This is a genomic window from Aeromonas sp. 602200, from assembly GCF_049173895.1.
Taxonomy (GTDB): Bacteria; Pseudomonadota; Gammaproteobacteria; order Enterobacterales; family Aeromonadaceae; genus Aeromonas; species Aeromonas veronii_A.
Genome location: NZ_JAAKSL010000004.1, coordinates 230687 through 280280, shown reverse-complemented (window position 1 = coordinate 280280; position 49594 = coordinate 230687). Strand labels below are relative to the sequence as shown.

41 protein-coding genes and 1 pseudogene (1 of these 42 only partly in view) are annotated in these 49594 nt (G+C 58.8%); 24 read left to right on the top strand and 18 right to left on the bottom strand.

What is annotated here, in order from left to right; all coding sequences use genetic code 11:
• Window positions 1-213: 213 nt before the first annotated feature.
• On the top strand, window positions 214-507 hold the full coding sequence (locus tag G5221_RS08080) for a hypothetical protein (protein WP_266134273.1): 294 nt from the start codon (window positions 214-216) through the stop codon (window positions 505-507).
• On the opposite strand, the gene G5221_RS08075 is transcribed toward G5221_RS08080, so the two are convergent.
• On the bottom strand, window positions 478-3936 hold the full coding sequence (locus G5221_RS08075; RefSeq protein WP_421263061.1) for a transporter substrate-binding domain-containing protein: 3459 nt from the start codon (window positions 3934-3936) through the stop codon (window positions 478-480). The genes G5221_RS08080 and G5221_RS08075 overlap by 30 nt on opposite strands.
• A 121-nt stretch (window positions 3937-4057) precedes the next feature.
• Here G5221_RS08075 and G5221_RS08070 point away from each other — a divergent pair, with 121 nt between their 5' ends.
• The gene (locus tag G5221_RS08070) at window positions 4058-4696 is read left to right on the top strand and encodes a response regulator (protein WP_266134275.1); all 639 of its coding nucleotides are present in this window, start codon (window positions 4058-4060) and stop codon (window positions 4694-4696) included.
• Window positions 4697-4792: 96 nt separating this feature from the next.
• On the opposite strand, the gene G5221_RS08065 is transcribed toward G5221_RS08070, so the two are convergent.
• The 4 genes from G5221_RS08065 to G5221_RS08050 form a co-directional block, all read right to left on the bottom strand.
• Window positions 4793-6061 (bottom strand): hypothetical protein, encoded by a 1269-nt coding sequence (locus tag G5221_RS08065; protein WP_266134276.1) that lies wholly within the window; start codon window positions 6059-6061, stop codon window positions 4793-4795.
• Window positions 6013-8373: a TcfC E-set like domain-containing protein gene (locus tag G5221_RS08060; protein WP_421263060.1), complete on the bottom strand. Its 2361-nt coding sequence runs from the start codon at window positions 8371-8373 to the stop codon at window positions 6013-6015. Before G5221_RS08060 ends, G5221_RS08065 begins: the two co-directional genes overlap by 49 nt.
• Window positions 8374-8504: 131 nt before the next feature.
• Window positions 8505-8987, bottom strand: coding sequence for a CS1 type fimbrial major subunit (locus tag G5221_RS08055; protein WP_266134278.1), 483 nt, complete (start codon window positions 8985-8987; stop codon window positions 8505-8507).
• 42 nt (window positions 8988-9029) lie between these two features.
• On the bottom strand, window positions 9030-9737 hold the full coding sequence (locus G5221_RS08050; protein ID WP_421263059.1) for a hypothetical protein: 708 nt from the start codon (window positions 9735-9737) through the stop codon (window positions 9030-9032).
• Between the two features lie 251 nt (window positions 9738-9988).
• On the opposite strand from G5221_RS08050, the gene G5221_RS08045 reads away from it, so the two are divergent.
• From G5221_RS08045 to G5221_RS08035, 3 genes are all read left to right on the top strand, one after another.
• A complete protein-coding gene (locus tag G5221_RS08045) occupies window positions 9989-10726 on the top strand; it encodes an EAL domain-containing protein (RefSeq protein WP_266134280.1) in 738 nt (245 codons plus the stop codon).
• Window positions 10727-10972: 246 nt separating this feature from the next.
• Entirely contained in the window at window positions 10973-12337 is a 1365-nt protein-coding gene (yegQ, locus tag G5221_RS08040; protein WP_216953099.1) for a tRNA 5-hydroxyuridine modification protein YegQ, read from the top strand.
• Between the two features lies 1 nt (window position 12338).
• The gene (locus tag G5221_RS08035) at window positions 12339-12587 is read left to right on the top strand and encodes a YfhL family 4Fe-4S dicluster ferredoxin (RefSeq protein WP_005334896.1); all 249 of its coding nucleotides are present in this window, start codon (window positions 12339-12341) and stop codon (window positions 12585-12587) included.
• Between the two features lie 168 nt (window positions 12588-12755).
• Here the strand turns inward: G5221_RS08035 and G5221_RS08030 are convergent, their stop codons facing one another.
• On the bottom strand, window positions 12756-13151 hold the full coding sequence (locus G5221_RS08030) for a DUF1090 domain-containing protein (RefSeq protein WP_421263058.1): 396 nt from the start codon (window positions 13149-13151) through the stop codon (window positions 12756-12758).
• Between the two features lie 158 nt (window positions 13152-13309).
• On the opposite strand from G5221_RS08030, the gene G5221_RS08025 reads away from it, so the two are divergent.
• Entirely contained in the window at window positions 13310-13663 is a 354-nt protein-coding gene (locus G5221_RS08025) for a DsrE/DsrF/TusD sulfur relay family protein (RefSeq protein WP_005334901.1), read from the top strand.
• Between the two features lie 36 nt (window positions 13664-13699).
• On the opposite strand, the gene G5221_RS08020 is transcribed toward G5221_RS08025, so the two are convergent.
• Both G5221_RS08020 and sohB read right to left on the bottom strand, forming a co-directional pair.
• Window positions 13700-14923 (bottom strand): MFS transporter, encoded by a 1224-nt coding sequence (locus tag G5221_RS08020; protein WP_266134282.1) that lies wholly within the window; start codon window positions 14921-14923, stop codon window positions 13700-13702.
• Between the two features lie 200 nt (window positions 14924-15123).
• Window positions 15124-16131 carry a protease SohB gene (gene sohB, locus G5221_RS08015; protein WP_266134283.1) on the bottom strand — a complete coding sequence of 336 codons (1008 nt, stop codon included), beginning with the start codon at window positions 16129-16131 and terminating at the stop codon, window positions 15124-15126.
• Between the two features lie 222 nt (window positions 16132-16353).
• Here sohB and G5221_RS08010 point away from each other — a divergent pair, with 222 nt between their 5' ends.
• Window positions 16354-17109, top strand: a complete 756-nt coding sequence (locus tag G5221_RS08010) for a YciK family oxidoreductase (protein WP_005334909.1) — start codon at window positions 16354-16356, stop codon at window positions 17107-17109.
• Between the two features lie 132 nt (window positions 17110-17241).
• Window positions 17242-18156, top strand: coding sequence for a LysR family transcriptional regulator (locus G5221_RS08005; protein ID WP_266134284.1), 915 nt, complete (start codon window positions 17242-17244; stop codon window positions 18154-18156).
• A gap of 15 nt (window positions 18157-18171) precedes the next feature.
• On the opposite strand, the gene G5221_RS08000 is transcribed toward G5221_RS08005, so the two are convergent.
• Complete coding sequence (locus tag G5221_RS08000) at window positions 18172-19344, bottom strand: MFS transporter (RefSeq protein ID WP_064335729.1); 1173 nt, start codon at window positions 19342-19344, stop codon at window positions 18172-18174.
• Window positions 19345-19525: 181 nt separating this feature from the next.
• Between G5221_RS08000 and G5221_RS07995 the strand changes: the two genes are divergently transcribed.
• Both G5221_RS07995 and G5221_RS07990 read left to right on the top strand, forming a co-directional pair.
• Window positions 19526-20668, top strand: a complete 1143-nt coding sequence (locus G5221_RS07995; RefSeq protein WP_005353864.1) for a MalY/PatB family protein — start codon at window positions 19526-19528, stop codon at window positions 20666-20668.
• 81 nt (window positions 20669-20749) lie between these two features.
• Window positions 20750-22174 (top strand): TAXI family TRAP transporter solute-binding subunit, encoded by a 1425-nt coding sequence (locus tag G5221_RS07990; RefSeq protein WP_421263057.1) that lies wholly within the window; start codon window positions 20750-20752, stop codon window positions 22172-22174.
• A 124-nt stretch (window positions 22175-22298) separates the two neighbouring features.
• Here G5221_RS07990 and G5221_RS07985 read toward each other — a convergent pair whose 3' ends face one another.
• Window positions 22299-23213, bottom strand: coding sequence for a LysR family transcriptional regulator (locus tag G5221_RS07985; protein WP_139473690.1), 915 nt, complete (start codon window positions 23211-23213; stop codon window positions 22299-22301).
• A 170-nt stretch (window positions 23214-23383) separates the two neighbouring features.
• Between G5221_RS07985 and G5221_RS07980 the strand changes: the two genes are divergently transcribed.
• From G5221_RS07980 to ygjK, 4 genes and pseudogenes are all read left to right on the top strand, one after another.
• A complete protein-coding gene (locus tag G5221_RS07980) occupies window positions 23384-24640 on the top strand; it encodes an adenylosuccinate synthetase (protein ID WP_005347796.1) in 1257 nt (418 codons plus the stop codon).
• Window positions 24641-24837: 197 nt separating this feature from the next.
• Complete coding sequence (locus tag G5221_RS07975; protein ID WP_266134286.1) at window positions 24838-25374, top strand: YbhB/YbcL family Raf kinase inhibitor-like protein; 537 nt, start codon at window positions 24838-24840, stop codon at window positions 25372-25374.
• A gap of 11 nt (window positions 25375-25385) precedes the next feature.
• Window positions 25386-25887 (top strand): annotated as a pseudogene (locus G5221_RS07970) (helix-turn-helix transcriptional regulator).
• Between the two features lie 194 nt (window positions 25888-26081).
• Entirely contained in the window at window positions 26082-28562 is a 2481-nt protein-coding gene (gene ygjK, locus G5221_RS07965) for an alpha-glucosidase (protein WP_266134288.1), read from the top strand.
• A 197-nt stretch (window positions 28563-28759) separates the two neighbouring features.
• On the opposite strand, the gene ligA is transcribed toward ygjK, so the two are convergent.
• The 3 genes from ligA to G5221_RS07950 form a co-directional block, all read right to left on the bottom strand.
• On the bottom strand, window positions 28760-30772 hold the full coding sequence (gene ligA / locus G5221_RS07960) for an NAD-dependent DNA ligase LigA (RefSeq protein WP_421263056.1): 2013 nt from the start codon (window positions 30770-30772) through the stop codon (window positions 28760-28762).
• A 99-nt stretch (window positions 30773-30871) separates the two neighbouring features.
• Window positions 30872-32041 (bottom strand): cell division protein ZipA, encoded by a 1170-nt coding sequence (gene zipA / locus G5221_RS07955; protein ID WP_421263055.1) that lies wholly within the window; start codon window positions 32039-32041, stop codon window positions 30872-30874.
• Between the two features lie 15 nt (window positions 32042-32056).
• Window positions 32057-35431 carry an AAA family ATPase gene (locus G5221_RS07950; protein WP_421263054.1) on the bottom strand — a complete coding sequence of 1125 codons (3375 nt, stop codon included), beginning with the start codon at window positions 35429-35431 and terminating at the stop codon, window positions 32057-32059.
• Window positions 35432-35645: 214 nt separating this feature from the next.
• Between G5221_RS07950 and cysZ the strand changes: the two genes are divergently transcribed.
• Entirely contained in the window at window positions 35646-36410 is a 765-nt protein-coding gene (gene cysZ, locus G5221_RS07945) for a sulfate transporter CysZ (protein WP_005338455.1), read from the top strand.
• A 146-nt stretch (window positions 36411-36556) separates the two neighbouring features.
• Window positions 36557-37171 carry a trimeric intracellular cation channel family protein gene (locus G5221_RS07940; RefSeq protein ID WP_005338456.1) on the top strand — a complete coding sequence of 205 codons (615 nt, stop codon included), beginning with the start codon at window positions 36557-36559 and terminating at the stop codon, window positions 37169-37171.
• Between the two features lie 85 nt (window positions 37172-37256).
• On the opposite strand, the gene G5221_RS07935 is transcribed toward G5221_RS07940, so the two are convergent.
• From G5221_RS07935 to G5221_RS07920, 4 genes are all read right to left on the bottom strand, one after another.
• Entirely contained in the window at window positions 37257-37508 is a 252-nt protein-coding gene (locus G5221_RS07935; RefSeq protein WP_005338457.1) for a lipoprotein, read from the bottom strand.
• Between the two features lie 47 nt (window positions 37509-37555).
• Window positions 37556-38101 carry a DUF882 domain-containing protein gene (locus tag G5221_RS07930; protein ID WP_005338458.1) on the bottom strand — a complete coding sequence of 182 codons (546 nt, stop codon included), beginning with the start codon at window positions 38099-38101 and terminating at the stop codon, window positions 37556-37558.
• 164 nt (window positions 38102-38265) lie between these two features.
• Window positions 38266-39750 (bottom strand): L,D-transpeptidase family protein, encoded by a 1485-nt coding sequence (locus tag G5221_RS07925; protein WP_201979346.1) that lies wholly within the window; start codon window positions 39748-39750, stop codon window positions 38266-38268.
• Between the two features lie 92 nt (window positions 39751-39842).
• Window positions 39843-40607: a substrate-binding periplasmic protein gene (locus G5221_RS07920; RefSeq protein ID WP_421263053.1), complete on the bottom strand. Its 765-nt coding sequence runs from the start codon at window positions 40605-40607 to the stop codon at window positions 39843-39845.
• A 316-nt stretch (window positions 40608-40923) separates the two neighbouring features.
• On the opposite strand from G5221_RS07920, the gene G5221_RS07915 reads away from it, so the two are divergent.
• From G5221_RS07915 to G5221_RS07895, 5 genes are all read left to right on the top strand, one after another.
• A complete protein-coding gene (locus G5221_RS07915; RefSeq protein WP_088869915.1) occupies window positions 40924-41469 on the top strand; it encodes a hypothetical protein in 546 nt (181 codons plus the stop codon).
• Window positions 41470-41524: 55 nt separating this feature from the next.
• On the top strand, window positions 41525-42544 hold the full coding sequence (locus G5221_RS07910; RefSeq protein WP_421263052.1) for a glycosyltransferase family 2 protein: 1020 nt from the start codon (window positions 41525-41527) through the stop codon (window positions 42542-42544).
• Complete coding sequence (locus G5221_RS07905; protein ID WP_005338463.1) at window positions 42541-42912, top strand: GtrA family protein; 372 nt, start codon at window positions 42541-42543, stop codon at window positions 42910-42912. The genes G5221_RS07910 and G5221_RS07905 overlap by 4 nt, the downstream gene beginning before the upstream one ends.
• Window positions 42912-44078 carry a hypothetical protein gene (locus tag G5221_RS07900; RefSeq protein ID WP_005338464.1) on the top strand — a complete coding sequence of 389 codons (1167 nt, stop codon included), beginning with the start codon at window positions 42912-42914 and terminating at the stop codon, window positions 44076-44078. The genes G5221_RS07905 and G5221_RS07900 overlap by 1 nt, the downstream gene beginning before the upstream one ends.
• Window positions 44079-44306: 228 nt before the next feature.
• Complete coding sequence (locus G5221_RS07895; RefSeq protein WP_421263051.1) at window positions 44307-46418, top strand: alpha-amylase; 2112 nt, start codon at window positions 44307-44309, stop codon at window positions 46416-46418.
• A gap of 75 nt (window positions 46419-46493) precedes the next feature.
• Here the strand turns inward: G5221_RS07895 and G5221_RS07890 are convergent, their stop codons facing one another.
• On the bottom strand, window positions 46494-47120 hold the full coding sequence (locus tag G5221_RS07890; protein ID WP_266134294.1) for a glutathione S-transferase N-terminal domain-containing protein: 627 nt from the start codon (window positions 47118-47120) through the stop codon (window positions 46494-46496).
• A gap of 171 nt (window positions 47121-47291) precedes the next feature.
• Here G5221_RS07890 and G5221_RS07885 point away from each other — a divergent pair, with 171 nt between their 5' ends.
• The 3 genes from G5221_RS07885 to G5221_RS07875 all read left to right on the top strand — a co-directional run.
• A complete protein-coding gene (locus G5221_RS07885) occupies window positions 47292-47936 on the top strand; it encodes a response regulator (protein ID WP_076492859.1) in 645 nt (214 codons plus the stop codon).
• Window positions 47937-48049: 113 nt separating this feature from the next.
• Entirely contained in the window at window positions 48050-48646 is a 597-nt protein-coding gene (locus G5221_RS07880) for a TetR/AcrR family transcriptional regulator (protein ID WP_266134295.1), read from the top strand.
• 82 nt (window positions 48647-48728) lie between these two features.
• Window positions 48729-49594 carry the 5' portion of an alpha/beta hydrolase gene (locus G5221_RS07875; protein WP_266134296.1) on the top strand. The gene runs 13 nt beyond the window's last position, so only the first 866 of its 879 coding nucleotides appear in the window; it begins with the start codon at window positions 48729-48731; the stop codon falls past the right edge of the window.

Here is a 49594-nt window from a genome sequence, read left to right as displayed (position 1 = left end):
CCCGAGCGGCCAAAGGGATCAGACTGTAAATCTGACGGCTCTGCCTTCGAAGGTTCGAATCCTTCTCCCTCCACCATCATTCAGAAAGCCCGGCCTTGCGCCGGGTTTTCGCTTTCTTGCCCACTCACACTTTCCGCCCTTGTCAGATCTGACAGTTGCAATTGCATCCCACCTTGCTCATCGTGGCATCATCAACATCAGAGTGTTCACATCATGTTTGAAGTCTGGGATGAGCATGGCCACGCAACAGGTCTGACACTGCAGGCACTCAAAATCAGAATCAGCAACGACTATCAGGGCGATCTGATGGTGCGCTACAGCAACAAGCTGGGACTCCCCACGACTCTTTTTCTGACGGTTCACAAGGGAGTGGCCTACCAGCGCTTTAAAGCGGGCTCGCCAAGACTGGACTGGGAGTGGCTGGCTGGGGCTGGTAATGGCCATACACCCCGCGATTTTATGAGTGAGCAGTTCCCCTTATTTCAGCTCTCCCTCGACAACAACTGACTCTTCATACCGTTCGCTTAACCCCCTCAGCTCCCCGATGATTTGCTGTAATTGGGCACGAAATCCGGTCAGCTCATCAGCACAAGATGAGGACCCGAGCTGGCGGATCTTCTCTTCCAGTCGCCATGCCTCTTCAGCCAGCTGCGGCGCCATCATCATGCTGATGGTCCCCGCCTGACGATGCACCCAATTCGCCAGTGCCTTGTCATCCTGTGGCTGCTGCACCATCGCTTGCTCAAGCTCCTGGCGAAATAGCGGAAACATCTGCCGTAACTTGTCACCTTGGCCAAAAAATGCCTCCATGGCCGCGACATCAATCAAGGATGGCGATGGCAGGATACACCACTTTTGCAGCATCTGACGCAAACCATCCAGCAGCACCGGCTTGCCCAGCAAATCATCCATGCCGGCGGCAAAGCAGCGTTCAGCCTGCTCAGGCATGGCATTGGCCGTCATGGCAATGATCAGCAAGCGCTTCTTATCCTCCCCAGCCCGTACCCTGCGCGTGAACTCATAGCCATCCATCACCGGCATCTGACAGTCACAGAGCACCAGATCATAGGGATACTGCGCGACCATCTCGAGGGCTTGCTGGCCGTGCTCAGCCAGCTCGCAGTTCAGCTTGAGCTGCCCGAGCTGGCGTATCACCAGCTGCTGGTTAAGGGGATTATCTTCCACCAGCAGTATCCGACAGGGCAGCATGGACCCACGCGCAGCGCTATTGGGCATCAATTGTGAGGCGGTCTCATCGCTCAAGACCAGCTGGCGATAGCAGACTTCCCGCACTGCATGCCAGGTCATGGGATTGCTGTTGAGAATGTAACCCTTCTCATCACTGCGATAGCCAAGAGGGGTTGCCAGCGGCAGCACCCGGATAACGCCCTCAGCCGCCAGGTCATGGTCACTGAAACGCAACTGAGCATTATCAGGGGGCGACGTTCGCGTGACTCCCAGAGCGTCAAGATGCAGTAACAGGGTGTGACACAGCTTATCGTCATGCAGTTCAATGCTGGCTTGCAGGCCATTGAGACGGAGATCCGGCTCTCGCAGTACCAGAACAGGCAACGTGACTGTCAAGGTGATAAAAGTGCCGAGCCCCGGGGCACTCTCCAGCCGGATCTCGCCCCCCATCAAGGTGGCCAGGGTCTGGCAGATACTCAGCCCCAAGCCAGTACCACCATAACTGCGGGTGGTAGAGCTCTCCGCCTGCTCAAAGGCATTGAAGATCCGGCCAAGCGCTTCGGGTGTCATGCCGATACCGCTGTCGCGCACGCCGAAGCGCAATTGCTGTTGCCCCTCCCCCTGTGCCAGCAGTTGCACCGAAATCTCGATAAAGCCCCGCTCGGTAAATTTGATGGCATTGCTGACAAAGTTGAAGAGGATCTGACGCAAACGCAACGCATCGCCGCTTACTCTGGCGGCAACACCAGCATCTGCCCAGAGGTAGACACGCAGCCCCTTGCTGTGTACCTCGCTCAGCGTCATGGTCAACACACTGTCGATCAGCTCACGGAGGAGAAACGGGGTTTGCTCGAGCTGCATCTTGCCTGCCTCCAGCTTGGCATAGTCGAGCACATTGTCGATCAGTGCATGCAGTCCCAGGGCACCGCGGTTGATGATCTCGACCATCTGGCGCTGATCCTGAGTCAGCTCGGTGAAGGTGAGCTGCTCCGCCATGCCGACGATACCATTCATGGGGGTGCGAATTTCGTGGCTCATGGTGGCCAGAAACTCCCCTTTCATGGTCGCCGCCGATTCCGCCCGCTCTTTCGCTCTGGCCAGTGCCAGCTCCACCTGCCGGCGCCTGGTAATTTCCTGACGAAGGCGCCAATACGCAATGCAGATAACCAGTATAAAGAGGGTTATACCCGACCCCAGCGGGATAAGTGTGCGCATCAGTTGCTGCCATGACACCCCCTCGCTGTAGTTCAATGCCAACCAAGTATTGCGGATCTGCCGTCGCTCCTTGTCGCTCATGCTGGCCAGCACCCGATTGACCAAAGGCAAGAGAGGGGTATAGGGCTCACGTACCGCTACCACCAGCTCATCCTTGAAGGGCGAAGGAGCCGCAATATTAAGCTGGTCTTCAAACTGATCCGCAATGAGTCGCGAGACTACCACCAGGTTGCCGATATAGGCATCCCCCTCACCAGCCGCAACTGCCGCCAACCCTTCACTGGCGTTGCTTGTCACCTTAATCGTCACATCCGGCAACAGCGCCTTGATCTGTGGAATTAACATGCCGTCGGTCAATAGCAGTCGCTTGCCTGTCAGGTCCGTGATATCTCCTATGGTGGGCGCACCGCTTGCCGTCACCAATACCATGGGAAATGATGCGAAAGGCTGGCTGGCATGCCACCCCATCAACCTGTCGATGATGCGGGTTGGCAGCACAACAAGATCGACATCATGATGCAGCAACTGTTGTTGAAGATCAGGCCAGCTCTGAACCGGAACCCTGCTGTAAGCCAAGCCAAGCTTCTCTTGCAGCAGCGCCAGATAGTCAACTACCATTCCAACCAGATTGCCATCCCTGTCACGATAGTAGAAAGGAATCCAATTGGGGCTCAATCCCAACTTCAATGGTGGCAGAGCCGACAACCATGCTCGCTCATCAGGGCGCAGCAAAAAATTACTGTGCCCCATAAAGTTGGGGACCAGGTTCTCCCCCAACCAGCGCTTCTCAAGCTCGCTGCGGGTCTCGACCGTCAACGCCTGAATGGCAGTATTAAGCTGGGTAGAAAGCGTTTGATTCTGGCTGGCAACAGCAAGATGAAGGGTCTCCATCAACAGGGGAGACTGTGCAACAACCGCCAGCGCAGGGTGACGCTTGATAAACAGATTGGCTACATACAGATTGCCGATATAGGCATCCGCGCGCCCTTGCTCCACCGCCTGCAGTGCGCTGTGAGTATCTACGAAGAGCCGCGGTGTGACCTTCGGATAGTGCAGCTTGACCAGCGTCTCGGTCATAAAGCCCTTTTCGATGGCTATGCTCGCAGACTGTAACCGGCTCACGTCGCGAAAGAGGGCGCTGTCCTGACGCACAACTACCACGGTCGGTGAGGTGTAATAGGGCAAACTGTAGGTGACACATGGGCGTTCCCCAGCATTAAAAGCATCGAGCAAGAGATCAATCTTGCCACGGCAAATATCCGCATACATGGCATCCCAGTCAGGGTAGGCATGCCAGGCAATCCGGTAATCCAGTTTTTTAGCTAATTGCTCCATTAATTCCACGCTGAATCCAGCGGCAACCTTACCATCCCATCGCTGAAATGGAGCCCATCCTCCTGCTAATATACCGACTTCAATAGTGGCAACCTCAGGCGGCTCAGAAGCCTGTAATACAGGGGTAAAGAATAAAGAAAATCCAACAATAATGGTAATTTGACTGAGCAATGACTTTATTGAGCAACATATCGACATAGTGGTTTACATATTTTTACAAATCAGTGTATGCATATAAAAAACAGGGATCGTACGGTAGTATATCAATGTCAGATTTGATAGCCTTAATTTTACTAATCGCATCAATAGAGACTCATTTATGACCTTCAGAATTATACTTTCCGATGATCATCCATTGATTTTAGCTGGTATCCGTAGCCTGATTGAAAAAATAACCCCACGCTGTGATGTCGTAGCAGAGGCATATAGGGTTTCTGATTTGTATATTTTATTAAGGCAACAGCCATGTGACTTGCTGATAACGGATTTCAGCATGCCGGGTGATAGTCGCAGTGATGGCCTCGTAATGGTACAGCAATTACGCAGAGAGTATCCCAATTTGGCGATCATTGTACTGACACAACTCCACAACAATGCAATATTACAGGCTCTGCTTCAATGTGGGATTAGTGGCCTGATATTAAAAAAATCTGTTATCACTGAGTTATCAGAAGCCATTCGCCAAGTGCTGCTTGGCCACACTTATATAGGTAAGTCTGTTAAAACCCTGCTGACTGAGGCCGGCATATCTCGTCACACCGATCTCACCCCGCTTACACCAAAAGAGAGCGAGGTAGTGCGTTTGCTGGCCAGTGGCATGTCGGTCACCCAGGTAGCAGAACACTTGAATCGCAGTGTGAAGACCATCAGTACACAGAAAAAGAGTGCCATGATGCGACTAGGCTTGCAAAGCGATAGTGAACTTTTTAAGTATGCCAATGAGTATGGGTTATGTTAACATTGCATTGAGATCCATAGGTGAATCAACAGTTACAAACTATATATCCAGTAGCCTATTAAAATCCAAAATACAATGTTGTCATTTACCATATAATTAAATAAGAACATCAATCATAATGGTTATGTCACCTTTATAACGACTCCCAGGACGTTTCATCATCTCACTCAATTGCCACCCAGTTATTTCAAACTTGAATGGTCTTTCCTCACCAGATAAAACTGTATGTCCACTGAAATTCTCATGTTTACTCGCATATATTGGCCACAACCTTCGATTAATTCCTGTTGCATATACGCGAACAATTGCTGAATGATTTTTTTCATTTTTAATCATGCAATCATCCCCTACTTGATTTAAATATTGACATTTCACTTTCACATTATACTTTGCTGAAGTCCATATTCTGGCTGATAGTGTAGCCTCCAATTTTTCTGGAACACCACGGTTATTTCTATGTATCCAGTCGTGCCATCCCCTCGGGGGTTGTAACTCTACTCGATTTCCATTTATCGGGAACATGATTTTGAACTGATGATTAACCACAAGAGCAATATTTATTAAAAGAACATTATCAGAATAAATTCCATTACCCAGACTGATATCGCCATCTTTGCCAATAGATAATTCAATACTACCTTTATATTTACCGTTAGGAATGTTAATAGGAGATGGAGGTTTTATTGCAAAACCGAATAAAACCTTCTTGACCACCCCACTTGATAACACAGAGGCTTTTGTATGACATCTGTTTCCAGCAGAACCTTGCCATAATACCATCCACTCACTCGTACTTTTCCCGCCCTCCATGTATTTATCAATCTGATTACATCCTCCAATTATATTTGACAGCTTATTGTTAAAAAATTGCCTGCCGATATCAGGGTCAACATTCGTACTATAATGAATACCTATGGTTTTTGGTAGAAAAGATACCGTGTATTTATCACCATTCTCTGAAGTTAGTACCACATTTCTTTTCCTCGGTATTTCCAGATAAGTAAATGCATCCTTCGGATCTGAAAATCTTTCCTTGGTCGTACGTAGCATATCCATACTGATAGGGAAAAATAAATTATCTAGGGGGAGTACACCACTCACACAATTGTAATTAAGCATTCCTGATGCACCTTGACTACATTTTGTGGTGCTATTAAAGGAATCACCATTAATGTCGTATGACTGTGGTGTATACTCGGCTGTCACTTCGATAGTTTTTGCAGAAACATTCAACGACAATAATAACAATGTTATTGCAATACAGACGCAAATAAACGTGTCACCACCTAGATAAAAATGACAGTTTTTAAGATTCATTATTTTGTTAATGCCTGATTCTGATTGGCCATTTGCCACGATGAACATGTCAACTCTCCTAGCATGATAATATCCATTTCTTCCATGCGCTCCTTGTCGCCCATCGAACGCCAGCAATAGAGAGTGCCATTTTGTTCCACACTAAACTCCGGCTGTAGCCGACTCGACTCCAGAGCAAAAAAACCGTCGTTTTCAGTAAATGTCCGTCCAATGGGGTTGCTGACCATGGCGCCACGCAGCGGCCGGTTCTGCTCATCAAGCAAACGACCAATCACTGTGACTGTGCTCACCGCATTCACTTGCCCATAACCAACCCCACCACGATTTAGGTGATAGGGAAGCACACTGGGTTTGATGGTGAGTGGTGTCCCTTCGTGGTCGGCCATCTCCAATTGCAAGGAGCCACTTTGCAAGGCTGGTACAGAGACCAGATGGCGACCGGGCCCCAATGTCTGCACCCCACCACTATCGTTACTGACCCTAATACGCGCCGCCTCGTCATCGGCGTCGATATCGAGGATCATCGCTGCCTCATTACCCATGCCGATCATATCGCGGGAACCGAGAGCGACCTCTCCTGCCCGCCCCAGTGCCACCGTGCTTTCCAGATTGATTCCACCTGTCACCTCACCGTTATAGGAGGAGTGCTGAGCATAAAGATCCCCTCCCAGCCAGGGTGCCGCGAAGCGGCCATAGCCGGACAGACCAGTACCATAACTATCATGCATGCTGCCGACTCTCACCTGGCTAAGCGGTCCCCACTCCACCTGCTGTTGATAGTTGAGATTGGCGCTGCGCTGAGCGCCGCCTGAACGGGAGGTATTACTGCCCAGCCCCAGCGACAGCTGTCTATCATCAGCCCCCCCAAGGTTGACGGTCAGACTCAGGGTACTACCGCGATCCCGCTGCTGCGCCGTACTCTCACTGCCAGGACGATCGAACAAAGTCACCCCCCAAGTCACCCAGCGTCCCCACAATCTGTCGCTGTAGTGCCATCCGAGATCGGCGCCATTGCCGCGACCGGACTGGTGAGAAAAATAGATACCGAGGGAGCCCCACTTCTCCAACGATTGCTGCAACGACAGGCTGGAGGTGGTGCTAGTCTCACCCTGCTTGCGCAAGTTGCGCGAATGGCTGGCCACCAGACTACTGTTACCATGCCAGTAGATCCCCTGCAGATCGTAACCCCACCCCATATCGATACTCTGGTTGACAGAGGCAAAGCCATGGAACTGGCTGCTAGCCTGCCAGTCGAGCGAAATGGCGTTCTGAACCCGTCTGTCCACATACTGGCTACCCGCTCCCACCACCAACGAAGGAAGCAGCAGATGGTTAACGGCAATGCCACCACTGGCCCCTTCCAGATCACTCTCCCCCTGCCGTTCCAACCAGCGGGTCTGACGCCCAGCGAACAGGTTAAATCGCCACGGTTCCTCCGGCGTCTGCCAGTTGGAAGGTTTGTAGACCATCTCGCGCCAACGGCGGCTCTCTTGGCCATCCTCCAGCAGCCGCAGCTCCACCTCATAGATGCCACCAGGGAGCGAGCGGGTATCGAGCGCCTGCAGGCCAGCAATCACCGGCTGCGACTGGATAAGGTTGCCATCACGATAGATCTCCACCATGCCGGGCCGTGCTGGCGCGACCTGGATCGGAGCCAAGCTGGGCACTCCGCGCTCTCGACGCAACAGATCCGAACTACCCCACATAACCCCGAGTACTGTGGGCGTTGCACCACTGTAGTAGTTCGGCTGTCGCACCAATCCTTGCGCTGTGGGAAAGAAGAAACCAAGGCGATAAAAATTGGCCTCATGGAGCCGTTCTCCATAGACCTGAGCTATCCCCAGATCAGTTGGCCCACCCTCTTGCCAGGTGGCATCCCCCTCCATAAAAGGGGTCCACTGTCCCCAGCTTCCCTCCAACTGCAGGTTGTAGTGTCCATTGCGCTGGCTGCCCTGCACCAGGTTCAGCTGGTTCTGGACAAGCAACCCCTTGCTCTCCTGGGGCAAAACCATAAAGCGCTGATCCCGCGCCTCCCGCTCCACCTGAGAAGTCAGCACCGAGAGCTGGGACTCTTCCAGGCTGTATTGCAGTCCCAAGATTCCTTCTTGGCAGCCTCGGCCACACTCACCGAGCGGTATTTTTTTTCCCAGCCTGCTCAACCAGCGTTCACGCGCCCCCTCGTCAAAATCGCTATCCTGCACATCCACCAGAGATAACAGTTGTACCGAGTTATCCCGCCCCAGCAGCACTTCACCATCCCCCAGCAACCGGCCGTCGACGGTAACACGCACCATCAGAGGCACACCAAAAAAGTGCTCTTCAAATCCCTCCGGTAATTGCTGTGCCTGTTTCAACAGCAATACAGGATCTCCTGCCAACACCAACCAGGGAAAAAAACCGAGCGAGAGGAGAATAAAGCGAATCATTACGTCACTCCCGAATGCATTTCATCTCAATGAAAGAGGGGCCTGTGGCCCCCCGAATATTCATCTCAAGCTTTCGGTGGTGCGTCTGACTCAAACATCATGCTGACTATCCCCTGATAGTTGCCGGGTTTGTAACCACCGGTTGGCGCAGCAGCGGGAATAATCTCGAGCCCGACCTGTCTACCTGTCTTGGCATCAGCCTGATTCAGCAAGTCCGATGATGTAGTGGTCAACGTGACCCCACCAACCTTGACTGTCAAGCCGATGCTCTCCTTACCACTGGCCATAGTCGCGGGATAGACCAGATAACCCTTGATGGGGCCAAGCGAACTCTTCATCTCCAGCTGCTTGGCCAACGGTTCCAGCTTCTGGCTAAAGGGGTTAAAAGACAGTTTCTGTGGAGTATTCATCCAATCCCCCACTGGCTGTACATAAAAGTTTTCGGTCGGGATCTGCGCCGTCACCGTCACCGTATGTTCGACTCGTTCGACAGCCATCAGATAACCACTTGCCAGCAGCAGAACGGGGGCGAACCATAACATCTTCATAATCACTCCTTATTGTGAGACTTTTTTGTGAAATACCGATAGTCAGGCTTTGAACTCCTTGAATATCGATTTATTTCCTTCGAGCAGTTCAAAACGAACCGTCTTGGTGGCATCTTTGCTGAGCCGTTTTTTAACGCCGGGCAGCAGATGTACTTTCTCCGGTTGACTACATGAGGTTTCCTTTTTGTCACACAGTTCCAGATAATCGAGAATCACGGTGGCATTGCCTCTGTTCTCCACATATAGAGCTCCGTTGTCACGGTCAATTCGGGTGTCATAACGAGGCTCTTTGGGGGCGACAAATAAAATGGTGCCAAAACCGGTCATTATGCTGACACCGGCACTGACTTGCTGATTAAGAGACAATGTGGTTATTTCATCTCCCTGTGGTTTGACCGGAACAAAGCGCACACGAAAATAGCGCTCCCGCTCACGTTCCCCCATATATATAAAGCGGGTAGCCTGTGAGCCACCAGCAGGAATAATCAGCCTGGACGGGCTGGTCACCAGTTGGCGAACCCCCTCCTCGGGTAGGGACTGCTCCTTTGGCTGCCCGTCGTCCCCATATACAATTTCGGCCAAGTTGATTTTGACAAAAGCCGTTTCATCGCCGAGATTACGAACTCTTTTTAGCTGAGTGTTTTTTTCTGCTGACAGGTAGTCATATAAAGTACCAACACTGATGTCAGACGACGCAAAAACATTACTGCTAAATATTAAAAATAACGCGCAAAATTTACTCATTAACATTGAACCCAGCAAAAACAAGGAGAAAAATAGGATTGGGAAGCATGTGCAATATTACTGTCACAATAAAAAGTCCAAACCAAGCTCAACAACCCATCTCTTCTTAGCCAGTCTAGACAACCAGCACACCATAATTAATAGGAATAATCCGATACCATCATAATGTATTCCGCCAACATTCAGACTATTCCTACAGCAGTTCTTTAAAAACATCCTGTATTATTCATCCCCATTTTTCTAAACAGGTAAGCGCCATGTTTGCGTTCAAAGAAGAGTTTCCGGTCGGTGACGTGGCATCCCTGGCAACAGCGGATATTGCCATCCCCTTCTATCAGCCGATCGTTGACCGGAACCACCAGCTCATCGGCTTTGAGGCGCTGGCCAGACGCTGGGAACCACGCCAGCAGCGCTATCAGGGGATCGACTTTCTCTCCCTCAGCGATGAGGAGTCCCTTCATCTGGACATCGTCATGCTCAGAGCGATTCTGCGCGACCTGCCGACGCTCGCGCAGAGCAGCACCAGTCTGCTCTCAATCAACCTCAACCCGACTCTGAACAGCCCCACCTACCAGAACTTGTTGTTGCTGGTACTGATCCAGGCGCGCAAGGTAGGGCTCGACATCTGGTTCGAGGTACTCGAGCACGCCCCGCTACAGCACAAGGAGCTGGCCCTGATAGAAGTGTTGCGCAGCCACGGCGCCCATATCGTCTGCGATGACTTTGGCACCCAGGAGTGCAACTTCCAACGGGTGCTGACGCTGCCCTACGAGATCATCAAACTGGATCGCTCCCTGTTGCTGCAAGCGACCAAGAGTAGCCATGCACTGCGGATGCTCACCGGTCTGGTAGAGTACCTGCAGCGGCTCGGCGCCAAGGTGGTGTGCGAGGGAGTCGAGACCCAGCAACACATCGAGGTCGCCAATCGGCTCGGCTGTGACTATCAGCAGGGTTATGCCCATGCCATGCCATCTCCCCTCTCCCATTGGGCCTGAGCGGCTGTTTCATTTCGGCATCCTATCGGCTCGCGCAGCCAACAATTTCCTGCCAAATTGCATGATGACGTGGGGGCGAGTACAATCTCGCACCCCGAATATCCGGCGCATTTTTATAAGCGTGCAGACCGGGTATACCTTTATCGGGTGGCAGTGCACCGGGTATTGGCTTGCACTGCAGCTCAATCCATACGACGCCATCAGGTGGCGTTGTCCTGATTTGCAATCAGACATAAAGAGTCCGACATGTTTAAACCAGAATTGCTCTCCCCCGCAGGTTCCCTCAAGAACATGCGTTACGCCTACGCCTATGGCGCCGATGCAGTCTATGCCGGCCAGCCCCGTTACAGTCTGCGGGTGCGTAACAACGAATTCGATCACGAGAACCTTCAGCTCGGCATCAACGAGGCTCATGCCCTCGGCAAGCAGTTCTATGTGGTGGCCAACATCCAGCCCCACAACTCCAAGCTCAAGACCTTTATCCGCGACATGCGTCCGGTGGTGGAGATGAAGCCGGATGCGCTGATCATGTCAGACCCCGGTCTCATCATGATGATGCGCGAAGCTTTTCCTGATATGCCCATTCACCTCTCGGTGCAGGCCAACGCGGTCAACTGGGCCACGGTGAAGTTCTGGCATCAGATGGGCTTGACTCGGGTCATCCTCTCCCGCGAACTGTCGCTGGACGAAATCGAGGAGATCCGCATGCAGGTGCCGGAGATGGAGTTGGAAGTCTTCGTTCACGGCGCTCTGTGCATGGCCTACTCCGGCCGCTGTCTGCTCTCCGGCTATATCAACAAGCGCGACCCCAACCAGGGCACCTGCACCAACTCCTGCCGCTGGGAGTACAAGGTTCACGAAGGTAAAGAAGATGATGTGGGCCAGATCGTCCACCGTCAGGAGCCCATCGCCGTGCAGAAAGTTGACCCGACGCTGGGCCTCGGCAAGCCGAGCGATGCACTGGTGCTGCTGGAGGAGTCCAACCGCCCGGGCGAGTACATGAGCGCGTTCGAGGACGAGCACGGCACCTACATCATGAACTCCAAGGATCTGCGCGCGGTCGAACACGTCGAGCGCCTGACAAAAATGGGCGTCCATTCGCTGAAAATCGAAGGGCGCACCAAGTCTTTCTATTACTGCGCCCGTACCGCCCAGGTCTATCGCAAGGCCATCGACGATGCGGTGGCGGGTCGTCCGTTCGACCGCAGCCTGATGGGCACCCTCGAAAATCTGGCCCACCGCGGCTATACCGAGGGCTTCCTGCGCCGTCACAACCACAGCGAATACCAGAACTACGACTACGGCTACTCCGTCTCCGACACCCAGCAGTTCGTCGGCGAGATCACCGGTCGCAACGGTGACATGGTCGAGGTCGAGGTAAAGAACAAGTTCCTGGTGGGCAACAGCCTGGAGCTGATGACCCCGCAGGGCAACCTCAGCTTCAATCTGGAGCAGATGCAGAACCGCAAGGGCGAGCTGATCGACACCGCACCGGGCAACGGCCACGTAGTCTATGTGCCGGTGCCGAAGGAAGTGGACGTGAACTACGGCATCCTGCTGCGCAACCTCGGGGAGCGTCAGGATACCCGTCAGCCCCACTCGGCCGCCTGAGATGGCACTGCTCATCACCGACAAGTGCATCAACTGTGACATGTGTGATCCCGAGTGTCCGAACCAGGCCATCAGCCTGGGTGAGGAGATTTACGAGATCGACCCCAGTCGCTGCACCGAGTGCGTCGGTCACTATGAGAAGCCGACCTGTATCAGTGTCTGCCCTATCGACTGCATCATCTGGGATCCCGCTCATGTGGAAACCGAAGATCAGCTGATGGAAAAGTTTGTGCGGATGCATCGGCAGTAACCTCGGTATCAGCATCAACAACTCACAGGCTGCATCCTCCGGGAGCCCGTCCATATGATGAAACCGCAGCGCTGCTGATGAAGAAGTTTGTACAGATGCACCGACAGTAAATGCAACAAGGCCGGGAAATCCCGGCCTTTTTTGATCCCGCCCTCATCTCCATGATGGCTATTTTTTGTTTACCAACCGGTGCAATTCATCCAGTTCCCGCTGCGCCGTCAGCAAGTCGGTCTGTGCCTGCTCCAATTTGCTCTGCTTGTCGGCAATCTTGTCCGGCTTGCCACTGACTCTCGCCTCCTGCAGTTCAAGCAGACTCTCATCCACCTCGCCACGCAGTTTGTTAACCCGCTCTTTCTGCTCCTTGAGCAGACCTTCATCGGTACAGTTGACCTTGATATTGCGCGCGGCCTGTTCCAGCCCGGCAATCTGCCCGGCATTGTTGTGTGCTTTGGCAAACACCAGCTGCTCGTTGACGGCCTGCAGACGAGCCTTGCAACCGACCGCCTCACTGCCAAAGGCCTGACCCGCCAACAGCAGCAAGCCGGCTCCCAATACTTTCCACATCTCGATTCATCCGGTCTTGTTTGCGAGCTGACCATAAAAACCTCGATCGGCAGCAGGGTCAAGCAAGCGGGAAAAAGGTGCGACAGAAGTTGTGCAACATCACGCAATTGCCACCCTGTTGGCTCTACAATGGCGCTCTTTCCAATCGGGAGTCTGTTATGAATCAACAAATTGTGGTTATTGCCAACGGTGCCCCCTATGGCAGCGAATCCCTGTTCAACGCCCTGCGTCTCGCTATCGCCCTCAACGAACAGGGTGGTGCCAGCCTCAAGTTGTTCCTGATGTCCGATGCGGTGAGCGCGGCACTGGCCGGTCAGGCTCCGGCCGAGGGATACAACCTGCGCCAGATGCTGGAGATCCTGCTGGCCCAGGGCGTCACCATTCGCCTGTGCAAGACCTGCACCGATGCCCGTGGCATCACCGCCCTGCCGCTGATCGAGGGCATTGAGGTCGGCACCCTGCCGATGCTGGCCCAATGGACCCTGGCTGCCGACAAGGTGCTGACCTTCTGAACCATAAGGGGCTGGCCAGCGGCAAAGTCAGCCCGGTTAGCCTACCACCGACTCCTGCCGGGCACTTCGCCGACCATGATGTCGGGCGCCAGCTTCATAAAGCGCAAAGATCGCCACACAAAGCAGCGCCATCAGCGCATAGAGCAACTGCCCGCTCCACTGCTCGAGGATCCAGCCTCCCAGCAGGGCGCCGGCAGCCCCTCCCAACCCGGCCAGTGCGCTGGCGCCAAAATAGCTTCCCTTGAGGTGGGTGGGGGCCATCTGGTCGATCAGCACGTTGAGCAGGGGGAAGAGGATGGTCTCGCCGATGCTGAGCAACAGCACGGCGCCAAACCAGTGGCTGCGCACCAGCGGGTCCCCCAGCGCGAAGAGCAGCTGGGCCGCCAGAAAGAGCGCCATGCCGATATGAAGCCGTACCCGCACCGGCCAGCGTGACAACAACCGCAGCAGCGGAAACTGCAGCAGCACTACGGTCAGGGCATTAGTCGCCACCAGCAGAGCAACCAGCTCGGCCACCTGCGGCATACCGGCCCGGGTCAGGTATTGCACCAGCGGCGAGTGAAACTGGGAGTAGACCAGCACCATCAGGAGATTGGCCATCACCAGCAGCAGGAAGGCGCGATCCGCCAGCAACACCTTGATGGCATCCCGCAGTCCGGGGCCAACCGCACCCGGCTTGCCACTGCTGCCAGCCAGGCGAAAGCCCCAGCCAAAGGCCAGCGCCAGCAGCAGATAGCTCACCACCAGAAACAGGAAGGTCTCCTGCTGGGCGTTGATCCCGAGGGTCACCCCGAGCAGCGGCCCCAACGCGGCTCCCAGGTTGAGCAGAAAATAGCGCAGGTGCAGTGCCAGCTCCCGCGCTTTGGCCGAGGCCAGACTGTCGGCCATCAGCGCCTTGCCGGGGGCATCGATGAGCCCCGACGAGAGGCCGCTGCCCATCACCCCGACCCCGAGCCAAAACACCGCATGGGAGAAACCGAGCAGGGCGAAACAGATCATCGCCACCAGACAACCGGCCAGCAGTATGCTGCGCCGCCCGAAGCGATCAGAGAGCCAGCCGCCGTAGAAACTGACCAGGGTAGAGAGGGCCATCGAGCCCCCCAGCAACAGGCCGATGAAGGTGGCCGAAAGGTCATACTCCCGATAGAGCAGAATGGAGAGGAAGGGCCACACCATGTAGTAGCTGGTACGCACCATGAAGGTGCCCAGAATGACGATCCAGACCAGCGGGGTAAATTGCCTGAAGGTGCTCCATGACATCGCTATGCTCCATGCCCCGCAGCTCTTACCACAAGATCCTGTCATAAACGGGGAAAGCATTCAGTTGTAACAGAGGGTTTCAATAGAAACAACCTTTGCTCACCAGCAAGGTGCAACCGGATGCAAAAAGGCCAGCCGATGGGCATCGACTGGCCTTTTTATCACGGGATTTCCCTCGGGCTAGCGCCAGAGGGCCAGGCTTAGCGCCAGGGGCTCTGCTGCCACAGCCGCCCAAGTCCTGCCTCGAGCGCCTGCGCGCCCTGCTGCCCCAGCTTCTGGGTCAGGCTTTTTGGCTTGCGATAGCTGATGCCGATCACCTTGTGGTGGCTGGCCTGCGCCAGCAGATAGTCATCGCTGGTGCAGAGGGTATCCACCAATCCCAGCCCCTTGGCCTGACTCGCCAGCCAGTGTTCACCGGTCGTGACCTGATCGATATCGAGTTGCGGGCGGTGTTCGGCCACAAAGGCCTTGAAGCGCTCGTGGATCGCCGCCAGCTCCTCGCGAAACTTCTCGCGCCCCAGATCGTCGTTCTCGCCAAACATGGTGATGGTGCGCTTGTACTGACCGGCGGTGTGCATCTCGAATTCGATATCGTGCTTTTTCAACAACTTGTTGAAGTTCGGCAGCTGGGCGATCACCCCGATGGAGCCGACGATGGCAAAGGGGGCAGCCAGGATCTTGTCCGCCACGCAGGCCATCATGTAGCCGCCGCTCGCTGCCACCTTGTCAATCGCCACGGTGAGCTTGATGTCACGATCGCGCAGACGCTGCAACTGGGAAGCGGCCAAGCCATAGCCATGCACCACGCCGCCACCGGATTCGAGCCGCAGCAGCACCTCGTCGCCGGGCTGGGCGACGCCAATCACCGCGCTCACCTCCTCGCGCAGGGAGGCCACCTCTTTGGCATCCATGCTGCCGTTGAAATCGAGCACGAACAGGCGGCTGCGCTCATCACCGGCCTTGGCGCGCTTTTTCTGCTCCTCTTTCTGCTGCTTTTCCAGCACCTTGCGCTCGGTCTTGCTTACGAGCGCGCTCTTGAGCGCAAATTGCCCCTGCTCCAGCTCGCTCGAGAGATCGGTCACCACCAGCTCCCCCTTGCGCGCTTTCGGCTGGCGAGTGCTGACAATCATCAGGATGATGGCGCCGATGGCCAGCAGGAAGGTCACTGTCTTGGCCAGAAACAGGCCATATTCGGTCAGAAATGTCACGATGGACTCCAGAATGGATCGGTTTTCGTCACATTCTAGGGAGTTTGCTGGAGGCGCGCAAAAAATCGCAGCCAGTGCCAGGAAAAACCAACCCGAGCATCACAACCTCTCTATTTTCTTCACATTTTTCTTGCCGCTGGCTGGTCAAACAGGCGCGCGGATCAGTACACTTGGCGCCGATTGCCATGCACTTATGGCCGGAATTTGTTAACAGGAGTTGTCATGCTCGATTATCAGGCGCCCCGCGATCTGCTCAAGGATAAAGTCATTCTGGTCACCGGTGCCGGCGACGGGATCGGCCGCGAAGCCGCCCTCACCTACGCCGCTCACGGTGCCACCGTGATCCTGCTCGGCCGCACCAGCGCCAAACTCGAAGCCGTGTATGACCAGATTGAAGCGGCCGGTTATCCGCTGCCCGCCATCGTGCCCGTGGATCTGAAAGGGGCCACCGCCGCCCACTACCGCGGCATGGCCGAAACCTTCGCCCAGCAGTTTGGCCGCCTCGACGGCGTGCTGTTCAACGCCGGTCTGCTCGGTACCCTCTCTCCGTTTGAACATATTCAGGAGAAGGAGTGGGACGAGGTGATGCAGGTCAACGTCAAATCGGAATTCCTGCTGACCCAGGCACTGCTGCCGCTGCTGCGCCAGACCGCCAAGGCGCAGGGCGATGCCTCCATCGTCTACACCTCCTCCAGCGTGGGACGCAAAGGGCGCGCCTACTGGGGCACCTATGCCATCTCCAAATTTGCCATCGAGGGGATGATGGAAGTGCTGGCCGACGAGCTGGAGAACACAGGCGTGCGGGTCAACACCCTCAATCCGGGCGGTACCCGCACCAAGATGCGCGCCAGCGCCTTCCCGGCGGAAGATCCCATGAACCTCAAGACCCCGGCCGACCTGATGCCGCTCTACCTCTACCTGATGGGGTCGGACAGCCGCGGCAAAACCGGCCAGACCTTTGTGGCTCAGCCAAAATAAACAAGTTGCGTGGCCCAGCCCAAATAAATCAATAAAATACCCAGAGTGTTGTGCGGCAGGGGTTAAATTGAATAGGGAGCACAGGCTCCCTGTTCGAACCACTGACCATCCTATCTCCAATCAGGTTGAACTATGTTTCGTCCCAAGAGCACGTTTGAGCAATGGCGGATCTTTCAGGCGGTGGTCGACTGCGGCGGCTACGCCCAGGCGGCCGAGGCGCTGAACAAGAGCCAGTCCTCCCTCAATCATGCAGTTGCAAAGTTGCAGCAAAGTCTGGGGGTGCCCTTGCTGGAGGTGCGCGGCCGCAAGGCGGTGCTGACGCCGGCGGGCGAGATCTTCCTCAAGCGGGCCCGTCAGTTGAGCCAGCAGGTGGAGGAGCTGGAGAATCTGGCCAACAACCTGGAGCGGCAGTGGGAGCCGCAGATCAACCTCTATGTCTCGGCGCTGCAACCAAGGGATCGCCTCTATCGGGCGCTGGCCAGCTTCTATCCCCGCAGCCGGGGTTGCCGGGTCAACCTGCACGAACGCATTCATTGCCACTTCAACGCCCTGCAACCGGGGGATCTGATGCTCTCCGAGCACCTGCCCGGCGATCGCACCGGCCTGTTGCTGGACGAGGTGTGCCTGCTGCCTCTCTGCGCCGCCAGCCATCCGCTGGCACAGGAGGAGGGGCCCATCCGCAGCGATGTGCTGACCAGCCACAACCAGATCAGCCTTCATCCCCCCATTCACCGCTCGGTGGACTGGAACGATGCGGATGACACCGGCTGGAAGGCGACCCACTACCACGAAGTGCTCGCCATGCTGCGCCTTGGCCTCGGCTATGCCTGGCTGCCGCGTCATCTGGTGGAGCGGGAGCTGGCGGAAGGGTCACTCATACAGCTGGATCTGGAAAGCGGCAACGAACGCCACCTCTACACCTATCTGCTGACCCTCTCCCCCGAATCCCTCGGCCCAGCGACCGAGCTGCTGCTGCGCTGCCTGCGCAACGAATATCAGGGCGAATCAGCGCCGCTCCCGCACGCCCAGTCCCAGCACGACAGATAACAGCCAGATCCCCCGTCAGACGTTGGGCACCCGCCAGCTGGCGGCCAGTGCCACCAGTGCCAATCCCAACGCCACCATAAAGACCCCGTGGAAACTCCACACCTCCGCCACCACACCGGCGATGGCCCCTGCCATGATGGAGCCGGTGCGGATGCTGTTGGCAAACAGGGTGGTCGCCACCCCGGCCCGCCCCGGCATCAGATCCTGAAAGTAAGACATGCCGATCCCCGCCACGATACCGATGAAGATGGCGTTGAACAACTGCAAGGCGATCAGGGCGTATTGGTCGGTGAGGGTCACCAGACCTGTGTAAAAGGCCGCGCCAGCCAGCACCGCCAGCAACATCATGGGGCGCTTGCCAAAGCGGGCCGTATAGTAACCCGCCAGCAGCATGAAGGGGATCTCCAGAGCCGCCGCCGTGCCCATCAGGATACCGGCAAGCTTCTCATCCATCCCGAGCTCCCGGGTGATGTAGAGCGGCATATTGATGAGATACATGCTGTTGCAGGTCCACATCAGGGTGGAGGCGATAAAGAGTGCCCGCACCGCCGGATCCCGCCAGCTGCTGACCCGCTCGCTCTCTTCGGCCAGCTTGGGCAACGGCAGCGAGGGCAGCCAGCGCCACACCACCAGGGCACAGAGCAGATAGGCCAGTGCCGAGGCCAGGTACATCAGCTCGAAACCGTAGCCGATGGCCAGCGCAAAGGCGATGGGCGGGCCTATGACCCAGGCCAGCGAAAACTGGGCCCGCATCACCGAGCTGAACATGTCCGCCCGTCGGTTGCGGCTGTCGGAGTACTCCCGCGCCAGCGCAAACAACTGGGGGCTGGCTGTGGCCGCCAGCGCCGCCAGCATCACCCCCAGACTCGCCAGCAGCCAGTAGTTGCGGTTCCAGGCAAACAGCAAGGAGAGCGCCACCCCGGCAAAGCAGCAGCGCAGGATCAGTCGCTTGCGATCCCCCTTGTTGTCGGAGCGGTGGCCCAGCCACTGGCTGACCAGAATGCCCACTACCGCATTGATGGTATAGAAGAGCCCGACCAGAAAGGGGCGCACCTGCACCTCCTCGGCCAGAAACAGACTTAAGGTAGGCACCTGCAGTGCCACCGCGACGCCGGTCATAAAGGTCACGGCAAGAAATGAAAGAGAAACGGGATCCGGGCGTTTGACCGCCGCTATCGACAAGCTCATAGGGTTACCACTGATTGGAAGGACGATACGGGCTAACGGGCGGCAGCCGTATGAAAATTCGGCGCCTATCTTATGTCACTATCAAGAGCGGGCTCAAGGATGCATAAGCAGGCGTGCGCCTTGCGAGGGAGGCCGCGACCCCGTAGAGTGAAAGCCCATCCTGCCAGCACAAGGAGTTCGCATGTTTGATTTTGATCAGGAAGTAGACCGCAGTGGCACCATGAGCCTGAAATGGGACAAGTACAAGGGTCAGGATGTGCTGCCCATGTGGGTTGCCGATACCGACTTTGTCTCCCCCCCGTCCGTGATTGAGGCGTTGACCAAACGGGTCGCCCACGGCATTTTCGGCTATTCACGCCCCTCGCCGCGCCTGATCGAACTCATTATCGAACGGATGGCGACCCGCTATGGCTGGGCAATCGAGCCCGAATGGCTGGTGTTCCTGCCCGGCGTGGTGCCGGGGCTCAACCTTGCCTGCAAGGCGTGGAGCCAGCATGGCCGCGGTATCATCACCCCCAAGCCGGTCTACTACCCCTTCCTGCAGGCGCCGGGCTTCAATGATCGTCCCCTGCTCACCGTGCCGATGATTGAAGAGGCGGGTCGTTGGGTGCTGGATCTGGCAGAGCTGGAGCGTCAGGCTCCCGCCGCAGATCTGCTGCTGCTCTGCAACCCCCACAACCCGGGCGGCACCATCTTCACCCGTGACGAGCTGCTGGCCATCGATGCCATCGCCGCGCGCCACAATCTGGTGATCTGCTCCGATGAAATCCACTGCGATCTGCTGCTGGATAAAAACGCCCGCCACATTCCCTACGGCGCCATCAGTGCGCAAGCGGCCGAGCGCTGCGCGGTGATGATGGCCCCGAGCAAGACCTTCAATATCGCCGGTCTCTGCTGCTCCTTCGCCATTATCCCCAACGCCCGTCTGCGCTTCAGGCTGCAACAGGCGATGCGCGGCATCAGCGCAGACGTCAACCTGCTGGGTTTTGTCGCCGCCGAAGCGGCCTATGAGGGTGGCGAACAGTGGCTGACCGAGCAGCTCGACTATCTGGCGGCCAATCTTGCCCTGATCCAGCAGGCGGTTGCCCGCTGGCCCGGCGTCAAGCTGGCCAACCATCAGGCGACGTATCTGGCCTGGATCGATGTGAGCGCCCTTGGCCTTGCCGATCCCATCGCCTTCTTCGAGCAGGCCGGCGTTGGTCTCTCCCCAGGCGCCCAGTTTGGCGACGGTCAGTTCGTGCGGCTCAACTTCGGCTGCACCAGGGCACGGCTGACCGACGCGCTGGCGCGGATGGAGCGGGCAATCCTCAACAACAAGCCCTGATCAGCCAGCAACGGGATGGGCAAGCCCCATCCCTTTTTCCCTGTGTCATCAGCCAGCGGTCAACTCAGTCAACGGTCAATTATGTCTCTACGGATCTTGCATCACCTTCTGCTTCCCCTCTGTGCACTCTCTGCGCTGCTCCCCTTTGGCAGCCAGGCGCTGACTATCGGAACAGGCCCGCTCAATGGGGTCTACTACCCGACCGGTGGCGCCATCTGCCGGGTGCTCAATGCCGGCCATGCCCTGCATGGGGACAGCTGCTCCGTGCAGAGCACCCGTGGCTCGATGGCCAACCTCAAGGCACTCGACAAGGGGGACGTACAGCTGGCGCTGGTGCAATCCGATGTGTTGCACCACGCCCTGCACGGCACCGGTCCCTTCAGTGGGCAGGGGGCCAACAATGAGCTGCGCAGCCTGTTTCGCCTCTATCAAGAGTCGCTGACCCTGCTGGCCGCCCCCAATAGCGGCATCACCACCCTGGCAGATATCGAAGGGAAGCGGGTCTATCCGGGCAACAAGGGCGCCGGTGAGCAGATCACCAGCCAGGCCCTGATGGCGGCCATGGGATGGCAACCCGTGCAGTTTGCTGCCTATCAACTCAAGTCGGACAGCGAACCGCTGGAAGGGCTGTGCGATGGCTCGCTGGATGCCGCTTTTGTGGTAGCCGGTCACCCCAGTCTGGCGGTCGGCGATCTGATCAGCCGCTGCAAGGTGCGCCTCATCCCCATCGAAGGGGAGCAGATCGACAGGCTGCTCAAGCAGCCCCCCTACTACCAGCGCAGCCGCATCGCCGCCAACCTCTATCCGGGGCAGACCACAGCCATCAACAACATCGGGATGAGTGCCGAACTGGTGGCGCTGGCCAGCCTGCCGGACCCCATCGTCCGAACCGTGCGCGATACCCTGCTGGCCCGGGTCAAACAGTTCAGTCGGCTGCATCCTGCCCTGAGCAAGGTGACGCCCGAGCAGTTGCAGGCGCAGACCGAGCTGCCCCTCCATGCGGGGATGTCGGATCAACCGCCAGCTCCCTTGTCACTGACTCCCGAGCAGTTAACCGCGGAACAGCTGACATCGGAGCCGTTAACACCAGCGCCATCGGCCTCGGAGGCGGCACCAACGGCAGAGCAGGTGAGTGCCGCCGACAGGACGACTGCCCCCCTTGAAGCGCCCTCTGACGCGACCGCCACCAGCAGTGCCGCAGTGGCAACAGAAGCCACAGAGGTTAATCCCTTGCCTGAAGAGGCCCTCGAGGTCACCCCCGAGCCCACTGCTACGCCGACCACCGAGGGGGAAAGAGTGGCTCCCTCTGCTGCAGCGTCAACAGTTCCATCACCATCAGCTGCTGTGTCGACTCTGTTGCCACAAAACGCCTCTGCGGCAACTGCGCAGCAAGAACAGGCAAACCAGCCTGCCAGCAGCGCAGTTGCTGACGAAACCCCACCGCAGGATAAAACCGATACACCTCCCTCCCCAGCCCCTAGCGCAGCCACACAGCTGCAACCCTGAATGGTCAGCACCCACAAATGCATCAGGGCAGCCTCGGCTGCCCTGATTGTTTACGCGCGTTCGATAGTGACGCAATTGATGGCGGCACAGTCACCCCGATAGGCCTGCTCACCTTGCCGTACCGCTATAGCTCTATCACCCGGGTCAGATAGGGGTTGGGCTTCTGGATCTCCTCCTCCACCCAGTGCAGCAACTGCTTGATGGCCCTTGATAACACCTGATTCTGACGCACCACATAACCCAGACTGGTCCCGGGAAAGTCGCCGAGGCTGGTGACCGGCGCGGTGAGGTTGAGGCGCGGATGCAGGGAGAAGTCCGGCACGATGGCGACACCAAAGCCCGCCTCGGCCCAATCCAGCTGGGCGTCCACGCTGCCCACCTCCATGATGCGGCAAGGGGGCAAGGCCAGCAGCGGCAGGGACGGGTCGATCAGCGCCCGGGTGCGGGTGTCGTGACCGAGCAGGATCAGGGTCGGCTCGTCGAGGGGGTCGCTCTCCCCCGCCACCGCTCGCGCCTGCCAGCGGGCAAGGCCGTGGCCCAGCGCGCACCAGGTTACCTGTTGCAGCTCGGTATAGAAGAGCGGCTCGCTGCGCTTTTGCGCCATCACGAAGCCCAGATCCGCCTTGCCCGCCTTGACCAGCTCGGCCGCCTGATCCGAAGTGGTGTTGAACAGAGTGAGGTCGATGCCGGGGAACTCCCGCTTGAAGCGCTGGAACGGCTGGATCAGCAGCAGGCGGGAGATGATGTCGCTGGCGGCGATGGCCAGCGTCCCCTGACTCAGCTGGTTGAGGGCATTGAGATCGGACTGGCAGAGCTGCAACTCGGCAATGGTGCGCTCGGCGCTTTGCAGCAGCCGCTCCCCCGCCTGAGTCAGGCGAAACGGGCTGCGCTCGATCAGCCGCACCCGGGTCGCCTGCTCCAGCCGCTTGATATGCAGGCTGACATTGGGCTGGGTCATGTGCAGCTCGGTGGCGGTCTGGCCAAAATGTTGCAATCGGGCCAGGGTGACAAAGGTTTGCAGCCAGTGAATATCCAGCATAAGAGTCCCTCAACCCGCGATGTGCGGGGCTTGCCAGGCAAAATCGGACGGTTTGCCGCTTAATTGGCCATAATTATATGGTTCTCTTATCGGAATTATAAAGATAATTAATTTTTCTAATCCGCATCAGGCTCCTAGGATGGACGCCTAACGTCTTAGGAGAAAGAGTCATGTCGTCTATCGTAGTCGTAGGTGCTAACTGGGGTGATGAAGGCAAAGGCCGCATCGTGGATTATCTGGCAGGTCAAGCTGGCGCCAGCATTCGCTTCCAGGGCGGCAACAACGCTGGCCACACCGTGGTCAACGACCTTGGCACCTTCAAGCTGCACCAGGTTCCGAGTGGCGTATTCAACCCGGATTGCCTGGTTGTCCTCGGCCCGGGCATGGTGATCAGCCCCGAGAAACTGACCGTCGAGCTCGAGGAAGTCAAAGCCTCCGGCGTGACTCCGAAGCTGGCCATCTCTGACCGCGCAACCCTCTGCCTGCCGCTGCACGCACTGGAAGATACCCTGGAAGAGCAACGTCTGGGTGACGGCGCCTATGGCTCCACCCGTCAGGGCATCGCCCCTGCCTACGGCGATCGCGTCATGAAAAAAGCGATCCTGGTTGGCTGGCTGAAACAGCCGGACGTACTGGTCGAGCGCATCCAGTTCATGCTGGACTGGAAACTGCCGCAGATGAAGGCTATCTACCCCTCCTTCGAATTCACCCAGACTGCCCAGGAGATGGCTGACTGGCTGCTGGAAGTCTCTGCCCCCTGGATCGACGCCGTCTGCAACGTCAGCATGCCGCTCAAAGCACTGCAGGCCGAAGGCAAGACCCTGCTGTTCGAAGCGCAGCTGGGCGCTGGCCGTGACCTGATCTACGGCGAATACCCTTGGGTGACCTCCTCCCACGTATCTGGCGCCTACGCCGGTATCGGTGGCGGTCTGCCGGGTCTGCGCCCGGAGCGCGTCATCGCTGTGGCCAAGGCATTCAGCTCCTCTGTCGGTACCGGCACTCTGCTGACCGCCATGGAGAACCAGGACGAGTTCCGCAAGATCACCAACGAGTTCGGTGCCACCACCGGCCGTCCCCGTGATGTCGGTTACTTCGACGCGGTCGCCACCAAGAACGGTGTCGAGCTGCAAGCCGCCACCGAAGTGGCCCTGACCAAGCTGGACTGCCTGACCGGTCTGCCGGATCTGAAGATCTGCGTGGCTTACGAAGGTGCCCACACCGAGAACCCGATTTGGCCGCAAACCGCTGCCCTGAAGCCGGTTTACGAGCAGATGGAAAGCTGGAGCGAAGACATCACCGGTTGCCGCACTTTCGAAGAGCTGCCGCGCGCTGCCCAGCAGTACGTGCTGCGTATCGAAGAGCTGCTCGGCGTACCGGTTCCGATGGTTTCCGTCGGCCCGGGCCGTGACGAGATGATCCTGCGCTAAGCCGCACCTCTTATCGTCAAACAAAAAACCGGCATCCCTGATGCCGGTTTTTTTTATGGCTGCCGTTTACCTTCTTGCCATGAAACCACCAAAAGGCTCAATTAACTCACCAATCGACCTCACCTTGAGTCGTTCTGCAACAAAATCCTGTCCCACCCTCGCTAAAGTGAACCCGTTACCACACGAGGAGTCACCCGATGAAATTGCTCAAACAGAGTGCCCTGTTGCCACTGCTCTGCCTGACGGCCATGCCAGCCTTTGCCATGACCCTGAAGAGCACGGATATTCACGAAGGCCAGCTGATGGCCAAACAGTTCAGCTTCAACGGCTTTGGCTGCAGCGGCGACAACCACTCGCCCCAGCTAAGTTGGCAGGATCTGCCGGCAGGCACCAAGAGTGTTGCCATCACCGCCTATGACCCCGATGCCCCTACCGGCAGCGGTTGGTGGCACTGGCTGGTGGTTAACCTGCCTGCCACCCAGAGCGAACTGGCCAGCAATGGCTCCGGCAAGCTCAAGCAGGGATTGGAGATCCGCACCGACTTTGGCAACCAGGGTTACGGCGGCCCCTGCCCGCCCGCAGGTCACGGCATGCACCGCTATCAGTTCACCGCCTGGGCCCTGCCCCATGATCTCGAGGTGAAGGCTGATACCCCGCCCGCTATGGTAGGCTACATGCTCAACAGCATGGCGCTCGGCAAAGCCACCCTGACCGCCACCTTCGTCACCCCCTAGGAGCCAACCGGATGAGCACTCCCCTGCTGCAACAGAGCCACTATCTCGGGATCCGCCAGCAGCCCCTGCATCGGGTGCTCATCTATGCCCCGACCCTTATCTGGGTCACCCAGGGGAGCAAGCAACTGTGGTGGCGCGAGCGACGTCTGTCGTTTGACAGGGAGCGATGGCTGCTGATCCCGGCAGGCCACCAGCTCACCTTCGTCAATCAGCCGGAGCAGGGCAAGTTTCGCTCCCACGCCATCACGCTGCTGACGCCACCACCGCCGGAGTGGCTGGCCGAGTCAGCCCCTTCCCACGCCGATCAGGAGGAACCCGCCGTCAAGGTCACCCCCGGGCTCGCCTTCTGCTTTGAACTCATCAGCACCATGGCCGAACGGGGACTGAGCGAGGCGACCCAGGCCGAATGACTCCCCCAGCCGCTTTGCCGCTCGCTTCAAACAGGAGTTCGGCCTGACGCCCCACCAATACCTGCACACCTGCCCTGCCAGATTGGCGAGCAACGACAAGTAAAACATTACTTAAAACCAATTCTATGTAACCTGATGTAACCCGGTGATCCCGCTCACATTGCCACCTCTTCAGAGTGTGATCTCGCGCCAGCGCTCCCTTTTCCCTTGCCATACAATGGCTACCGAACACCTTTTCACTAAAAATAAGCGTAAAAATCTTCCTTTTAACCTACATAAACGGAATTGGAGCGAGCGATGTTTCGTAAAACTTTACTCTCGGTAGCCCTCGGCACCGCCCTGTTCGGACTGACTGCCTGCAACGATAACCAGACAGAGAGCAGCACAGTCGCCAAACCGGAGCAGGCCATCCAATACAAGGACGTGATCGACCGTCGGGGAACACCGACCCAATTCCGCGACTTTGACAGCTACTCCAACCTCAAATACAACCCGCTGCTCGATCTGGGGGCATGGCACGGTTTCCTGCTGCCTGCCAGCGACAAGGAGTGGGGGGGCTTTACCGGCCCCATGGTCATCTCCGAGGAGTACAGCCTCTTCTTTGCCAGCGAGCTGGACAAGCTCACCCTGAGCGATGCGAGCGGCCGCCCGTTCCCGCTCACCAGCGCCCGCAAGCAGGAGGCGTACGCCATTCCCGGTGCGCTGGTGCAACGCTTCGAGTTCGAGCCCTTCACACTGGAGCTGGAGCTGCGTTATGGCGATGCCCGCACCGCCCTTATCCGCACCCGACTCATCAACCAGACCGATGCACCGCTCACCCTCAACCTCAACTGGCAGGGCGAGTTGCTCAATCAATGGGATGCCAAGGATACGATTGCCAGCAAATATCCAGGCTGGACACGCACCATCAGCGAGAGCGACAAAGGAATCGAATTCCAGTTCGGTAAACTGCGCAGCACCTGGAACATCATGCAGAGCGGCAGCGCCCGCTATCGAATCGACCGCACCCTGCCAAGTCGCACCACCCTCGACCAGAAGACACTGGGCTACCAAAGCGACGCCAGCATTACCCTGGCCGCCAAGGGGAGCGAGGATATCTACACCCTGCAGAGCTATCTCCACTCCGCAGATGACGCCAGCCGCCATCAGCAGAGCCGTCAGGCCCTGCTGGCCAACCCGGCCAGCTATTTTGCCGACTCCATCCGCCGCTGGGAGGGCTACCTTGCCAACGGTCTCTCCAATCAGGGTATCCCCGAGTCGGAGCGTCGCATCGCCGTCAAGGCGATGGAGACCCTCAATGGCAACTGGCGATCCCCGGCTGGCGCCATCCTCCACGATGGGGTAACCCCCTCCAATACCGCCCGCTGGTTCGACGGCGTCTGGGCCTGGGACAGCTGGAAGCACGCCTATGCCATGGCACACTTCAACCCGGAGGTCGCCAAGAACAACGTGCGCGCCATGTATGACTATCAGGTACAGCCGGATGATCCGGTACGACCGCAGGATGCGGGCATGGTGATCGACGCCGTCTTCTACAACAAGCTGGCGGATCGCGGTGGCGATGGCGGCAACTGGAACGAGCGCGATACCAAGCCGCCCCTTTCCGCCTGGGCCATCTGGGAAATCTACAGCGCCACCAAGGACAAGGCCTTTATCGCCGAGATGTATCCCAAGCTGCAGGCCTACCACGACTGGTGGTACCGCGCGCGGGACAACAACCGCAACGGCATCATCGAATATGGCGCCACCAAGCATGTGGAGCACAATGACGAGTACGGCAATATCACCTTCAAGGTGCAGTACTCCAACGGTATTCCCGCCGGGCTGGATCTCTCCAGCTGTACCAGTGAGGGGGATAGCTGGTATGCCTGCGCCGGTATGCCGCTCTATCAACAGGTGTTGAACGTGGGCGGTTACAGCGACATGGATATCGGTGCCCAGCACGGCGCCGGTTGGGAGTCCGGCATGGACAACGCCGCCCGCTTCGGCTTTATCGAACCGGGCCAGCTGCAACGTTATGCCGACAAGACCTATGGCGGAGATTTGGCCAAGGCACGTCAGGACTGGAACGTCGCCTTCTTTGAAAACCATCAGGACAATGGCGATTTGATCGGCTTCTCCATCGATCAGGAGTCGGTGGAGCTCAACGCCTTCCTCGCCAAAGAGAAACGCATTCTGGCAGACATGGCCGACCTGCTTGGCAAGCCGGACGACGCGAGCCGCTACCGCGATGGCGCGACCCAGCTGGCTGGTTACATCAACAGCTGCATGTTCGATGAGGCGTCAGGCTTCTATTACGATCGCCAGATTGGTCAGGGGGATGTTGCTGACGGCAACGGCTGCGTCGGCAAATTGCTGACTGCCCGCGGCCGTGGCCCGGAAGGGTGGAGCCCGCTCTGGGCAGAGGTCGCCGACAAGGAGAAAGCGGCGCGGGTGCGCGAGGTCATGCTCAACGCTCAGGAGTTCAACACAAAGATTCCGCTGGGCACAGCCGCGCTGACCAACCCGGCCTACGATCCCAATATCTACTGGCGCGGCCGGGTATGGCTCGATCAGTTCTACTTCGGGGTGAAGGGGCTGGAGAACTACGGCTACCGCAGCGATGCCGAAGCACTGGTCAACAAGCTGTTCAACAATGCCGAAGGACTGGCGGGCAGCGGCCCCATCCGCGAAAACTACAATCCGGAGACCGGCGCCATGCAGGGGGCCAGCAACTTCAGCTGGAGCTCGGCCCACCTCTACATGCTCTATCGCAACTTCCTCAAGCCACAGGAATAAGCCTCGAGAGAGGATGCCCCCTTCGGCTTGATGCATCAGGTGGCCTTGTAGAGTGTTGCCATACTGATTGAGCAAACTGAGCACTCGGGAAATATTGCTCAGGCGCTTGCTGCACCCCCGCAAAAAATGGTGATAGCGGGGGAATAAAAAACAACCCGGCACGAATACCGGGTTGTTTTTTTATCAGAGAGACGAACTCAGCTCTGGCCTTGCAGCGCCTGCTGCAACTCCTCTTCGCTCCAGATGGTAATGCCAAGCTCCTGTGCCTTGGCCAGCTTGGAACCGGCCGCTTCCCCCGCCACCAGCACATCGGTCTTGGCAGATACCGAACCCGCCACCTTGGCTCCCAGCGCCTGCAATGCCGCCTTGGCGTCGTTGCGCGATAAGGTGGTCAACGTACCGGTCAGCACGAAGGTCTTGCCGGCAAAGGGTTGCTCCGCGGCCTCTTTCTTCTCGATGGCCGGCCAGTGGATGCCGGCAGCCAGCAAGGCTTCCAGCACCTCCACGTTGTGGGGCTGACGCAGGAAGTAGTAGACATGCTTGGCCACCACATCGCCCACGTCGGCCACTTCGAGCAGCTGATCCACCGAAGCCGCGCGCAGAGCATCCAGCGTGAGGAAGTGGTTGGCAAGATTGAGCGCTGTCGCCTCCCCCACTTCACGGATCCCCAGGGCAAACAGGAAGCGCGGCAGGGTGGTGCTGCGCGCCGCATCGATGGCGGCTACCAGATTGAGGGCCGATTTTTGCCCCATCCGCTCAAGCCCGGCCAGCTGGATGGCATTGAGGCTGAACAGATCGGCGGGGGTCTTCACCAGTCCCTTGTCCACCAGCTGCTCGACAATCTTGTCGCCAAGGCCGTCCACATCCATGGCGCGACGGGCAGCAAAGTGCTTGATCGCCTCCTTGCGCTGCGCCTCGCAGAACAGGCCACCGGAGCAGCGTGCAACCGCCTCTCCTTCCAGCCGCTCCACTGCCGAGCCACACACCGGGCACTCGGTCGGGAAGAGGATCGCGCGGGCATCGCTTGGGCGCTGCGCCTCCACCACGGCGACGATCTGCGGGATCACATCCCCTGCCCGGCGCACGATCACGGTATCGCCAATCATCACGCCGAGGCGCTCAATCTCGTCGGCGTTGTGCAAGGTGGCGTTGGAGACAGTCACGCCGCCGACAAACACCGGCTTGAGCTTGGCTACCGGGGTCACGGCGCCGGTGCGGCCGACCTGGAACTCGACGTTCTCAAGCTCTGTCATCTCCTCCTGCGCTGGAAACTTGTGGGCGGTCGCCCAGCGCGGGGCGCGGGCCACAAAGCCGAGCTCATCCTGCAGGGCGATGGCATCCACCTTGTAGACCACGCCGTCGATCTCGTAAGAGAGCTCACCACGGCGGGCCAGAATGTCGTCGTGGAACGACTGACAACCGGTGGCCCCCTCTTTGAGCTTCACCTCGGGACTAAGCGGCAGCCCCCACTCCTTGAGCTGATTGAGGCGACCAAAGTGAGAGTCACCGAGCAGCTCGCCGCCAACACCGACACCGTAAGCATAAAAGCTCAGGGGACGGCTGGCGGTGATACGTGAATCGAGCTGACGCAGGCTGCCGGCGGCGGCGTTGCGCGGGTTGACGAACACCTTCTCGCCTGCGGCCAGCGCCTTGGCGTTCATCGCCTCGAAACCGGCCTTGGGCATAAAGACTTCGCCACGCACTTCCAACCGCTCGGGCCAACCAGAGCCCCGCAATGCGAGCGGAATGGCCTTGATGGTACGCACGTTCTCGGTGATCTCCTCACCGGTTGCGCCATCGCCCCGGGTGGCCGCCTGCACCAGCTGACCATTTACATAGAGCAAGCTCACCGCCAGACCATCGAGCTTGGGCTCGCAGCAGAAGGTGAAACGCACGTCACGCTTGAGGCGATCGCTCATCCGTTGTTCGAACGCCTGCAACTCTTCGCTGCTAAAGACGTTATCCAGACTCAGCATGGGGATCTCGTGGCGCACCTGTTTGAAGGCGGTCAGCGGCTGACCGCCGACCCGCACACTCGGCGAAGCCGGGGTTTTCAGCTCGGGGTGGTCAGCCTCCAGTGCGATCAATTCGCGCATCAAACGGTCGTATTCGGCATCCGGCACTGTGGGGTTATCCAACACATAGTACTGGTGACCATATTCGGTAAGCAGTTCACACAATTGACGGTGGCGGGAGAGGGTGTCGCTCATGAAAAAGTCTCGAAGTGTGATTGAACATACGGCCGGGGTAGAAACAAAAATGCGGTACCTGGGTACCGCACTTTTTCTTCACTCGACCCGCATGGCGTATTAGTCGCGACTGGCCTCGTAGGCAGCCAGCTCGTGACGGTAACGGGCAATGGTCTCGTCGCTCAGCGGGCTGCGATCCATATCGGTCAGCATGGCATCGAGATCGCTGGCCAGCTGATCGGCAGCCTGCAGCATATCCTCGAAGGCAAACGCGGCATTGCTGCGCAGCGGCAGTTGCATGAACAGGGAGACACCCGGCGTGGTGAACTGCTCCATCCGGTACGGGTTGAAGGTACCCGGCTTGACCATGTTGATCATGGAGAAGAGCACTTCACCCTTGCCGTTGGGATCTTCGTGACGGTGGAAAATATCCATCTCGCCAAACTTGAAGCCCAGCGCCATCAGGGATGAGAGCAGGGTCGCACCTTGCAAGTCGTGACCCGGACGGCCCATCAGGTTGATGACATAGACATCCTGCCAGATCTTCTCGACCGGCTGGGGCGCCATGCGCGGCTCTTCCACCACAGGAGCAGGTGCCACATAGGCCGGCTCTTCATAAACAGGCTCGGGAGCCATATGGCGGGGCTGCGGCTGATATTCCGGCTCGGGAGCACGCACCGGTTCGGCACGAACGGTGTCGGCGGTACGGACTGTCTCTGCACGGGCACCAAAAGTCGGGGCGGTCGCGTAGGCGGGCTCGACCAGCGGCTCGTCGTCCAGCGACTGCATCATGGGCTCGCGCTGGGGACGGGAACGGTAGACCGGGGTACGACGATTGACCTGAGCAGGTTTGCGCACCGGCGCGGCGGGCGCCTCGTCGATCTCCTCGGGCAGCGGTTCGTCGAACGCTTCCTCCTCTTCATAGACAGGAGGCGGCGGAACCGGGCGGGCAGCAGGCTTGCGCACTACGGGCGGCGGCAGATCGTCCTCGTCATCTTCATCATCAAAGGCGGGGACGGCAGGGCGACGACCGAGTTCCGGCTGGCGGCTCTCTTCACTGCGCAGCTTGGGCTCGGCACGACGGCCACCACTGACCACGCGTACCTGGCCGATGCCATCGCTGTCGAAGGCATCGTTATCACGATCCCGCGACTTGGAGTCCATCCGTCCAATCGGTTTCTCTTTGATCGGTGCCTGACGATTCTTTTTGTTGCTCCACAACCCGTGAATGAGCAATGCCGCAATAGCAATACCGCCCAGGGCAACCAAGATGTAACGCAATTCCTGCATTAGCTGCTTCTCTTTCTAGTTTTGCTCAGCCAAAGCGACGGCTTCACCGATATCGACCGACACAATGCGAGAAACCCCGGGCTCTTGCATCGTGACGCCAACCAGCTGCTCAGCCATCTCCATGGAGACCTTATTATGACTGATGTAAACGAACTGTACTGTGCTCGACATCTCTTTGACAAGAGAACAGAAGCGACCGACGTTCACTTCATCGAGCGGTGCATCCACCTCATCCAGCAGACAAAAAGGTGCTGGGTTGAGTCTGAAGATGGCAAAAACCAGCGCAAGCGCGGTTAACGCCTTCTCCCCCCCGGAAAGCAGGGCAATGGTAGCATTCTTCTTACCCGGAGGTCTCGCCATGATGCTCACTCCGGCCTCCAAAAGATCATCGGAGGTAAGCTCAAGCCAGGCACTGCCCCCACCGAACACTTTCGGAAACAGGGATTTTAAATCTTCGTTGACCTTATCGAAAGTGTCCCGGAACCGTATTTGTGTCTCTTTATCAATTCTTTTAATGGCTTGGCTCAAGGTTTCCAGCGCTTGCTCGAGATCCTGACACTGATTTTCAAGATAGGTTGCCCGGGTTTTCGCCTCTTCGTACTCCTCCAGCGCCGCCAGGTTGATGGCGCCGAGCGCCTCCACTTGCCCCTCCAGAGTTTGGATCTCCTGCCGCAGCTTGCTGCGATCTGCTGCGATCAGCACCGCCTGATCGAGATCCACCAGTCGAATCCCCAGCTCTTCGAACTGCTCGTGCAGCCCCTGTCGACGGGTGAGGTTGCGTTCGCGCTCAAGACGCAGGGTTGCCAGCTTCTCCTGCAACGTCACCAGCTGCTTGTGATCGGCACTTCTGGCCTGTTCCAGCTCACCCAACTGGCGCTCCAGCTCCGCCAGCCGTTGATGGCAGGCGAGCTGCTGCGCCTCCAGATTGCGCTGCTCGGCCAGCAGGGGCGCCAGATCCGGCACGGCCTCGCTATCCGGCCCTTTCAGCCCGGCCAGCTCCAGCCCGAGCCTCGCCAACTCCTCTTCGCCCAGGGTAATGAGTTGGCGCAGATTGCCCAACTCCAGTTGCAAACGCTGGCAGGTCGCTTGTTGCTGCTCGCGGCGCACACGGGCCTCGTCGACCGCCCGCTCGCAGCGGGTCAGCAGCTCCTGCGCGACCTGCAACCCTTGTGTCAGCGGCTCCCCCTGCTCCTGCAACTCGGCAAGGCGCGCCTCATCGAGTTCCAGTTGTTCACGGGCGCTGGCCAGTCGCTCAGCCTCTTCGGCCTGCTCCTGATCGAGCCGGATCAGCTCTTCGCCAAGCTGACCGAGCCGCTGCAACCGCTCCTGCCGCTGACCCTGTTGCAGGCTCCAGGCTTCGCGCAGTTGCTGCCATTTCTGCTCTTGCTCGCGCAAGGTTCGCTGCGACAACTCCTGCGCGCTGGCAAGCTGGGCACGCCGGGCATCGGCAGCCACAAGTTGCTCACTCAGCTGTGCCAGCCCCTCGGCAACCCTCTCCTGCTCGGTATGCAACCGCTCACGCTCACCGAGCAGCGCCATGGTGCCAAGCGCCGCGCCCTGCCCCAGATCTGCCCAGTTTGGCCCCAGCCAGTCGCCAGCAGGAGTCAGTACCGACTCACCGGCCGCAAGGCTTGGCTGGCGGGCCAATGCGGCTTCCCGGCTCTCCACCAGCCAGATGGCGTTGAGGAAGGCAGGAATATGCTCACCACCCAGTTGCGCCGCCAGCGTACCGGCAACCGCCGGTTGCGCCGGGCCAATCCAGAGCCCCTCTTGCGCCAGATTGCACTCGTCCGCCGGCGTTGCGGTGAGCCAGCGACCCAGCACCTTGTCGAGCGCCGGTGCCCATTCGGGGGCAACCTGCAGTCGATCCGCCAGGGTCGCCCCCTCCATCTGTTCGCCGAGGATCTGATCCAGGGTCGCCAGCCGCGCCTCCAACTCCCGCTGCAGGCTCAACTGCTGGCCATGCTGCTGCTTGAGTTGTTCATGGGCGTCGACCGCCTGCGCCAGCTGCTCGGTCAGCTCGCCATTGGCCGCCCGCGTCAGCTCCAGCTCACCACTCAGGGCATCGAGGGCAGGTTGCAGATCATCGGCCTCAGCGCCGAGGGGTCCCGCGCGTTCATCTTCCAGCTTGAGGCGCGCCAGCCGGGTCTTGGCCTGCAGCTCCTGCAAACCACCCAACCGGGTACGGGTCTGGTTGAGCTGCCCCTGCACCCCGGCCAACTGTTGCTGCCACTGCTGCTGGCGCAAGCGAGCCTGCTCCAGCTGCTCGCTGGCCTGCTGGCGGGCCTCCTGCTGCTCGGTGAGCAACTGCTCACACTGCTCCAGCCGGGCGCTCTCCTGCTCGGCGCGCAATACCCCTTCGGTCAGTTGATCCTGCTGGCTGGCAAGCTGCGCCTTGCGGGTGGCGATCCGCTCACCGAGCGCCTCTGCACGGGCCTGCCAGTCGCGCCCCAGTTCACTCTGGTGCAGTTGCTGTTGTTCGAGGCGAGCGATAGCTTGCCCACCGAGAAAAATCTGTTGCTGACGGCTCGCCTGCTCGGCTTGCGCCTCTTGTCTGGCAACCGACAGGGTGACGTGGCGCCCCTCATCGGCGGTGCGCTTGGCATCGAGCGCCGCCAGCGCCTGCTCGGCCTGCGCCAGTTCGGTTTTGGCCTCGCCAAGGCGCGTCTCCAGCGCCCACAACTCGGAGCCAATCAGCTCGGCGCGAGCGGCGCGCGAACGACTCTTGAGCTGTTTGTAGCGCTCGGCCGTTTCGGCCTGGGCTTTGAGGTGCTCAAGGCGCGAACCCAGCTCGCCGCGAATATCGCCGAGGCGCTCCAGGTTCTCCTGAGTGTGGCGAATGCGCTGCTCGGTCTCGCGGCGCCGCTCCTTGTAGCGGGAAACCCCGGCGGCCTCTTCCATAAAGAGCTTGAGATCGGCCGGACGTGACTCCACCAGTCGGCTGACAGTGCCCTGCTCGATGATGGCGTAGCTGCGGGGGCCAAGACCGGTGCCGAGGAAGAGGTCGGTCACATCCTTGCGGCGGCACTTTTGACCGTTGATCTGATAGTGGTTGGAGCCGTCGCGCAGCACTTCGCGACGCACCGAAATCTCGGTAAAGCGGCCGAACTCACCGGGCACCCGGTTGTGGGGATTGTCGAACACCAGCTCGACCGAGGCGCGCCCGTGCGCACTGCGATTGATGGAGCCGTTGAAGATGACATCGGTCATGTTCTCGCCGCGCAGATGGCGGGCGGAGCTCTCCCCCAGCACCCAGCGCACCGCGTCGATGACGTTGGATTTGCCACAGCCGTTGGGGCCCACCACGGCGGTCATGTCTGCCGACAGTTCGATGCGGGTCGGCTCGACGAACGACTTGAAGCCGGCGAGTTTGATCAGTTTCAGACGCATGGCGACCTGTATCAGTGGCTAAATAAAGAGGATGCGGGCAGGTGACTTTACCAAATCCAGACCCGGCTTTGTTTGTAATATGCAGGCATCATCCCCATTCAATGCCCGATTTTCAGTCGCCACGGCACGAAATAAGGAATAGTCGGCGACTTTACCAAATCAAAGGCTTGTTTGTAATATGCTGGCAGTTCTCCCATGCATAGATGGAGCTCACATGAGCCAATCACCCCATATGGTCAAAGATTCAATCAGCGGTGCAGACTACTTTCTGCGCGGGTTTTCCCTTATTCGCCAACCGGGCATCCGCACCTTTGTGCTGATCCCCCTGCTGGTCAACTTCGTGCTGTTTGCCGGGGCCTTCTATGCCCTGTTGCTGCAACTGGACGGCCTGTTCGCCTGGCTCCATCAGCAGATCCCCGCCTGGCTCGACTGGCTGGACTACCTGCTGTGGCCCATCGCCCTCATCACCATCCTGGTGGTCTTCTCCTTTATCTTCAGCTCGGTTGCCAACTGGGTAGCCGCCCCCTTCAACGGCCTGCTGGCGGAGAAGGTGGAGCAGATCCTCACCGGTCAGCCCGCCAATGACAGCGGCATGCTGGATATCGTCAAGGATGTGCCACGCACCTTCGGCCGCGAATGGACCAAGCTGAAGTATTACCTGCCCAAGGCCATCGGCTGCCTGATCCTGTTTCTGATCCCTGTGGTGGGCCAGACCCTGGCGCCGGTGCTCTGGTTCCTGTTCAGCGCCTGGATGATGGCGATCCAGTATGTGGATTATCCGTTCGACAACCACAAAATCGACTTCATCACCATGCGCGATGCCTTGAAGCAGCGCCGCGGCAAGTGCCTCAGCTTCGGCGCTCTGGTGACCCTCTTCTCCGCCATTCCGGTGGTGAACCTCTTCGTGATGCCAGTCGCCATCTGTGGTGCCACCGCCATGTGGGTCGATCACTACCGGCAGGAGCAGTTGGGGCGCTAACCCTTGAACATTGATTAGAAAAAGGCACCCGAAACGGTGCCTTTTTCGCATTTAGCATGAATTAAATTAATGCATGCATTCGATAGCTTGTCCCATATGGCACGAGTTGGTAGGATTCTGGCCTTTCTCGTTCCCTGGGATATCTCATGTTACATGCACTCTTCTTGGTGGGCCTGGTGGCCGAAGGGATGACCGGCGCGCTGGCCGCGGGTCGGCGACGGATGGATCTGTTTGGTGTGGTGATCATCGCCTCGGCGACGGCCATCGGTGGTGGCACCATCCGCGATGTGCTGCTCGGCCACTATCCGCTGCTCTGGATTGAACATCCGGAATACGTGCTGCTGGTTGCGGCAGCTGCGATGGCGGGTGTGGTCTCTGCCCCCCTGATGCGCTACCTCGGCAAGCTGTTCATGGCCCTTGATGCCCTGGGGCTGGTGGTCTTCTCCATCTTCGGTGCGGCCCGGGCGCTGGATATGGGCCACGGCGCCGGAATTGCCTGCATCATGGCGGTGGTGACGGGGGTCTTTGGCGGTGTGCTGCGGGATCTGCTCTGTCAGCGGATTCCGCTGGTGTTTCGTCGCGAGCTCTATGCGGCCATTTCGCTGATCACCGCAGCCCTTTACTGTCTGGCGCTGGATCAGGGCTTGCCGACAAACTGGGCCGCGTTCGGTTCCATCGGGATCGGCTTTGTACTGCGGCTGCTGGCGGTACGTTTCAAGTGGGGACTACCCACCTTCAACTACCAGTACGCGACCCACTGAGTACGCCAGCTTCTGGCGAGGCGGGTTGGATTGCGAGCAACAAAAAAGCGCCCGAGCGGCGCTTTTTTCATGGACGTTCTGCGACTCAGTTAATCCCTTCCGAGCTGAAGAAGGTCGCCTTGTCGGCGATAAAACGGATCTTGATGTTCTTCCCTTCCCCACCCCAGAGGCAGCTGGTGGTGCCCAGCGCATCATCACAGCGCTCCGCCTTGCCCAGAATGGTGCTGGCCTCGGCGTAACTCATCCCCATCTTCAACTGGTCGTAATTTTCACGGTTGAGCTTGCTGCAACCAGTCAACAACAGGGCGATCAGGCCGCCAATCACTATCTTTTTCATCGCTATCTCCTCTCTGGTGGAAAGAGCTTGGCAGCTTGCCAACCCCTTTACCAGCTGCGCACCGGGCCAGTATCGAGGTGAACGAAGTTGTCACGGGGATAGTAACCAACCCCACCCACCTTGAGCTGAAGCGCCGCCTTGCGCAGATGGGCCAGCTGTACGCCGGGGATCCGCACATCCACCGCCTGCCCCAGGGTGTGGTAGCTGTGCTTAGCCACGCCGCGGCTCTTGTGGCGCTTCTGACGATTGGTCGCCGGGGCGCGATAGCCGGAGATCAGCTGGATTTCGCTGCGCCGGCCCAGCTTGTGCTGCAACAGAAACAGTTGATCAAAAAGCTTCTTGTCGATGTTGAACACTTCATTGCGCCGGTAATCGCGGAAGATGTGATTGAGTTCGGCCAACCCGTCGCTCAGATAGTGGCCATTTTCCCAATAGCTGGCGCGCACCCGCTCGCCAGTATTGAGATTGAAGAAACTGAGTTCACGCCCGGTGGTACTGCGGCTGGCCAGTGCAGGGAAGGAGATCAGCGAGCTGCCCAACAGGCAACCGGCTCCCAGCAACAGGCGACGTCGACTTATCTCTTGTTCCAGCATAAGGGGTTCGTCCATCGCAGATTCAAGCGAAAATAGTTGAATAAGATCACTGATTGAATGTGATACAGGCGCTTGAAACTACCCTCCGGCGGGGGGCCCTGTCAAACCTCAATCGCCCATAGAAAAGCCCGGCACAGGCCGGGCTTTTCACTCTGTGGCAGGGATCACAGCAGGCGGCTCTGGAAACTGACCCGATCAAATCCGTAGATATCGTTGCGCAGTTGCTGGCGACCATTTTCGTCGATCCAGCTGCTCCAGTAGACGGTAAAGACCGGGATAGGCGTGGTGAGCGGCAACCATTTGGTCTGGCTCTCCTTGAGGATATTGGCCACCTTGTCCGGCTGATAGCGGGAGTCCGCCAACAACAGCTCGGCCAGATCGTCCGCATGTTCCACCCGGATGCAGCCCGAACTGAAGGCGCGCGCCCCCTGTTCGAACAACGCCTTGCGCGGGGTGGAGTGCAGATAGATGGCGTCATTGTTGGGCAGGTAGAACTTGTAGCGCCCCAGAGCATTATGATCCCCCGGCTTTTGCCGCAGGCGATAGGGGAAACCGGCGGCCAGCGCCTGATGCCACCCCTCTTCGGTGAACTGGACCGGATTGCCCTCGCTGTCGATCACCTCGAACTGCTCGCGACTCAGATAGGCGGGATCGCGACCCAGCTTGGGCAGGATGTCCTTGCTCAGGATAGAGCGCGGCACATGCCAGGAGGGATTGAGCACGATGGAGCGAATTTCACTGGCCAGAATGGGGGTGGCCCGCTGCTCCTTGCCGACGATGACCCGGCTGGTAAACACCTCGTTGCCGGACTCCACCACGCTCAGACGGTAGTCGGGAATATTGACCAGCACGTAGCGGCCACCGGCGAGCTGATCCACCAGATCGCGACGCCACAGGTTACGCAGCAGCAGGCTGGCGCGCACTTGCGGGCCGGTATTGAGCCAGGAGCGGGTCTGACGGCCGATAATGCCGTCCGCGGTGAGACCGTGACGACGTTGAAACTGCTTGATGGCCTGCTCGGTATCACCATCGTAAATCTGATCACCATGGCTCGGGGCGCTGTCGCCCAGCTCGTTGAGCATAGCGCGGATTTGGCCGAGCTCGGCGGAGCTCTCTCCGGCACGCAGGGTCGGCATATCGAGGGTTGGCCACTTGCTGGCCATCGGCATCGCCAGCAGTTTGTGCACCTTGGCCCGCACCGCCTCGTATTCCGCCACCTGAGGGCGCAGGGATTTCACCTGGGTGAGCAGGTCATCATCGCTGGGTTGGGTCACTACAGGGCGGTTCAAATCGAGCTTGAGGGTCTTCATCTGCTCGCGCGAGACCAGATCCATCCCCCGCCAAGCGTGCTGGAAACGGCTCAGCTTGGTAAAAATGTCGTCATAGATGGCACCACGCTTATCTGCAGGGGTGGCCTGCAGACGCTTCCACAGCGTGAAAAAATCGGGATGCAGCTGGGCAAGCACAGCCTCTTGCAACTGCTGCTCCAGCTCGATACGGGCCTGTTCGGCCTGACTGCCCTGATACCAGTCGTGTCCGGTTTCACTGGCCGCCACCACAACTTGTGCTTCGGTCGCATGTACCGCGCCAGCGGGCAAACATCCCAGCCACACCAGATTGGCAAGGGCCAGCCAATACTTCATCCCCATGGGTACCTCAAAACGGTTTGTTCACTCTGTCGGGCCTGACAAGCAGACCCGATACTCAGGCCGCTCATGATGCGTGAACGGCCAATACTTTGCTAGCGCCCGGGGGCATAACGCAGCCAGATAATGTCATACGCATCTGTCTCCTTGAACCGCGCCAACGCCTGATTAAATTGTTGCAAGAACTGCGGCGAAAAGCTGCGCTTGCCCAACATAAAGAAGCTTGGCGATTCAGATACCACCATGGGGTGACTGGTGAACAGACCGCTCATCCCCTCCTTGTTAAGGGCGCTGGGGGTAGCCAGCATGTCACCGAGGAAACCGTCGATCCGACCGCGGGCCAGCTTCTCAAAATTTTGCTGGTCGCTCACCGCACTCACCTGTTTGGCATAGCGAGCGAGCAGCGACATCACTTCCTCACCATAGAAGTACTCTTTGGTGACGCCGAGGGAGTAACCACTGGCCAGCCAGCTCGCCAGATCCTGCTCGGGATAGTGGCTGCCCTTGCGGATCCACAGCAAAGTGCGCCCCGGGTTGTAGGAGTCGGAAAACCAGGCATAACGTGCGCGTTCATCATTGATATTCGCCTCCATCGCCATGTCTATCTCGCCATGCTCCATTTCGTGCAGTACCCGCTTCCAGGGCAGCTCCACATAATGGACCTTGCAGTGCATGGAAGTGAGCACAGCCGTCAGCACCTCGGCGGCATAACCGCGCACCTCTTGCGGTGAATCGGCTTCGTAATAATGGTAGGGGGGCCAGTTATCGTAACCGACCTGAATGGGCTCGGGACACAGGGCCTTGGCCAATGCCATTGGCGCCCATAATCCAAGCAACAGACAGCAAGAGATCCACTTCATATGTCATCCTTGACGAATAAGTGAGTCATCATAAATCGCCCCCTGCAAAATGGCGATAGAGGCCAGATGACTATCGCATCCGCTAGAAAATGACGCAGCAAAGCACGTCTATTTGCCAATTGCTCCGCCGGAGCGCCACTGGCAACCTGCACCCCGCCAGACCTGTTTAACCGGGAAACAGCAACGTTTGGAACAGGGGTAAAAAGGGGTTAATATGTGACCAAATATTTTTTTGTGATCCACTATGCTTTTTTTGCAATTGGATTAGCATATGCGCGACATCGGCCTACCCATTCTGTCAGGCATAGAGAGTGATATGACGTACAAAAAGTTCGGTTTTTTGACTGCCATTCTGGCGTTAAGCGGTTTTTATCTTTACACCCTCTATCTGGCTGCTCACCCCAACGTGAGCCTGGCCTACAAACTCTATTATCTGGAAGGCAAGACCCGCTTCTGGGAACACAACTCCAGCATGACCTATCAGCCGGGTAACGAGCTCAATCTGACCAAGCCGAGCCGCTTCCTCTCCAGCGAAGGCTGGGCCAAGAAGCCGAGCGATGACGGTACCCTGCTCAGCGGTCAGGGCGGTCTCTACTTTGTGCTGCCCAAGCAGGCGGCCAATCCGGATCAGCTTACCGTACAGGCTCGCATCAACAGCCCGGAAGCCGGCGCTCTGTTGAAAGTGGCGCTGGGTCACGACTTCACCACCACGGTGAAACTGGCCAAAGCGGGCATCAACGAAATCCGCCTCAGTCTGCCCGGTGACTCGCTCACGGCAGATCCCAAGCGCCCCAATTTTCTGGCGCTCTCGGCACCTACTCCCATCAATGTGCAGTCGGTACGTTTGACCGTAGCCCAGTGATCCTTGCCCCGAATACCATTTTATAAAAACAACTATCCCAAATAAGGACGTTCTTATGTCGCATCCAGATTTTCGACTCTCTCTGGTCGTTCCCGTTTACAACGAGGAAGAGAGCATCGATGCCTTCATCAACGCGATAGACAACGAACTGGCCCCGCTGAAAGACCAGCTTGAAATTGTATTCGTCAACGATGGCAGCCGTGACAGCACCCGTGAAGTGGTCGAGCAGGCCATCGCCCGTGACCCGCGCGTGACCCTGGTCAACCTGGCACGCAACTTCGGTAAAGAAGCCGCCCTGACCGCTGGTCTGCATCAGGCCAAAGGGGATGCCATCGTGCCGATGGACGTGGATCTGCAAGATCCTCCTGCCCTGATCCTGGAGTTCGTCAAACTGTGGCAGACCGGTGACTATGACACCGTCTACGGCATCCGCGTCGATCGCAGCGCCGATACCCCGATGAAGCGCCTGACTGCCGGTGGCTTCTACCGCTTCTTTAATGCGCTCTCCACCAGCACCAAGCTACCGGAAAACGCCGGTGACTTCCGCCTGATCGACCGTCGCGTGGTCGAGGCGATCAAGCTGCTGCCGGAGCGCAACCGCTTCATGAAGGGTCTGTTTGCCTGGGCCGGTTTCCGTGCCGTTGGCGTCCCCTACGAGCGCCCGGCCCGTCACGCCGGTGAAACCAAGTTTAACTACTGGAAACTGTGGAACTTCGCCCTCGACGGTCTGCTCAGCTTCTCCAGCTGGCCGCTGCGGGTCTGGAGCTATGTGGGTGTCGGCGTCTCCTTCGTCGCCTTCCTCTACATCCTCAAGATCGTGACCCAGGTGGTTTTCTTCGGCATCGACGTACCCGGTTACGCCTCCCTGATGTCCGTAGTGCTGTTCCTCGGCGGTATCCAGCTGCTGTCGCTCGGCATCATCGGCGAGTACATCGGCCGCATGTTCGTGGAAGTGAAACAGCGCCCGGTCTACCTCATTGAAGGGGTCTATGGCCAGTATGCCAAGCAGGATGCGGCCAAACCGCAGAGCGCTGACAGCAACCCGCAAGAGCAGCAGGAGCAAGCGCCTCAATGATCTCCCGCGAGGAATTCTGGCGGCTGGTACGTTTCGGTTTTGTCGGCGGGGGAGCTACCCTCGTCGACCTTGGCACCTCCATCGCACTGTTTCATACCTGGCCCACCATCTCGGAGCACCTGGTTACCACGCTGGCTTTTGCCATCGCGTTCTGGTTCTCCTTCTTTGGTCACCGCTACATCACCTTCCAGAAGCAGGGAGCCGCCAGCAAGTTTCTGCTGGTCGCCCTCTTCTCGCTGGCGGTGCGTAACCTGATCCTGAGCGGCCTGCTGTTTGCGGGGCTCTCCGGTCTGCTGCCGGTGGTCATCGCCACCCTGACCGTTACCGTCCTCACTTACGTTCTCTCTCGCGTCTGGGTTTTTGCCTGATGAATGATATGACCAATACTGCCCCGCTAACCGGGGCTGCACTCCCCTATCGCCCGTCACTGCGCATCAGCGGTCGTGACTGGCTGATGATCATCGCCGCCTTCATGCTGAGCCGGGTGGCGCTGTATGGCATGGGCTACTTCGGTGTCCAGCTCTATGGCTCCCCCGACATCGGCCCGCTGCAGGCCTATTGTCAGTTCGACTGCGTCTGGTTCCAGCGCATCATCGAGAACGGCTACGATCTCTACCCCCGCTGGCTGAGCAAGGGCAATGCGGCCAACTGGGCCTTTATGCCGCTCTACCCGATGGTCTCCGGTGCCATCTCCAACCTGTTCAATGTCGAGAGCCTGATCGGCCTCATCATTGTTACCAATATCTCCTTCTTCGCCAGCCTGCCGCTGATGCTGCTGGTGCTGCGGCAGCTCAAGCTGGGGGATGATACCGCCCGCTTCGGCGTCTGGCTGCTCGCCTTCTCCCCCTTCTCCGCCTACTTCGTCTCCGGTTATACCGAGTCGACCTTTATGGCGCTGATGCTGGGGATGTTCCTGTTCGCCTATCGGGAGCAGTGGCTGATGGTGGCCGTGCTGGGGGTCTGTATCTCCGCCACCCGCAACCTGGGGGTGATGATGGTCTTCCCGGTGCTGATCCTGGCGCTGCAAGCTTACGGCTGGCGGGAATTTTTCCGCTTTACTGAGCGCGCCTTCAAGGTGGTGTTCACCCTCTGGATGATCCCGTTTGGCCTGTTCGCCTACATGGTCTACCTCTATCATCTGACCGGCGATGCCTTTGCCTTCAAGCACATTCAGGTGGCCTGGGGTCGCTACATGGACAGCCCGCTGGACTGGTGGCTGAGCGGTTTCGAGCTGGGCGGCCGCAAGGCTTACCTCTCCATCATGGTGATCTTCGGCTGGTGTCTGAACGGCTACCTGTTCAGCCAGAAGCGCTGGGCGGAAGCGACCCTGATGTTCATCTGCTGCACCATCCCGCTGATGACCGGCCTCAACGCCATGCCACGCTACATGTTCGGGCTCTACCCGACCCTGCTGGCCATCATTCTGCTGACCCATCGCTGGCCCGCCATCCGCCCTGCTGTGCTCTGCATCAGCGGCATGGTGGCTTCCTTCATCGCGGTGGCCTTCGTCAACTTCAAGTTCTTCACCGTCTGATGTGACGACAATGCCTGATACACCAAATGCCGGTCACCTGACCGGCATTTTTTATGGCCGCTATTTTTATCGACAAAGCATCCCACCACCTCCCCGTCACACTTTCCTCGGCTTGAAAACGTAACCATTTGAACTGAAGTCACAAATCGGCATTTTGCCGATCCAAGGCGCGCTTTGCTGCTCCTAGAATGGGCCCTTGTCCGAACTGCCCTGCTCAAGGAATGGCTTATGCGTCGTGCTCATCACTTATCCCCCCTCTGGCTTGCCCTGCTGGCCGCCCCTCTGTTCACCCCACAGGCGATGGCCGCCCCCGAGGTTCACCTCTATGTGGATGGTCAGCCGGTGGCGACTCCGATCGCACTGGACAAGGGCACGGTGGAGCTGACCCATCCCCTTGCCAAGGGGAGCCACCAGATCCGCATCAGCGACGCAGGCAACAGTTGCGGCACCAGCTTTGGCCCGAGCGAGAGCAAGCCGCTCCCCTTCGGCACCGCCCAGCCCATGGACAAATGCAGCAAGGATCACAGCTTTACCCTGCGGGTGATGCTGGCAGGGGAGTATCAATTCACTTTCAACCCGGATACCCCCAGCCTCAAGGTGCTGCGGGCGACCAAGAAGAGCGAATTCAAACGCCAGCCACCAGAAGAGCCCTGCATCAGCTGGGATGGCGGCCCGGTCACGGTGTCGCTCAAAGGGGTCTGGCCCGACGGCACCCGACTGCGGGATGCCTACTCGAAACAGGAGGCGGTGGTCAAACAGGGCAAACTGACACTGACCCCGAGTAAAGAGAGCGGCGGCCTGCTGCTGCTCGAGCCGGTCAAGGCAGCCAAGCCAGCACCGTTCAGCTGGGATCAGGCGAGCGTCTATTTCCTGCTGACCGATCGCTTCCACAACGGCGACCCCGCCAACGACCACAGCTTCGGCCGCCAGAAGGATGGACAGGATGAGGTGGCCACCTGGCACGGCGGCGACTTCAAGGGGCTGACCGAGAAGCTCGACTACATCAAGAGCCTCGGCATGAACGCCATCTGGATCACCCCCATGGTGGAGCAGGTACACGGCTTTATCGGCGGTGGCGAGCAGGGCAACTTCCCTTTCTACGCCTACCACGGCTACTGGGCGCTCGACTTCACCAAAATCGACCCCAACTACGGCGATGAAGAGAGCCTGAAAACCCTGGTGGATGAGGCCCACAAGCGCGGCATGCGGATCATCCTCGACGTGGTGATGAACCACGCCGGTTACGCCACCCTCGCCGATCTGCAAGATCTCGGGCTCACCGAACTGACCCAGAACAGCAGCAAACTGCCAACCGTCTGGAACCAGTGGCGCCCGAGCGGCGGCCTCAACTGGCATGGCTACAACCAGTTCATCGACTATCAATCACCCGCGTGGAGCAAATGGTGGAGCGGTGACTGGGTGCGCGCCGGTCTGCCCGGCTACCCGCAGCCCGGCACCGACGATGTCACCGGCTCGGTGGCGGGGCTGCCGGACTTTCTGACCGAATCGGCCAAACCGGTAGGACTGCCGCCGTTGCTGGCCGCGAAAAAGGATACCCTCGCCAAGGCGCTGCCCGACGCTACCGTGAGCGACTATCTCATCGCCTGGCACACCGACTGGGTGCGCCGCTTTGGTATCGACGGTTTTAGGGCCGACACCGTCAAGCATCTGGAGCCCGAAGTGTGGGCCAAGCTCAAGCAGGCGGGCACCGCTGCACTCAAGGAGTGGAAAGCCGCCAACCCGGACAAGGCCCTCGACGCTCTGCCCTTCTATATGGTGGGAGAGGTGTGGGATCACGGGGTGGCCAAGGATTTCTGGTATCAGAACGGTTTCGATTCCCTGATCAACTTCGACTATCAGCGCGAGTTCGCACTGTCACAAGCCCAGTGCATGGCCAGCGCCGAGCCCACCTATGCCAGCTACGCCAGCCGCATCAATCAGGATCCCGAGTTCAACGTGTTGAGCTACATCAGCTCCCACGACACCAAGCTGTTCTTTGGCGACTATCAGGATGTGCCGCTACAGCGCCGGGTCGCCAACAGCTTTATGCTGCTGCCGGGCGGCATCCAGCTCTACTATGGCGACGAGTCCGGCCGGGGGCTCTCCAAAGATGGCGGAGTGTTCGATCAGGCGCTGCGCTCGGATATGAACTGGCAGGAGCTTGCCAGCGGCGACAAGGCCGAGTTGGTCAAGCACTGGCAGCAACTGGGCCAGTTCCGCGCCGCCCATCCGGCCATTGCGGCAGGCAGCCACCAGAAACTCTCGGATGCCCCCTACGCCTTTGTGCGGGAAAAGGGGGATGACAAGGTGGTCGTGGTCTTTGCCGGCCGGCAGCAGTAACCCTTAAGCCACATTGACCAGCAGCAGAGAGGGGAGCCACTGGCTCCCCTCTTTCATTTATCTATCTGCCACGGTTCACTGTGACTGGCGCGCTGCCACCGGCCACTGCAGGCGAGCTTTGACCAACATCTCTTGCCACAGGGGCCAGGCCAGCAGCGCCTGCTGATAGGTTCCGGCCTGACCGGGCAACAGGATGCCGTAGCTGGCCAGCCGGTAGGCCATCACCGCATAGAAGGCATCGACAATGCCCGCCGCGCCAAAGTAGAAGGGGCCCTGCGCCTGCGACCAGATCTCCTGCAAACGGGCCAGCTCGCCGACCGCCTCCACCGGGGGATCGATACGGGTTGGCGCCCCAAGAAAGAAGGGGAGCAGAGAACGGATCTGCCGAAATCCTGCATGCAACTCGGCGCAGAGGCTGCGAGCCAGTGCCCGCTCGGCCAGCGAAACAGGATAGAGCTGGCGGTCGGGACAGCGCTCGAGAACATATTCGGCGATGGCCAGCGAGTCGTGAACCCGCACGCCATCGTGTTCGAGCCAGGGCACCAGACCGGCCGGAGCCAGCTGCTTGAGCCGCGCCAGCGACTTGGCATCCTCCAGATCGAACACCTGCTCCTGCCACGTCAGCCCGCTCATGGCGAGCACCAGTGCCGCCCGCATCGCCCAGGTGGAGCCGGTGCCCACCGCCAATACCAAGGATCCCATCTGTTGCCTCCTGCATGAGTTGCCTGCGACCGGCCTGTCTGCCCTTGATGGCAAAACATCCGATGGTCGCTTCACATTTGCACACCGGCGGGTTTGACCCTCTTGGTGAGCGATGCTAGTTTGATTTTTCAAAACAATCAGTTAGCAACAATGTGAGCCATTAACCGAAATATGGACAGCCAATTTACCATCGTCATCGCAGATGACCACCCCCTGTTTCGGGGCGCCCTCTACCAAGCGGTGCACATGGCCATCAACGACGCTCAATTGCTGGAAGCGGACTCCATCGACAGCCTGACCAACCTGCTCGGCGAGCACCCCGAAGTTGACCTGTTGCTGCTCGATCTCAAGATGCCGGGGGCCAACGGCTTCGAGGGGCTGGCCCACCTGCGCGGCCAATATCCCGACCTGCCCATCGTGGTGGTCTCCGCCTCGGAAGATGCGGCCATCATCCAGCAGGTGTTGCGGCTCGGGGCGCTCGGCTTTATCCCCAAGTCGGTGCCGATGAAGGAGCTGGTCAACGCCCTCAATACGGTGATCGGGGGGGATAACTGGGTGCCGGAAGGCATCTCGCTCCATCCTGAATCGGAAGATGGCCCCGATTTCGCCAGCAAGCTGGCCAGCCTCACCCCCCAGCAGTACAAGGTGCTGATCATGCTGCGCGATGGCAGCCTGAACAAACAGATCGCCTGGGAGCTCAACGTCTCCGAGGCCACCATCAAGGCCCATATCACCGCCATCTTCAGAAAACTTGGTGTCAAAAACCGCACTCAGGCAGTCATCGCCCTGCAACAGCTCGATATCAAGGAGAGCTGAAACCCGCACGCAGTGACACGCGCGAGACGACATAGCCAGCCATGCTGGCTATTTGTTGCTCGACAATTAGCACGATCGTACTTTATGCTGCCAGCGCCAACGAGGAGAGAGTGATGAGCAAAGGGCGCCTGACCCGGGAAAACATTTTACAGACAGCCTTTGAGCAAGCGAGCCAGCAAGGGCTGGAGAGCCTGACCATCGGCTCGCTGGCCAGCGCCTGCGAGATGTCGAAAAGCGGCCTGTTTGCCCACTTTCAATCCCGCGACAACCTGCAGATCGCCGTGCTGGAGTACGCCGCCGAGGTGTTCCGGCTGCGGGTGATCCAGCCGGTTCGCCAGCAGGATCACCAGAGCCAGCACGACAAGCTGATCGCCCTGCTGCGCGCCTGGCAGGCGTGGAACCACTGCTTCGCCGGACGCTGCATGTTCCTCGATGCCTGGACCTCGGTGCAGGATGGCCATGAGCAAAAGAGCCAAGTGCAGCAAGCCGCCCGTCAACTGGTGCGCTTCTGGCTCGACTATCTGGCCCGTCAGGTAGTGCAAGGTCAGGCCGCAGGCGAGTGGCGACAGGAGATGGATCCCTGGCGCGCCGTTTACCGTCTCTATGGCCTCTATCTGGCGGATCAGGTGTTCAACGATCTCGAACTGTGTCAGGATCCGGCCCGCCACTTCTGGCCCGAAGTGGATGCTCTGCTCGCCAGCTGGCGCTGATGTTTTGGCATCCGTTCAACACGAATTTTTAAAAACCGGCAAAAAAGCACGACCGTTCGCACATAAAAACCACAGGATGACCATGAGCAGCAAGATCTACTTCAACACCCGCCGCTTCAGCCCGAGCAAATGGCTGCTGGGGATCGGCACCCGGTTGCACCACAGACTCGCCCCCACCCATGCCAAGCGCACCGCCAGCAAGTTGCTGCTCACCCCCCAGCGCAACCAGCGGGACAACGCAGCGCCAGCCGGTCTGGTCAAGCAGGCCGTCCATACCAGCGAAGGGGTATTGATGAGCTATCGGCTCGGTCAGGGGCCACTGTGGCTGCTGATGCATGGCTGGTCCGGCAGCGCCAGCCAGTTCTATCCGCTGATGAGCCATATCGCCGCGCAGGGTTTCACCGCCATTGCCTACGATCATCCGGCCCACGGCCAGAGCGCAGGCAACACTGGCCACCTGCCCCGCTTCGTGCGCGCCTTCGACGAGCTGGCGACCAAGCTGGCCAGCGAAGTAGGCCCGCTGCACGGGATCATCGCCCACAGCATGGGGGGCGCCATCACCCTCTCCAGCCGTCAGCCGGGTATCGATACCCTGCCGCTGCTGTTGATTTCACCGGTACTCGACTATGTGCCCCAGCTCTACGGCATGGTGGCGCGCTCCGGCTACTCCATCCGGCTGTTCGATGCGGTGGTCAAGGAGATTGAGCAGGAGTACCAGCACCCCTTGAGCACGGTCGATCCGCTGGGCCGACTCGCCAGTCGCAGCGGCGAGGCGATGATCGTGCACGACGAGGAGGACAGGTTTGCCCCGCACGGCGATTCCTTGCGGGCCAGTCAGGATGGTCATACCCGGCTGGTGAGCACCCGGGGACTGGGCCACGGTCGCATCCTCGCCAGCGCCCCGGTATTCGCCGCCTTCGATCAGCTGGCGCGGCCGGAAAATCCTCA

What these genes read in the sequence shown, in the direction of transcription:
- yegQ (WP_216953099.1), top strand. Translation starts at nt 10,973, where the DNA reads ATGTTTAAACCAGAATTGCTCTCCCCCGCAGGTTCCCTCAAGAACATG.
- G5221_RS07905 (WP_005338463.1), top strand. Translation starts at nt 42,541, where the DNA reads ATGATCTCCCGCGAGGAATTCTGGCGGCTGGTACGTTTCGGTTTTGTC.
- G5221_RS07980 (WP_005347796.1), top strand. Translation starts at nt 23,384, where the DNA reads ATGTCGTCTATCGTAGTCGTAGGTGCTAACTGGGGTGATGAAGGCAAA.
- G5221_RS07885 (WP_076492859.1), top strand. Translation starts at nt 47,292, where the DNA reads ATGGACAGCCAATTTACCATCGTCATCGCAGATGACCACCCCCTGTTT.
- G5221_RS08025 (WP_005334901.1), top strand. Translation starts at nt 13,310, where the DNA reads ATGAATCAACAAATTGTGGTTATTGCCAACGGTGCCCCCTATGGCAGC.
- G5221_RS08065 (WP_266134276.1), bottom strand. Translation starts at nt 6,061, where the DNA reads ATGTTCATCGTGGCAAATGGCCAATCAGAATCAGGCATTAACAAAATA.
- G5221_RS07940 (WP_005338456.1), top strand. Translation starts at nt 36,557, where the DNA reads ATGTTACATGCACTCTTCTTGGTGGGCCTGGTGGCCGAAGGGATGACC.
- G5221_RS08020 (WP_266134282.1), bottom strand. Translation starts at nt 14,923, where the DNA reads ATGTCATGGAGCACCTTCAGGCAATTTACCCCGCTGGTCTGGATCGTC.
- G5221_RS08035 (WP_005334896.1), top strand. Translation starts at nt 12,339, where the DNA reads ATGGCACTGCTCATCACCGACAAGTGCATCAACTGTGACATGTGTGAT.
- zipA (WP_421263055.1), bottom strand. Translation starts at nt 32,041, where the DNA reads ATGCAGGAATTGCGTTACATCTTGGTTGCCCTGGGCGGTATTGCTATT.
- ligA (WP_421263056.1), bottom strand. Translation starts at nt 30,772, where the DNA reads ATGAGCGACACCCTCTCCCGCCACCGTCAATTGTGTGAACTGCTTACC.
- ygjK (WP_266134288.1), top strand. Translation starts at nt 26,082, where the DNA reads ATGTTTCGTAAAACTTTACTCTCGGTAGCCCTCGGCACCGCCCTGTTC.
- G5221_RS08055 (WP_266134278.1), bottom strand. Translation starts at nt 8,987, where the DNA reads ATGAAGATGTTATGGTTCGCCCCCGTTCTGCTGCTGGCAAGTGGTTAT.
- G5221_RS08075 (WP_421263061.1), bottom strand. Translation starts at nt 3,936, where the DNA reads ATGTCGATATGTTGCTCAATAAAGTCATTGCTCAGTCAAATTACCATT.
- G5221_RS07915 (WP_088869915.1), top strand. Translation starts at nt 40,924, where the DNA reads ATGACGTACAAAAAGTTCGGTTTTTTGACTGCCATTCTGGCGTTAAGC.
- G5221_RS08050 (WP_421263059.1), bottom strand. Translation starts at nt 9,737, where the DNA reads ATGTTAATGAGTAAATTTTGCGCGTTATTTTTAATATTTAGCAGTAAT.
- G5221_RS07925 (WP_201979346.1), bottom strand. Translation starts at nt 39,750, where the DNA reads ATGGGGATGAAGTATTGGCTGGCCCTTGCCAATCTGGTGTGGCTGGGA.
- G5221_RS08080 (WP_266134273.1), top strand. Translation starts at nt 214, where the DNA reads ATGTTTGAAGTCTGGGATGAGCATGGCCACGCAACAGGTCTGACACTG.
- G5221_RS08030 (WP_421263058.1), bottom strand. Translation starts at nt 13,151, where the DNA reads ATGTGGAAAGTATTGGGAGCCGGCTTGCTGCTGTTGGCGGGTCAGGCC.
- G5221_RS07900 (WP_005338464.1), top strand. Translation starts at nt 42,912, where the DNA reads ATGAATGATATGACCAATACTGCCCCGCTAACCGGGGCTGCACTCCCC.
- G5221_RS07880 (WP_266134295.1), top strand. Translation starts at nt 48,050, where the DNA reads ATGAGCAAAGGGCGCCTGACCCGGGAAAACATTTTACAGACAGCCTTT.
- G5221_RS07995 (WP_005353864.1), top strand. Translation starts at nt 19,526, where the DNA reads ATGTTTGATTTTGATCAGGAAGTAGACCGCAGTGGCACCATGAGCCTG.
- G5221_RS07895 (WP_421263051.1), top strand. Translation starts at nt 44,307, where the DNA reads ATGCGTCGTGCTCATCACTTATCCCCCCTCTGGCTTGCCCTGCTGGCC.
- G5221_RS08005 (WP_266134284.1), top strand. Translation starts at nt 17,242, where the DNA reads ATGTTTCGTCCCAAGAGCACGTTTGAGCAATGGCGGATCTTTCAGGCG.
- G5221_RS07920 (WP_421263053.1), bottom strand. Translation starts at nt 40,607, where the DNA reads ATGAAGTGGATCTCTTGCTGTCTGTTGCTTGGATTATGGGCGCCAATG.
- G5221_RS07975 (WP_266134286.1), top strand. Translation starts at nt 24,838, where the DNA reads ATGAAATTGCTCAAACAGAGTGCCCTGTTGCCACTGCTCTGCCTGACG.
- G5221_RS07910 (WP_421263052.1), top strand. Translation starts at nt 41,525, where the DNA reads ATGTCGCATCCAGATTTTCGACTCTCTCTGGTCGTTCCCGTTTACAAC.
- G5221_RS07950 (WP_421263054.1), bottom strand. Translation starts at nt 35,431, where the DNA reads ATGCGTCTGAAACTGATCAAACTCGCCGGCTTCAAGTCGTTCGTCGAG.
- G5221_RS07930 (WP_005338458.1), bottom strand. Translation starts at nt 38,101, where the DNA reads ATGCTGGAACAAGAGATAAGTCGACGTCGCCTGTTGCTGGGAGCCGGT.
- G5221_RS07935 (WP_005338457.1), bottom strand. Translation starts at nt 37,508, where the DNA reads ATGAAAAAGATAGTGATTGGCGGCCTGATCGCCCTGTTGTTGACTGGT.
- G5221_RS08000 (WP_064335729.1), bottom strand. Translation starts at nt 19,344, where the DNA reads ATGAGCTTGTCGATAGCGGCGGTCAAACGCCCGGATCCCGTTTCTCTT.
- G5221_RS07985 (WP_139473690.1), bottom strand. Translation starts at nt 23,213, where the DNA reads ATGCTGGATATTCACTGGCTGCAAACCTTTGTCACCCTGGCCCGATTG.
- G5221_RS07990 (WP_421263057.1), top strand. Translation starts at nt 20,750, where the DNA reads ATGTCTCTACGGATCTTGCATCACCTTCTGCTTCCCCTCTGTGCACTC.
- G5221_RS08045 (WP_266134280.1), top strand. Translation starts at nt 9,989, where the DNA reads ATGTTTGCGTTCAAAGAAGAGTTTCCGGTCGGTGACGTGGCATCCCTG.
- G5221_RS08070 (WP_266134275.1), top strand. Translation starts at nt 4,058, where the DNA reads ATGACCTTCAGAATTATACTTTCCGATGATCATCCATTGATTTTAGCT.
- G5221_RS08010 (WP_005334909.1), top strand. Translation starts at nt 16,354, where the DNA reads ATGCTCGATTATCAGGCGCCCCGCGATCTGCTCAAGGATAAAGTCATT.
- G5221_RS07890 (WP_266134294.1), bottom strand. Translation starts at nt 47,120, where the DNA reads ATGGGATCCTTGGTATTGGCGGTGGGCACCGGCTCCACCTGGGCGATG.
- cysZ (WP_005338455.1), top strand. Translation starts at nt 35,646, where the DNA reads ATGAGCCAATCACCCCATATGGTCAAAGATTCAATCAGCGGTGCAGAC.